General features: G+C 61.6%; 52 protein-coding genes (1 of these 52 cut by a window edge). 32 read left to right on the top strand and 20 right to left on the bottom strand.

The window, feature by feature from the left end; all coding sequences use genetic code 11:
* From ACIPUD_RS12040 to ACIPUD_RS12000, 9 genes are all read right to left on the bottom strand, one after another.
* Positions 1-966 carry the 5' portion of a class I SAM-dependent methyltransferase gene (locus tag ACIPUD_RS12040; RefSeq protein ID WP_162496524.1) on the bottom strand. It extends 621 nt beyond the left edge of the window, so 966 of the gene's 1587 nt are visible here — the first part of the coding sequence; the start codon lies at positions 964-966; its stop codon lies off the left edge, out of view.
* 5 nt (positions 967-971) lie between these two features.
* The gene (gene tssH, locus ACIPUD_RS12035; RefSeq protein WP_446480709.1) at positions 972-3611 is read right to left on the bottom strand and encodes a type VI secretion system ATPase TssH; all 2640 of its coding nucleotides are present in this window, start codon (positions 3609-3611) and stop codon (positions 972-974) included.
* A 97-nt stretch (positions 3612-3708) separates the two neighbouring features.
* The gene (gene tssG, locus ACIPUD_RS12030; protein ID WP_018457638.1) at positions 3709-4773 is read right to left on the bottom strand and encodes a type VI secretion system baseplate subunit TssG; all 1065 of its coding nucleotides are present in this window, start codon (positions 4771-4773) and stop codon (positions 3709-3711) included.
* Positions 4737-6704: a type VI secretion system baseplate subunit TssF gene (gene tssF / locus ACIPUD_RS12025; RefSeq protein ID WP_317246305.1), complete on the bottom strand. Its 1968-nt coding sequence runs from the start codon at positions 6702-6704 to the stop codon at positions 4737-4739. The genes tssG and tssF overlap by 37 nt, the downstream gene beginning before the upstream one ends.
* A 1-nt stretch (position 6705) precedes the next feature.
* Complete coding sequence (gene tssE / locus ACIPUD_RS12020; protein ID WP_026233415.1) at positions 6706-7254, bottom strand: type VI secretion system baseplate subunit TssE; 549 nt, start codon at positions 7252-7254, stop codon at positions 6706-6708.
* Positions 7255-7435: 181 nt separating this feature from the next.
* Positions 7436-7921, bottom strand: coding sequence for an Hcp family type VI secretion system effector (locus ACIPUD_RS12015; protein WP_018457635.1), 486 nt, complete (start codon positions 7919-7921; stop codon positions 7436-7438).
* Between the two features lie 49 nt (positions 7922-7970).
* Complete coding sequence (gene tssC / locus ACIPUD_RS12010; protein WP_018457634.1) at positions 7971-9473, bottom strand: type VI secretion system contractile sheath large subunit; 1503 nt, start codon at positions 9471-9473, stop codon at positions 7971-7973.
* A 16-nt stretch (positions 9474-9489) separates the two neighbouring features.
* Positions 9490-10017 (bottom strand): type VI secretion system contractile sheath small subunit, encoded by a 528-nt coding sequence (gene tssB / locus ACIPUD_RS12005; RefSeq protein WP_026233414.1) that lies wholly within the window; start codon positions 10015-10017, stop codon positions 9490-9492.
* Between the two features lie 124 nt (positions 10018-10141).
* On the bottom strand, positions 10142-11455 hold the full coding sequence (locus tag ACIPUD_RS12000; RefSeq protein ID WP_162496526.1) for a type VI secretion system protein TssA: 1314 nt from the start codon (positions 11453-11455) through the stop codon (positions 10142-10144).
* 348 nt (positions 11456-11803) lie between these two features.
* Here ACIPUD_RS12000 and ACIPUD_RS11995 point away from each other — a divergent pair, with 348 nt between their 5' ends.
* The 9 genes from ACIPUD_RS11995 to ACIPUD_RS11955 are packed head-to-tail and all read left to right on the top strand — an operon-like array spanning position 11804 to position 25400.
* Positions 11804-13672, top strand: coding sequence for a type VI secretion system Vgr family protein (locus ACIPUD_RS11995; RefSeq protein ID WP_085348546.1), 1869 nt, complete (start codon positions 11804-11806; stop codon positions 13670-13672).
* A 5-nt stretch (positions 13673-13677) separates the two neighbouring features.
* Positions 13678-14241, top strand: coding sequence for a DUF6931 family protein (locus ACIPUD_RS11990; RefSeq protein ID WP_085383668.1), 564 nt, complete (start codon positions 13678-13680; stop codon positions 14239-14241).
* Positions 14242-14253: 12 nt separating this feature from the next.
* Complete coding sequence (tagH, locus tag ACIPUD_RS11985) at positions 14254-15624, top strand: type VI secretion system-associated FHA domain protein TagH (protein ID WP_018457629.1); 1371 nt, start codon at positions 14254-14256, stop codon at positions 15622-15624.
* A gap of 48 nt (positions 15625-15672) precedes the next feature.
* Positions 15673-17010 (top strand): type VI secretion system baseplate subunit TssK, encoded by a 1338-nt coding sequence (tssK, locus tag ACIPUD_RS11980; RefSeq protein WP_018457628.1) that lies wholly within the window; start codon positions 15673-15675, stop codon positions 17008-17010.
* Positions 17007-18533, top strand: a complete 1527-nt coding sequence (gene tssL, locus ACIPUD_RS11975; RefSeq protein ID WP_446480708.1) for a type VI secretion system protein TssL, long form — start codon at positions 17007-17009, stop codon at positions 18531-18533. The genes tssK and tssL overlap by 4 nt, the downstream gene beginning before the upstream one ends.
* A 44-nt stretch (positions 18534-18577) precedes the next feature.
* Entirely contained in the window at positions 18578-22114 is a 3537-nt protein-coding gene (gene tssM, locus ACIPUD_RS11970) for a type VI secretion system membrane subunit TssM (protein ID WP_446480707.1), read from the top strand.
* A complete protein-coding gene (gene tagF, locus ACIPUD_RS11965) occupies positions 22111-22812 on the top strand; it encodes a type VI secretion system-associated protein TagF (RefSeq protein WP_446480706.1) in 702 nt (233 codons plus the stop codon). The genes tssM and tagF overlap by 4 nt, the downstream gene beginning before the upstream one ends.
* A gap of 6 nt (positions 22813-22818) precedes the next feature.
* Entirely contained in the window at positions 22819-23595 is a 777-nt protein-coding gene (locus tag ACIPUD_RS11960; RefSeq protein ID WP_085348552.1) for a PP2C family protein-serine/threonine phosphatase, read from the top strand.
* Positions 23592-25400: a protein kinase domain-containing protein gene (locus tag ACIPUD_RS11955; protein ID WP_446480705.1), complete on the top strand. Its 1809-nt coding sequence runs from the start codon at positions 23592-23594 to the stop codon at positions 25398-25400. The genes ACIPUD_RS11960 and ACIPUD_RS11955 overlap by 4 nt, the downstream gene beginning before the upstream one ends.
* 9 nt (positions 25401-25409) lie before the next feature.
* Here ACIPUD_RS11955 and ACIPUD_RS11950 read toward each other — a convergent pair whose 3' ends face one another.
* Together ACIPUD_RS11950 and ACIPUD_RS11945 are read right to left on the bottom strand one after the other, a co-directional pair.
* On the bottom strand, positions 25410-26393 hold the full coding sequence (locus ACIPUD_RS11950) for a DUF4424 domain-containing protein (RefSeq protein ID WP_446480747.1): 984 nt from the start codon (positions 26391-26393) through the stop codon (positions 25410-25412).
* 98 nt (positions 26394-26491) lie between these two features.
* A complete protein-coding gene (locus ACIPUD_RS11945) occupies positions 26492-27052 on the bottom strand; it encodes a hypothetical protein (RefSeq protein WP_231191009.1) in 561 nt (186 codons plus the stop codon).
* Here ACIPUD_RS11945 and ACIPUD_RS11940 point away from each other — a divergent pair.
* The 3 genes from ACIPUD_RS11940 to ACIPUD_RS11930 all read left to right on the top strand — a co-directional run bounded on the left by ACIPUD_RS11940 (position 26934) and on the right by ACIPUD_RS11930 (position 31163).
* Positions 26934-28661 (top strand): hypothetical protein, encoded by a 1728-nt coding sequence (locus tag ACIPUD_RS11940; RefSeq protein ID WP_018457620.1) that lies wholly within the window; start codon positions 26934-26936, stop codon positions 28659-28661. The genes ACIPUD_RS11945 and ACIPUD_RS11940 overlap by 119 nt on opposite strands.
* Positions 28662-28697: 36 nt before the next feature.
* Positions 28698-30497, top strand: coding sequence for a caspase family protein (locus tag ACIPUD_RS11935; protein WP_446480704.1), 1800 nt, complete (start codon positions 28698-28700; stop codon positions 30495-30497).
* Positions 30498-30620: 123 nt separating this feature from the next.
* A complete protein-coding gene (locus ACIPUD_RS11930; protein WP_240543158.1) occupies positions 30621-31163 on the top strand; it encodes a DUF4384 domain-containing protein in 543 nt (180 codons plus the stop codon).
* A gap of 18 nt (positions 31164-31181) precedes the next feature.
* On the opposite strand, the gene ACIPUD_RS11925 is transcribed toward ACIPUD_RS11930, so the two are convergent.
* Positions 31182-32168, bottom strand: a complete 987-nt coding sequence (locus ACIPUD_RS11925) for a hypothetical protein (protein ID WP_377787469.1) — start codon at positions 32166-32168, stop codon at positions 31182-31184.
* 154 nt (positions 32169-32322) lie between these two features.
* Positions 32323-34071, bottom strand: a complete 1749-nt coding sequence (locus ACIPUD_RS11920; protein WP_446480746.1) for a caspase family protein — start codon at positions 34069-34071, stop codon at positions 32323-32325.
* A 796-nt stretch (positions 34072-34867) separates the two neighbouring features.
* Here ACIPUD_RS11920 and ACIPUD_RS11915 point away from each other — a divergent pair.
* Both ACIPUD_RS11915 and ACIPUD_RS11910 read left to right on the top strand, forming a co-directional pair.
* Positions 34868-35428 carry a hypothetical protein gene (locus ACIPUD_RS11915; protein ID WP_446480703.1) on the top strand — a complete coding sequence of 187 codons (561 nt, stop codon included), beginning with the start codon at positions 34868-34870 and terminating at the stop codon, positions 35426-35428.
* 705 nt (positions 35429-36133) lie between these two features.
* Positions 36134-37093, top strand: a complete 960-nt coding sequence (locus ACIPUD_RS11910; RefSeq protein ID WP_018457614.1) for an OmpA family protein — start codon at positions 36134-36136, stop codon at positions 37091-37093.
* Positions 37094-37394: 301 nt separating this feature from the next.
* Here ACIPUD_RS11910 and ACIPUD_RS11905 read toward each other — a convergent pair whose 3' ends face one another.
* Positions 37395-37601 carry a hypothetical protein gene (locus tag ACIPUD_RS11905; RefSeq protein WP_446480702.1) on the bottom strand — a complete coding sequence of 69 codons (207 nt, stop codon included), beginning with the start codon at positions 37599-37601 and terminating at the stop codon, positions 37395-37397.
* Positions 37602-37696: 95 nt separating this feature from the next.
* The gene (locus ACIPUD_RS11900) at positions 37697-38560 is read right to left on the bottom strand and encodes a formate/nitrite transporter family protein (RefSeq protein ID WP_018457612.1); all 864 of its coding nucleotides are present in this window, start codon (positions 38558-38560) and stop codon (positions 37697-37699) included.
* 191 nt (positions 38561-38751) lie between these two features.
* Between ACIPUD_RS11900 and ACIPUD_RS11895 the strand changes: the two genes are divergently transcribed.
* The 4 genes from ACIPUD_RS11895 to ACIPUD_RS11880 are packed head-to-tail and all read left to right on the top strand — an operon-like array spanning position 38752 to position 40968.
* Positions 38752-39204, top strand: coding sequence for a DUF2231 domain-containing protein (locus ACIPUD_RS11895; RefSeq protein WP_377787594.1), 453 nt, complete (start codon positions 38752-38754; stop codon positions 39202-39204).
* The gene (locus ACIPUD_RS11890; protein ID WP_446480701.1) at positions 39201-40535 is read left to right on the top strand and encodes a PQQ-dependent sugar dehydrogenase; all 1335 of its coding nucleotides are present in this window, start codon (positions 39201-39203) and stop codon (positions 40533-40535) included. Before ACIPUD_RS11895 ends, ACIPUD_RS11890 begins: the two co-directional genes overlap by 4 nt.
* 22 nt (positions 40536-40557) lie before the next feature.
* Positions 40558-40761 carry a hypothetical protein gene (locus ACIPUD_RS11885; RefSeq protein WP_007611681.1) on the top strand — a complete coding sequence of 68 codons (204 nt, stop codon included), beginning with the start codon at positions 40558-40560 and terminating at the stop codon, positions 40759-40761.
* 36 nt (positions 40762-40797) lie between these two features.
* Entirely contained in the window at positions 40798-40968 is a 171-nt protein-coding gene (locus ACIPUD_RS11880) for a hypothetical protein (protein WP_166520788.1), read from the top strand.
* Positions 40969-41022: 54 nt separating this feature from the next.
* Here the strand turns inward: ACIPUD_RS11880 and ACIPUD_RS11875 are convergent, their stop codons facing one another.
* Positions 41023-41406 carry a type II toxin-antitoxin system VapC family toxin gene (locus ACIPUD_RS11875; protein ID WP_085351261.1) on the bottom strand — a complete coding sequence of 128 codons (384 nt, stop codon included), beginning with the start codon at positions 41404-41406 and terminating at the stop codon, positions 41023-41025.
* Positions 41403-41660: a type II toxin-antitoxin system Phd/YefM family antitoxin gene (locus ACIPUD_RS11870; protein WP_018457607.1), complete on the bottom strand. Its 258-nt coding sequence runs from the start codon at positions 41658-41660 to the stop codon at positions 41403-41405. The genes ACIPUD_RS11875 and ACIPUD_RS11870 overlap by 4 nt, the downstream gene beginning before the upstream one ends.
* A gap of 49 nt (positions 41661-41709) precedes the next feature.
* Between ACIPUD_RS11870 and ACIPUD_RS11865 the strand changes: the two genes are divergently transcribed.
* The 7 genes from ACIPUD_RS11865 to ACIPUD_RS11835 all read left to right on the top strand — a co-directional run bounded on the left by ACIPUD_RS11865 (position 41710) and on the right by ACIPUD_RS11835 (position 47992).
* Entirely contained in the window at positions 41710-41961 is a 252-nt protein-coding gene (locus ACIPUD_RS11865; RefSeq protein ID WP_377787450.1) for a hypothetical protein, read from the top strand.
* A 50-nt stretch (positions 41962-42011) separates the two neighbouring features.
* Positions 42012-43400, top strand: a complete 1389-nt coding sequence (locus ACIPUD_RS11860) for an MFS transporter (protein ID WP_377787447.1) — start codon at positions 42012-42014, stop codon at positions 43398-43400.
* Positions 43401-43518: 118 nt separating this feature from the next.
* Positions 43519-44367, top strand: coding sequence for a 3-keto-5-aminohexanoate cleavage protein (locus tag ACIPUD_RS11855; RefSeq protein WP_377787444.1), 849 nt, complete (start codon positions 43519-43521; stop codon positions 44365-44367).
* Between the two features lie 114 nt (positions 44368-44481).
* On the top strand, positions 44482-45687 hold the full coding sequence (locus ACIPUD_RS11850) for an MFS transporter (protein WP_377787441.1): 1206 nt from the start codon (positions 44482-44484) through the stop codon (positions 45685-45687).
* A 169-nt stretch (positions 45688-45856) separates the two neighbouring features.
* Positions 45857-47086, top strand: coding sequence for a CaiB/BaiF CoA transferase family protein (locus ACIPUD_RS11845; RefSeq protein ID WP_085351265.1), 1230 nt, complete (start codon positions 45857-45859; stop codon positions 47084-47086).
* A gap of 189 nt (positions 47087-47275) precedes the next feature.
* Positions 47276-47491, top strand: coding sequence for a hypothetical protein (locus tag ACIPUD_RS11840; RefSeq protein WP_018457601.1), 216 nt, complete (start codon positions 47276-47278; stop codon positions 47489-47491).
* A 108-nt stretch (positions 47492-47599) separates the two neighbouring features.
* On the top strand, positions 47600-47992 hold the full coding sequence (locus tag ACIPUD_RS11835) for a RidA family protein (protein WP_162847229.1): 393 nt from the start codon (positions 47600-47602) through the stop codon (positions 47990-47992).
* A gap of 3 nt (positions 47993-47995) precedes the next feature.
* Here ACIPUD_RS11835 and ACIPUD_RS11830 read toward each other — a convergent pair whose 3' ends face one another.
* Positions 47996-48658 (bottom strand): TetR/AcrR family transcriptional regulator, encoded by a 663-nt coding sequence (locus ACIPUD_RS11830; protein WP_085351267.1) that lies wholly within the window; start codon positions 48656-48658, stop codon positions 47996-47998.
* A 219-nt stretch (positions 48659-48877) separates the two neighbouring features.
* On the opposite strand from ACIPUD_RS11830, the gene ACIPUD_RS11825 reads away from it, so the two are divergent.
* From ACIPUD_RS11825 to ACIPUD_RS11815, 3 genes are all read left to right on the top strand, one after another.
* Complete coding sequence (locus tag ACIPUD_RS11825; protein ID WP_007611657.1) at positions 48878-50113, top strand: acyl-CoA dehydrogenase family protein; 1236 nt, start codon at positions 48878-48880, stop codon at positions 50111-50113.
* A 132-nt stretch (positions 50114-50245) separates the two neighbouring features.
* A complete protein-coding gene (locus ACIPUD_RS11820; protein ID WP_377787434.1) occupies positions 50246-51304 on the top strand; it encodes a phosphotransferase family protein in 1059 nt (352 codons plus the stop codon).
* Positions 51305-51391: 87 nt separating this feature from the next.
* Positions 51392-52018, top strand: a complete 627-nt coding sequence (locus ACIPUD_RS11815; protein ID WP_377787431.1) for a LysE family translocator — start codon at positions 51392-51394, stop codon at positions 52016-52018.
* A gap of 201 nt (positions 52019-52219) precedes the next feature.
* Here the strand turns inward: ACIPUD_RS11815 and argE are convergent, their stop codons facing one another.
* Positions 52220-53392 carry an acetylornithine deacetylase gene (gene argE / locus ACIPUD_RS11810; RefSeq protein WP_377787428.1) on the bottom strand — a complete coding sequence of 391 codons (1173 nt, stop codon included), beginning with the start codon at positions 53390-53392 and terminating at the stop codon, positions 52220-52222.
* Positions 53393-53534: 142 nt separating this feature from the next.
* Between argE and ACIPUD_RS11805 the strand changes: the two genes are divergently transcribed.
* On the top strand, positions 53535-53846 hold the full coding sequence (locus tag ACIPUD_RS11805) for a hypothetical protein (protein WP_377787424.1): 312 nt from the start codon (positions 53535-53537) through the stop codon (positions 53844-53846).
* A gap of 515 nt (positions 53847-54361) precedes the next feature.
* Here ACIPUD_RS11805 and ACIPUD_RS11800 read toward each other — a convergent pair.
* The gene (locus ACIPUD_RS11800; RefSeq protein ID WP_018456438.1) at positions 54362-55147 is read right to left on the bottom strand and encodes an SDR family NAD(P)-dependent oxidoreductase; all 786 of its coding nucleotides are present in this window, start codon (positions 55145-55147) and stop codon (positions 54362-54364) included.
* A gap of 134 nt (positions 55148-55281) precedes the next feature.
* Between ACIPUD_RS11800 and ACIPUD_RS11795 the strand changes: the two genes are divergently transcribed.
* The 3 genes from ACIPUD_RS11795 to ACIPUD_RS11785 form a co-directional block, all read left to right on the top strand.
* Entirely contained in the window at positions 55282-55980 is a 699-nt protein-coding gene (locus ACIPUD_RS11795) for a histidine phosphatase family protein (RefSeq protein WP_018456439.1), read from the top strand.
* Between the two features lie 67 nt (positions 55981-56047).
* A complete protein-coding gene (locus ACIPUD_RS11790) occupies positions 56048-56815 on the top strand; it encodes an SDR family NAD(P)-dependent oxidoreductase (protein ID WP_446480700.1) in 768 nt (255 codons plus the stop codon).
* A 143-nt stretch (positions 56816-56958) separates the two neighbouring features.
* A partial coding sequence (locus tag ACIPUD_RS11785; RefSeq protein ID WP_446480745.1) for a transposase occupies positions 56959-57507 on the top strand: 549 nt, incomplete at its 3' end.

Raw genomic sequence — 57507 nt, 5'->3', positions numbered from 1 at the left:
CCGGGTGACGAAATCGAGGTCGGTCTGGCGGGAGAGCGAGACGTTGTCGTGGCAGAGCAAGGTACGGCGAAAGCCGTTACCGTCGATGAAGTCCTGATACTGATCGCGTGCCATGAACTCGGTTTCCGGGAAGCGTTGCAACGTCGCGCGTACCTCCTCGGAATAGCCCGCCAGATTGCGTCGCGAGAAATCGGCGTCGCTTAGATATTGCAAGCCATGAGAGCCTGCAAGCTCGACAACCTCGTGCAGCAGGAAGGCCTCGGCGCCTTCGTCGAGATCGTCATGAAACAACAGCTCGTCGGGCGCCTTGAGGACGCGGTTGTACTGATCGCGCATGATCGCGCCGTGAACCGAGTTGGCCTTCGATCCCTCGCTCAAGAACTTCAAGATTGCGCGGGCCTGTCCTACTTTTTCTTTCATGCCGGTGAGGCGGCGGGTGTGATACCGCATCATGTCGCGGACCATGTCGCGCATATGTGAGAACGGGTGCGCATTGTAACTGACGTAGCAGACCCCCTGCGGCGCGAGGTTCTGTTTGAAGATCATCATCATCTTCTCGCGCACCGCCGGTGGCACCCAGGAATACACGCCGTGCGCGATGATGTAGTCGAACCGTCCGAAGCTTGCATCGACATTCATGATGTCGCAGTGGAGAAGCTTGATGTTCTCCAGGCCCAATGTAGCGACATTGTTCTGACCGCGCTCGATCGTCACGCCGCTCAGGTCGACACCGACGAATTCGCTGTTCGGGTATTGAAAGGCCATCGGCAACAGGTTGCCGCCGACGCCGCAGCCAAGCTCCAGCACCCGGCAACGCTCGACCGGCGCCGGCTGCATGCCGTAAACGGCGGCCATGGTAGCAAGATGGTTGGGATGAGTAAGCCCATAAACATGGCCCGGGTAGTAGACCTCGTCGTATGGCGTTGGACCGATGTTTGGGTGACGATGCTCGGTTTGAATGTTCATCGTGCTCAATTCCACGAATATGCGAACTTGTTGTTGTCGATCGAGACACGTGCTTCCTTCACCTCTTCCTTGGCGAGCGACTTGCTGAGGAATTCGCGCGACAGCTCGGGGAGCAGGGTGTTGGTGATGATGTTGTCAATCATTCGCCCACCGGAGTCGGGGTCGTTGCAGCGCGACACAATGTGCTCGACGACCGCGTCGTCATAACCGAAGGTCGCGTTATGATTGTCGCGAAGGCGCCTTCCGATGCGGTCGAGTTGCAAACGCACGATCCCGGACAGCATCTCGTCCGATAGCGGGAAGTACGGTATCGAGACGATGCGTCCGAGCAGCGCCGCTGGGAACACCTTGAGCAACTCCGGCCTTAGCATCCTGGCGAGCTCTTCCGGCTCGTCGCGATACTTTGGATCGCGTGATAGGCCCATGATCATATCGGTGCCGACGTTGGTGGTAAGGATGATCAAAGTGTTCTTGAAGTCGATCCGTCGCCCGTTGCCGTCCTCCATGGTTCCTTTGTCGAATACCTGAAAGAAAATCTCATGGACGTCGGGATGAGCTTTCTCCACCTCGTCGAGCAGAATGACGCTATAGGGCTTGCGCCGGACGGCCTCGGTGAGGCGCCCACCTTCGCCATAGCCGACATACCCGGGAGGTGCGCCTTTCAAGGTCGAGACGGTGTGCGCTTCCTGGAACTCTGACATGTTGATCGTAATCATGTTTTGCTCGCCGCCATAAAGAGTCTCAGCAAGCGCCAGGGCGGTTTCGGTCTTGCCCACACCGGACGGGCCAGCCAGCATGAATACGCCGATCGGTTTCGACGGGTTGTCCAGCTTAGCGCGGCTGGTCTCAATTCGCTTGGCGATCATTGTCAGCCCATGGGACTGGCCGACGACGCGGCGGTTGAGGATCTCCGGTAGCTTCAGCACGGTTTCGATCTCGTCGCGCATCATCCGGCCGACCGGGATGCCGGTCCAATCAGAGACAACGGACGCCACCGACTGCTGGTCTACATGGGCATAGACCATTCGCTTTTCCGGATTGATGGTCTCAAGTGTGTCGAACTTGCCCCGCAGCTCCGCGCGCCTGGCAGCCGGATCTTCGCCTTCCTTGGGCCTGGACAGGATTTCACGAATGCTGCGGATGTCCTTGATGAGCTCCTGCTCGACCGCCCAATCGCCATCGAGGTTCGTCAGCTTGTCTTTCAGTGCGGCGATGTCGTTGTCGATCGCGACAATGCGCTCGTTGTCCTCTATCCCAAGGTCGCCGTCGCTGACGAGCGCAGATCTCTCAGCTTCACGAGCGGCAATCGCCACGCGTGCATCCTCGATCAAGGCCGGCGTCGCGCTCTGGCTGATGGCTACGCGTGCCGAGGCTGTATCAAGCAGGCTAACCGCCTTGTCCGGCAACTGCCGTGAAGGAATGTATCGGTGGGACAGGTTGACTGCTGCGACGATCGCAGCATCCGAAATGCGAACGCCATGGTGCTTTTCCATCGGACCGAGAAGTCCGCGAAGCATGATGCAGCAGGTCTCCACATCAGGTTCATCGATCTGGATTGGCTGGAAGCGCCGGGTGAGCGCGGGATCCTTCTCGATGTACTGGCGATATTCCGCCCATGTGGTGGCGGCGATCGTACGCAGCGTGCCACGGGCGAGGGGAGGTTTCAGGAGATTGGCCGCATCGCCGGTACCGGCGGCGCCGCCGGCGCCGATGAGTGTGTGGGCCTCATCGATGAACAAGATGATGGGAGTAGGTGAGCTCTGGACCTCGTCGATCACCGACCGCAAGCGCTGCTCGAACTCGCCCTTCATGGAGGCGCCGGCTTGCATCAGGCCGATGTCGAGTGCGCAGAGCCTTACATTGCGCAGCGGTGGCGGCACGTCGCCGGCGGCAATGCGCTGCGCAAAGCCTTCGACAACTGCGGTCTTGCCGACGCCAGCCTCGCCGGTGAGAATTGGATTGTTCTGCCGCCGACGCATCAACACGTCGATCAGTTGGCGGATTTCTTCGTCCCGGCCAAGAATCGGATCCATTTCGCCCGATTTAGCCTTGGCAGTGAGGTCCTGGGAGAACCGGTCGAGCGGCGTCGTGCCCTTCGGACCAGCTTGGGCCGCGCCTTCCGTGCCGGCGCCAACCAGGCCCGATCCGTCCATCGGCCGCATGGTCTCCTCTTCGGAGCCGGTCCAGACAGCGCGGCGTTCCGCCGCCAGTGCGTCGACGTTGACCTTGGCAAATTCCCGCGAGAGGTTGTTCAGCGCGCGACGAATATCGTTCGATTTCAGGCCGGCAACGAGCAGATGACCGGTGCGGATCTGGGTCTCGCCAAAGAAGAGCGTGGCATAGTGCCAGCCGCGATCGAGCAGATCGATGACCGAATTCGCGACGCCCGGCATGTCGGTCTCGTTCTTAGAAAAGCCGCTGATCACGCCGGCCAGGTCCGACAATAAGCGCGCGCGGTCGAGCTTGTAGTGATCGACCGAGAGGCTGAGATCGTTGCCCTCCTGCTGCAGAATATGAAACAGCCAGTGCGCAAGCTCGACGTTGCGATTGCCGGCGCTCTTTGCGTGGCGCAGGGCCTGTATGAAGGCATCATAGCCGGCCCGGTTCAGCTTGCCCGTTACAGCTTCAATGCTGATGTCGGTCACGGCGGCTCCTCCTGCTCAACTCCTCCGCGGATGCTTGTCATCATGCGGAATTGGCCTCAAATTCCATAGCATTAGGCGATGAGCACTATGGATAGGTTCAAATCGCCGTGGCATTGGCTGCGGCGCTCCGGCGGGATCTCAATCGCTCCCCGAGCTGAAAGCGGGCATCGCGGCGATACTCTTCTGTGGAGGCCCAGTTCGGCGAGACCCAAGAAGTCCATCCAAGTCGACCACTTTGTCCGAGCCTGACCGGTACAACCTCTCCGGCAGGAATGGCGAGCTCTACCTCCCATTCCAATTCGTCGCCGACATAGAAGAAAACGGCGTCGGCCAGTGGCTCCGACAGGTTGGGTGTTTCGGTCGGCAGGAATTGTTCGTACTGAGCAAATGTTCTGACAAAGACCCGAACTCTGATCTTGTCCTCGACGCTGAACACGCGCGAGCCCAGAAGGGCGTCCTGACCGAGCCTCGCATGCGTTCCGCCGAGCCGGCTGCAGTGACTTGGGTCGAACGAGAGCCAAGTGCCGACGAATTCGTCGATCTCGACTTTGACCTCGAACAGTCCTTGCAGGAATCGCGTCAACCGTGATGCACACTTCGCCCTTGGCGCGACCAGTCCAGCGAAGCTGAGCTTCGCCATGTCCGGAACGGTATCGCGATCGGCGAAAACATCGGTGCCCAAGCCGGCGAAGGAGCCGACATAGGCAATGAAGCGATCGTCCGCCGGGCGGTCGTGCTGCGCGATCGGGCGCGCGTCGGCCCAGGCACGAAAGAAGAGTTGCAGGAAGCGCCCGTTAAACAGATCGAGAAAGCGCGGGAAAGCGTCATCCCGCATCAGCCACCAGCTGAGGCTTTCGTCGGTGGTGGCAATGGGCAGGGCGCCCTGCGGGCCCAGGAGGCCGAGAAATTTGACGAGTATCCTGAGCCGGCCACTCTGGTCGTCCACGGCCGCGAGATTCGAGGCGGGAAACTCCAGATAAGGCACTTGGCCGAGGTCGACATATTCGTCGCGGCGCGCGGCACTGTCACCGATCCGCGGTCGATCCGGGTTGGCGCGCTCGAACTGGCGTAACGTATGGAAGAAATCGAAACGCCAGGGCTCGGCCTTCATCTGGTCGATCAGGGTCATAGCGGTCTCCGCGTGCCCATGCGCGGCGGCCATCGCATGATCTCGCCGCGCTCCGGCGTCGAGATGACCGTCTGGGTGAAGGTGTTGAAGCCGGAATAGTCGGCAAAGAAGCGTTCCAGGATCGCCCCGAGCAAGAACACGCCGCTGCCCTCAAATGCCTTCTCGTCGAGTGTGACGATAATCTCCAAGCCACGTGCTGCGCCGCTGCCGGTGCGCTCACGCACGCGTCGCACGATGGGGCGGCTTTCTATGCTGCGCACGCCGCGGATCTTGCGTTCCGTGGCGTCGTCGAATTGGTCGGCGAACAAGGACAGCATCTCGCGCAGCGCTCCGGCGTTCTTGCCGCCACCGCGCTCGACGAGCCCAAGATAGTTGAGGCTGAGCATGTTGATGAGCCGCCAGCTGACAACGCCGCTGTTGACGATTTCGCTGCGGCTGCGCAATTGGGCCACCACCGGTTCGCGCGGCGGCGTCGGACCGGCGACGCACATCAGATCGAGAGATGTGTCGTCCAGCAAACGAAAATCGGCGCCGCCCTGGCCGACCGGCAAGTGCTCCGTGAGATGGCGATTGGAGCAGAGAGCCCGAACGCTCAGTTCGGCGACAGAGCCTTTGCCGCTCAATTCACCGGGCTCGAGCAGTGACAGGAACATGTCCGTCCCGGTGTAGTCTGAGGAGGCGCCGTATGTCTTTTCTTCCACTGTGCGGCGGCGCGGCAAGCGGCGCACAGTGAAATAAAGCCTGTCGACCGACCCGCCGCTCCGGTCGACGGCGGCCGAATATAGCGGGCGCACGGGCCGCTTATCCTTCTCTGCCGGAAGGTGTGCGTAGACTTCGAGCACCTGGTGCGGTTCGTATTCCAGATAGCGGCTGCGATCTGGCACCACATGGTACTCGTGCGTATTCGACTTGACCGGAATACGATCACTCGTCTTCTCGAACAGATTGATCGCCGGCGCGGTATAGAGCCTGAACGTCTCGGGGCGCACCGAGGCGGCCAATCGTGAACTGTGTTCATCGAATGCGAAGACAATATCGATCGATTTGCTGCGCAGCCGTGACATCACCCCGCGAAGTCCGGTGAGGGTAATGCCGAGGAACTTGCGTGGAAACATGAAATATTCACGCAGCAATTCCGAGCCACGAAAGATCCGGTTATCGTTAGGAAATAGAGACTCATTCTCGTCGAAACCAATTTGCTGCACGCTGTCATGGGGGGCACGAGTCACCACCGGATCGCCGAAGTCGTCGAGATGTCGGAAGTAGACCCCCGTGCAATTCGAGATCAACTGCTCGTAAAGCGCGATGGCGTCGGATTCGGCACCGGACAGGTAGATCGGAAGCTCGCTCACGCGGCAGCCTGCGAACCACGTTTCCGGCTTGGTCCGAGCCTCCGCGTCCGGCGGCTCGTCGTCGAGCCGGGCCGCACTACGATGGGTCAACGATAGCCTCAGCCCCGCGATGACGTCACTGCCGATCGGGATACCGAGCGCCTGCAGAGCGCCCGCCGTCGAGAAATACTCGGCGCTTGTGACGTCAAATGGCCAGAGCACGATGTCGCGGCAAAGTCGAAACCGGCAGGAAAGACTTCGCTCTCTCTCGCGATAGGTCGCGTCGAAATAGGCGCCGCGCGCGATCTTCCTGCCGTCACGCAGCGCCGGGTCGGCATAGGGTGGCCGTGCGGTCACCAGCATGGCCGAAGGTGTCGGCGCAAGATAGTTCGGCACCAGTTGCTCGAGCAGGTTTGCAGTGAATTCGGGGAACTCGTGCTTGAGCTTGAGTTGAACGCGGGCGGCAAGAAAGGCAGCGCCTTCCAGCAGTCCCGTGATCATCGGGTCCGAGCGGTCTCGGATCAGGCCGCCGAGGCGCTCTGCGATACCTGGATATTCTTCGGCGAAATCTCCCGCCTGCTCGTACAGCAATGACAGTTCACGATTGTAGAAATCGAGGAATTCGCGATTCATGTTAAAGTCGATTGATCTGGATGTCGCCGCTGTCGAGATCGACGTCGGCGACAAATTCCACGGGGACGTTGAGCGGCTCAGCTTTGAGGTCGGCGTGAACGATGAAGCGCAGCTTCAGCTGCTCAGGGCCGACCGAGCCGTCGCGACGAACCCGAATCGTCTTGCGGTCGAGTCTGGGTTCGTAGGTCGCTAGCGTCTCGCGCAACGCGTCGGTGAGTTCGTCGTCCGTAACCTCGTCGATCGAGCGGTGGGCGATATCGGGGAAGCCGTAGTTCAAGATCGATCTCCGGACGCAATCCCGGTCGCTCAGATCCAAAGTCGATTCCAGAGCAATGGTATTGAGAAGGGCTTCTAGGTCATGAGAGATTTCCCGCCGCAACAGCGTTTCCGAGATCGGAAAGCGGCCGGCGCTACGCCGTCCGGCAATGACCCGTTCACCGAATTCATCGCGCAAATTGAGCTTCTTGCGCGCATCGCGAGCTTCATGAGCCAAGCGAAAGGCCAGCATTAGCGGGGGAGAGAGACGATCCCTCTTTGGAGTAATGGTCATTTACCTTCCCCAAGATGCCGGGCCCGCTATGCCCTTTCGCGGAGCATCAGCTGGTCTCTAGGATGGTTGTCGCCTCGGCAGGCGGTCGTGCTCGTAACCGCTCCCGCCGAGACGTCAACGCAATCGCACCGTGCGGCGCCGGCTCAGCTAATCGCAACCAACGCCAAGCAGAAGCCGACGATCAGGCCCATTCCTTGTTGGCGGGAACGTCCCAGCCAAACACCGGCGCCGCTCCAGCGCCGCCTTTTTCCGTCTGGGTCTTGTACGTCATCTTGACCTTGGCGAAATTCAGACTCACGTTTTCAGTGAGGCGATCTTCGCCGTGCGATCCGCCCGTCGATACACTCGTGACCAGAATGTGCTTCATCTCGATCTTGAGATACTCCAGCGGATTTTCACCCGCCTTGCGCACCGTGAGGATCGCCGTATCAATGTGCTTGCCGTTCGCACAGACTTTGAAAAGCTCCGGCGTGGCCTTGTCGACGAAGTGCGTGAAGTGCAGGTCCTGGATGCTGACCTTACCGGCACCGCCGCCCGAACCGCTGTGGAAAGTGCCTGACTGGCTCTCGCCGAAAGACCAGCTCAAAATATCGATTTCGTCCTTGTGCTTGTCGTCCAGCGACTCGCCCTTAATCGGATCGAGTTTCAGGAAAATGTCGACAGCCATAGCATAGTCCTTTCAAATTTCTGCATGTTACGGTTGCGATGCTGCGGCGTCAGGAGCCGGGGCCGGGAAGGCGCGAAACCAGACTGAGGCCGACGTCCATCGCCTCCAACTGAAAGTGTGGACGAAGAAAGAAGCGCGCGTTGTAATATCCCGGGTTCTCCTCGTTTGCTATGACCTCTACCTTCGCAGCGGCCAGCGGCTTGCGCGCCTTCTGAGCTTCTGACGACAGGGCTGGATTGGCATCAACGTACTCGTTGATCCAGGTCTGCAGCCAGACCGTCAGCTCATCCTTCTCCTTCATGGATCCGATCTTGTCGCGAACCATGCACTTCAGATAGTGCGCAAAGCGAGACACAGCGAACATGTAGGGCAGTCGTGACGACAGGTTATCAGAGGCGGTGGCATCCACGCCTTTCTCGCCGAAATACTTCTTCGGCTTGTAGAGCGACTGAGCGCCGATGAACGCCGCCTTGTCGGTGTTCTTGCGATGGATCAGCGGGATGAGGCCCGCCTTCGCAAGTTCGTGCTCACGGCGATCGCTGATGGCGATCTCGGTCGGGCATTTCAGGTCGACGCCGCCGTCATCGGTCGGGAACGTGTGCGTCGGCAGGTTGATAACTTCACCGCCGGACTGCACACCGCGGATGCGCGTGCACCAGCCAAACTCCTTGAAGGCGCGGTTGATGTTGACGGCCATTGCGTAGGCGGCGTTGATCCAGCCGTATTTGTCGCCGGTGTGTCCGTCCGTCTCCTCTTCGAAGGCGAACTCTTCCACGGGCTCCGATTTCGCGCCGTAGGGGAGGCGGCCGAGCGCGCGCGGCATGCACAGGCCGAGATAGCGCGAGTCGTCCTGATCGCGCAGTCCCTTCCATGCGGCATATTCCGGCGTGTCGAACACCTTGCCGATGTCCCGAGGGTTGGACAGCTCGGTCCAAGAGTCCATTCCCATCAGCGTCGGCTCGGCGCCGCTGAAGAAGGGGGCGTGTGCGGCGCCGGCGATCTTGCTGAGATCGCGGAGCAGTTGCACATCGGTGGGGAGGTGACTGAAATAATAGTCGCCGATCAGGCAGCCGAAAGGCTCGCCACCCAGCTGGCCGAATTCATACTCATAGATCTGCTTGAAAAGGGGGCTCTGGTCCCAGCGTGCATCGGGATAAAGCCGCAGATTTCGATACAGCTCGTTCTTTGAGACGTTCATCACCCGGATTTTCAGGTTGGCGTCGGTCTCGGAATTGAAGACGAGGTAGTGGAGACCGCGCCACGCACTTTCGATTGCTTGGAACTCAGGTGTATGAAGAATCTCGTTCATTTGCGCGGTCAGCTTCTGGTCGATCCGCGCGATCATCTCCTCGATGGTGTCGAGGACGTCCGACTTTATGACGCTTGTGTCCTTCAACGCCTCTTGAACGAGCGTGGATACGGCGTTTTCGACTTCGGTCGCTGCACGTTCAGTGCGCGGTTTGAAGCTTTGCTTTAGCAGGCTGGCAAACTCATCAGCTTCGACGGTTTTGACTTGGGTAGGGCTCTCTGTGTGAACAGCTTCTTTTGCCATGGTCCCCATTCCTTCCTTAGCTTTCGGTGCCAGGTTCGCTCGACTGGCTTGTCGCGCGTTCCCGCAGCGCTGCCATCAGTTGAGGATCGGCGAGAAGTTTTTTTAGCTGGTCCTCGGCGGCCACCTTGCCGTCCATGTAGCGCAGCAGGTTGGCGAGTTGTTCGCGTGCCTCGAGCAGCTTGGCGGTGGCCGGCACCTGGCGGGCGACTGCCACCGGAGTGAAGTCTGCCATCTTGTTGAAGCGCAAGTTGACCGAGATCTTTTCGTCGGAACCATCGCTGAGGCGATTGGCGACGCGCGCCGTCACGCCGGGCTGGATTGCGGCCATGCGGTTGTCGAAATTGTCCATATCGAACTCGAGGAACTTACGCTCCTCGACCTTCGACTTCTCGATGCCGGGGTTATTGCCGGAGAGGTCGGAGAGGACGCCCATGACGAACGGCAGCTCGATCAGCCGCTCGGCGTCGTAAGGATCCTCGTATGTTATGTGCACGCGTGGTGCGCGGTTTCGTCGAATGAATTTTTGACCGCTGTCAGTAGCCATGGTTCCCCTCCCTGCGAAATCGCATCAGAAGCCAAATTGCACGACGCAGATTGACTAAGGCGTCTCAACTTGCGGTCGGCAAAACATTCTTATGTCCAGTTAGTGCCTTCGAGAGAAAGGTGGTTCAATACGATTTGTCGATTGTCTTGAGAGCGCCCTCAGGAAGGACATCATTCAGAAGGCTGAGGAAATCCCGCTGTGCGAGGTCGCGCGCGCGATCGACCAGAAAGGGGATCGGGCTGGACGGCTCCGTGGTTCGGAAAAACGACGCCACCTTCGTCAGCAGACCCAAGGCCTGCGCTCTATTTTCCACCGAAAAAACAATATCTTGGGCGCTCTCATCCGTCGTTGATGAGAGCGGGGTCGCGAGCTCCGCCATCCGTTCGATCGGCAGGTCGAAGACTTTGTCCCGCCCGATGTTGATGGCAGCGCTCTCCACGTGGGACGGCACCAGCATCCGCATCACTTCAATAAATGATTTGCCGACCATCTCCTGCGCTTGACGTACCAGCAAGAGCGCCGGGTTGGATGGTTCCATTCGGGCAAAATAGGCGGCCGCTGCGCCGAGCGCTGCGGACGCCTGTGCAGATGAAGCAAACATCGTGGTTGCGTCCAACGGCACCTGCGTATCGACGGGACCGGCATCTTCCGCAGTTGCGGCAATCGCCACCGGATCACGCAATGCGACAAGACCCGCAAGCCAGGCAGCCATGCCGTCAACCAAGCCGGAGAGCCTGTCGAGGCTGATAGGTTGCCCCGAATTCATCTTCTCACGCCAGGTCGCCTTGATACCTGCGATTTCAGCAGCGACCGCGGAGCACCGCGCGCTGATTGCCTTGAGAGTATCGAGATCCGTCTCGCTGACGATGCGCTCGATAGTCGCGAGATCGAGCCCGTCGGCGTCGGCATCGCCGGCGGGAATTTCGCCTTGCGCGATTTGATAGGCACGGTAGTGGAGGTTGCCGTGTCTGCGGTTCTCGATCAGGGGGAGGAACTGGAGCGGGTTGATCACGGTCGGAAACACGTCGATTGCTTCGACCGTGACGGCCCGAAGCGCGTAGTCGCCGTTCTCGCCCCTCGGATGTACCGCTTCCCACTGCTCGCGCAGCAGCAAGTTGGTCGCCCTCAGGCAGTTAAGAAAGCCGTCGAGATCGCGGTTGAGGATTGAAAACTTCGCGAGCAGCAGGTTTAGGCGCAGATCGCGGGTACGCGCCAGGAGGGGCTGTGCAGCGGCAAATTGGCCGGCAAAATCGACTGCCTTTGGATCGAAGCGTCCACGCTCCCCATTGGCATTGACGACCTCGAAGAACGACATTGGCAGCAGGGATTCCGCACCTGCGAAGAAGTTCAGATATTGGACGTCTCCGATGGCGTCGAGATCCGGCCCGCAGGGATCGTCAGCGGTAATGGGCAGCGTCAGGGAGGCGACATCAAGCATGCGAGGATCGTCCATCTGCTCGGTCACGGCCCCGCTGCCGAGCCGTGACGACTAAGGGATCGCGCGGGGCGCATGATCCGATTCTATACCTATGGGTCAGATGCCTGCTGATCTTGGTTCATTCCCGAAGATCATGCCATTTTCTCGTGAACCGGCAAGCTCTTGGAGCCGACTACTTGATGGCCAGGGTGGTTCTTTGGACGGCTGTCGTGAAACGTCAGGAGGCCAGCCCCGGGGCGGACTTGCCGGTACTGCCAATTGGCGGGGCAGGATTTCCGCGGATCTTGCATACGTCTGATCAGCTCTTTGCAGCGGGTCATTCGATCGAAGGAGGGAGTTTAAGCCCACATGGGCCAGCTTACTCAGGATACCCGCCTCTGCGAACTCAAGACGCCTCTTGGCAAAGACGTTCTGGTTTTTGCCGGATTCGAGGGCTCGGAAGGTCTCAGCGAACTGTTCGAGTATCGCATAGAGTGTCTCAGTGAGGATGCCGACCTCGACTTCGACCGAGCCATCGGTCAGCAATGCACGCTGACCATAAAGCTGCATGAAAAGGAGCGCGAGTTCAGTGGCATTCTGACGGAGGCCCAGTGGCTCGGGGTAAGGAACGACTATTTTAGCTACCGGATCGTGCTGAGGCCCTGGTTTTGGCTGTTGTCGCGGACCACCGATTGCCGGATCTTTCAGGACAAGAAAGCGCCCGACATTATCAAGGAGGTATTCAACGAACGCGGCTTCACCGATTATGAATCCAAACTGACCGAAGAGGGGTCCTGTCCGAAGCTCGAATATTGCGTTCAGTACCGCGAGACTGACATGAATTTCGTGTGCCGGCTGATGGAACAGCACGGCATCTACTACTTCTTCAAGCACGAGGGCGGCAAACATACGCTGGTGTTGGCGGATTCCAAATCGTCGCATAGCCCGATCAACGGTCTTGCTACGATTCCCTATATCCCGTTAACGGGGGCAGATCGTCGAGGCGAGCAGCATATCTACGAATGGGTCTCGGAGCGCCGGTTTCGAACCGGCAAGATCGAGCTTAACGACTACAACTATCAAAAGCCCAACGCGCAGATGATCAGCGACGCCAAGGGCTCCGAGCACTACACCCGGTCGGAGATGGAGTTTTACGACTATCCAGGGAAGTTCAAGGAAAAATCCGACGGCGAGCGCTACGCGAAGATCCAGCTCCAGGCCGAGCAGGCAATGGACCGAAGGCGCCGCGGCAACGGCGACGCCGTCAACTTGTTCCCCGGTGGGTTAACGAAGCTTGAAAAGCACTCCAAGGATTCGCAGAACGTGGAATATCTCGTGGTGCGAGCCACGCACTCGTTCTCGATCGAATCTTATCGCACCGGAGGTCCGAGCGACGCCGGGCAACACGTCTATTTCGGCAGCTACGAGTTTCTGCCGAGCGATCGGCCGTTTCGAGCGCCAATGACGACGCCGAAGCCAAGGATCAATGGCATCCAGACTGCCAAGGTAGTGACCAAAGACGACAATTCGAGCGAGGAAATCGACGTCGAGTCGCTCGGCGAAATCTATGTCCGCTTTTTCTGGGATCGCAAGAAGAAGCGGTCGTGCCGGTTGCGCGTCGCCCAGGTTTGGTCTGGCAAGCGCTGGGGCGGTCAGATTATCCCACGCGTCGGGCAGGAAGTCGTTGTCGAATTCCTGGAAGGGGATCCGGACCGGCCCCTGGTGATCGGCACCGTGTACAACGACGAATACAAGCTGCCTTACGATCTGCCGTCGAAAAAGACGATTGGCGGCTTGAAGTCGGACTCCACCAAAGGTGGCGGCGGCTTCAACGAGTGGAGCTTCGAGGACAAGAAGGGGTCCGAGAAGATCACGGTGCATGCCGAGAAGGACCATGACGTGACGGTCCGGGACACCGAGACACGGACCATCGGCGAAGCTGCATTCGGCGGCGATACCCGCAAGACCACGCTCAAGAAAGGCAATGACAAACTCGACATCGAATTGGGCGGTCAACACATCACGCTGGCCATGGACCAGTCTGTCAATGCGGGCATCAGCATCACGCTCACCGCCAACGCCAATATCACCCTGCAGGTTGGTCCCAGCCAGATTATCCTGACCCCGGCGGGCATCGTCATCAACGCGCCGACGATCGCCATGACAGCGCAGGCCGGCATGGCGCTTGCTGCCGGCGGTCCGCTGGTCGCTCACGGCACTCCAACTCTTGTCGGCTGACGATCATGGGGCAGGTTCGATTCGGAACGGTACAGGATCTGTTTCAGGCCTATCCGTTGGCGCGCTATGATGTCGGCAGAGCCGACGCTGACAAGCCTTCGCTGGATTTCCTTCAGGAGGCCGCCGACGCGTGCAATTGGCACGCGGCCGTGTCTTATTGTGCATACCTACTTCCAAGGCGTGTGGCAATTGGCTGGGGATGTCGCTCTCTGCGACGGATGTTCGATCATTTCGATGCCAGCGATAGCAGGTCGCTCAATATTGTGGAGACCTGGGTCCGGCAACCGGACGAGCAGTCCCGGAACAAGGCGCTGGCTGTCGGCAATGCCAACGATCCTGAGCAGCCGGCAACGTGGCTGGCGCTGGCGGCCGGCTGGTCCGGCGGAAGCGTGGTTCCCCCGGAATTTGCGCCCGTGGAAGCCAAGCCAGATCAGGCCGCACGGGCGGTGCGTACAGCACTGCTGATTGGCCTCTGCCGGCTCCCCCGTGACTTCCGGGACCAGATAATGACGTCGTGCCTGGAGGATGGTATTCAATTGGCACGCGGCGAACCGCGCCCTCCGCGCTAACGAGACGATGTGATGGTGCTTCGCTTTAATATCGAGAACGAACCGAATCTTCCGGACGGCGGACCTGTGACGTTTACGGTCACCGGCAGGCGTTCGGTCGATATTGGCCGGGACCGTCACCTCGACTGGACGCTGCCGGATCCGGCGCGGACTATTTCCGGAAAGCATTGCGAGGTGCACTTTCGCGACGGTGGCTATTGGCTGCACGACGTCTCGACCAACGGCACCTTTCTCAATGGTGCCGACCAGCGCATGCGGGGGCCGCACCGCTTGCGCGACGGCGATCGGCTCACGATCGGCCACTACATCATCGGAGTTTCGCTGGAGGATGAGGCTGGCGGGCGTATCCCAAATCAAGCGGCGCAACTGCACGAACCCTCGGTCCAGCAGCATGCGGATTACGGAGAGCTTTGGACGGCCGATCGTGACGTTCCGCCGCCGATCGATCCGCAACTGTTGAAGAAGCCACGCGAGGCGGCGCGGCCCGTCAATCCGGGGTTCCTTGATTGGGCAGCGAGCGTGCCGGCGCCGGGTGTAGACCCATTTCGATGGTCATCGCCGACGTCTACGTCCCAACCGTCCGTGCAGGACGATGACATGAACTGGGCAGCCGGTCCGGTCACCGCGCCGAAACCGCAAGTCGAGCGCCCGCAAGCCATCCCGACTCCACGCCGGCCGTCGGTTTGGATCGATGATGAACCAGTCGCTGCCCAGCCGCCAACATCGCCATCGCACCCGCAGGTCGAGACGGCGCAAGCAGCAGACGAGCGACCTGTCGCGGCCAAGCCAGTCGGTGGTACCGAGTTCGCGCGACTGGTGGCGCGCGCTGCGGGATTGCCGGAGAATTTCTTCGCCAGCAAGTCCGATGCCGAACTCGCCGAACAGCTTGGCATCATCTTGCGTATGACCGTGGACAATCTGATGGCGCTGCTGCAAGCGCGAACCCAAGCCAAGCAGCTGACCCGTAGCACCAGCCAGACCACCGTCCAAGCCCTCGAAAATAATCCGCTGAAATTCTCGCCGACCTCGGAGGAAGCGATGCGCATTCTCTTTGGGCCGCCGACACGCAGCTATCTCGATGCACAGCGCGCCTTTGCACAGGGCTTCAGTGATCTCAAGTCACATCAGTTGAGAACCTATATGGCGATGCAGCACGCTGTCCATGAGCTGATTGCGGGCATAGATCCGACGCTGATGGCGCGCGAGCTCGAGCTTCAGCGTGGCGCAAGCTCCTGGCTCGGCACGAACAAGGGCAAACTCTGGGACGAGTTCTTGACGCGCTGGAAAGCGCATCTTGGCCGCGACAACAACGCGCCGATCGAAACCTTTATGTTGCTTTTCTCGAACTATTACGACCGCGGTGATAAGCCCGGCTCAAAGTAAACTCTCGGCGACCACGAGGTTGCCTACAATTTCTAAGTGGATATAGGAATGTCTTGGTACAGCAAGGTCTTCTGGTCGGAAGGTTTGTTTCTGCGGCCGCATCATCTGCAGCAGAACGACCGCTACATCGAACACTTGCTGGAAAAGCGCGTTCGCTACACGACACCATATCCTTGGGGCTTTGCCGAGCTAGAGATCGATAGGGATCTTACCGAACAGAGCAAATTCGCGGTGCGCAGTGCGTCCGGCCTCATGCCGGACGGTACGCCGTTCGATATCCCTGCGGACAGCCCAATACCCGAATCGATCGAGGTGCCGGAGACGGCTGCAGGCCAGATCGTCTGGCTGATGATGCCGGTCGCGGCGCCAAACACCCGCGAGGTCGACGAGGACCGCACCGACAGCGCCAGTCGTTATGTTCGCACTTCGGAAACCTTCATTGACTCGACCTCGGCGCTCCGTATCGAGGAAGAGATCGACATCGCTTATCCGCGCCTGTCTTTCGAACTGCGCAAGACGAGCAAGCCCGGATACATGGGCCTGGGTATCGCGCGCATTCTCGAGGTGCGCGACAAGAACATCCTGTTCGACGACAAGTTCGTGCCGCCGATGCTGGTCTGCGCCGCGCATCCGATCATCGATGGCTGGCTCAACCGCATCATCGGCTGGGTTGAGACTAAACTCGACGAGCTGGCGCGTTACGCCGTCGATCCGTCATCCGGTGGTGGGTTGCAGAGCGTCGACTATCTGGTCCTGCAAGTGCTGAACCGTACCATTCCCGTGCTGACTCATTTCCAGCGCTCCGGCAGCGTTCACCCGGAGCGCCTGTACGAGGAATTGCTGAGGTTCGCGGGTGAACTTGCGACGTTTTCCACGGCGGAACGGCGGGCGCGCAACTATCCGGCGTACAATCACGACGATCTCGAGAACGTCTTCACACCCTTGGTGAGCGACATCCAGGACTTCTTGAGCGCGCGGCTGGGCCGGCGGGCGATCCGCCTGGAGATCATCGAGCGCGCACAGAATGCGTTCGTATCGCCGATCCGCGATCGAGCGCTATTCCGAAATGCGACCCTGGTGCTGGAAGTTGCCGCACGGCGGCCGCTTGTGGAGATCCAGAACGATTTCCCGCACCTGTTCAAGGTCGGGCCGAACACAAAGATGAACGAGATCGTGCACGCAAACCTGCCGGGCCTCACGTTGGCGCATTTGCCGACGCCGCCGCCGCATATCCGGGCCATCACGGATCACGTCTATTTCTATCTCGACCGCAAGTCACCGCTGTGGCCCGAGTTCAGTACGGCTGCGTCGATCGGAATGCATTTTTCCGGCGACTGGCCCGAGCTTGAGCTGTATCTTTGGGCTATCCTGGAAGACAGGCCATGAGCGACAAGGACAAGCCGGTCAATCCTTTCGGGCGGGGCGAACGGACGATCATCCGTCCCAACCCCGGCGGGAAGTTGCCGCCGGCGCCGATCTCTCAACCTCCGCCGGGCGGGGGGCCCGCAGCACGCCCAGCCTATTCGCCATCACCCGTACCCTCTCCCGGCACGCCGGCCCCACCACCATCCTTTTCGCCCGTTCCACAGGGCTCGAACTACGCCTCCGCGCCGGCCAGCCATCCAGCCGAGGAATGGATCTCGACACCCGCGCAAGGCCAGGTGCCGCAACCCTTGATGCCGCCAGGGCCGCCGTTGCGCGTTGACGATCTGGTCGCGCCAAATGCCAATCCGGTGATGCGCGCTGCGGGCCCGTTGCTGCAACTGCTCGGTCGGTTGCGTGTGGCGCTCATGCGAGCGTCATTCGCCAGCCTGATGGAGCAGGTCGCAGACGCGATCAAATTCTTTGAGAAGGACATCCGTTCAGCGGGCATTTCCGAGCACCAGGCCAACACAGCAAAATACATCCTGTGTGCCACTGCTGACGATATCGTGCAGCACATCCCAACCGAAGAGCGTCACGTCTGGACGCAATATTCGATGCTGAGCCGGTTCTTCGGCGAGCGTGTCGGCGGCGTCCGTTTCTTTGAGATCCTCGACCATTTGAAGGTTGATCCACTGGTCAACTATCCGGTCCTCGAACTTCAGCACGTCTGCCTTGCGCTTGGTTTTCAGGGCATCCACCGGACGTCAGGGGGCGGACTTGCGAACCTGCAACTGATCCAGCGCAACCTCTATGAATTGCTGCGCCGGGTTAGACCGAAAACGATGAGCGACCTGTCGCCCAACTGGCGCGGGCAGGCGCTGGCGGGGCGCCGGCAGCGTCTGCGTGTTCCGGTTTGGCTCGTGGCAGCCGTGGTCGCCGCGCTGCTGACCGGGTCCTATTTCGTTCTGCGGACGCTCCTCGCTGGACGGGCAGAGAATGCTGCTGAGGTGGCGCTCGCGCTCCATCCGGCCGGTCCGATCGAACTCAAGCGTCAGGTCGTTGCACCACCCCCACCGCCGCCGCCTCCGCCGCCGCCGGATCGCATTACCCAGTTGCAACGCATCCGCAATGCGCTCGCGAAGGAGAACACCGCCTGCGCCATGACGGCGGACCAGACCCCCAGCTTCATCGTGATCAGGGTCTGCGACCTGGCCTTGTTTGCGTCGGGCCAAGCGACCATCCTCGACGGCTTTAAGCCGATCGCTCTCCGCGTCGCAGCAACCCTCGACAAGGAGCCGGGACGGATCCGGGTCGTCGGCCATACTGACAGTTCGCCAATCCGCACAGTCCGCTTCCCGACCAATTTCGAGTTGTCGGTCGAGCGCGCCAAGGCGGTTGCCGCGGCACTGAAACCTGGCTTGAACGATGGTTCGCGCGTCGACGTCGAGGGCAAAGGAGCAGATGCGCCGATTGCCAGCAACACAACGCCCGAGGGACGTGCCAAGAACCGGCGCGTCGAGATCTTTATCGAACGCAGCGAATAGGCACACACCGCCGGATCAGGTGGTTTTGCGACGGGTACGGTTAGATGCTTGCCAAGGACATTCTTCGCATCGTTCTCTACGGGGTCGGCCTCAGCTCGCTCGGAGCGGTGATCTATTTCGCCGGTCCCTTCATCGCATTCGGCGATTGGCGGCCGCTGGAGAACCATATCGTCCGGCAGATCGCTATTCTGCTGCTCACCACGGCCGTGGCAGGCATCGTTGGCCTCAATCTGTTCAAGCGGCGCAAGGGTGCCAAGGAGATTGCCGATGGTATCGCTGGTGCAGACCAGCCCGTCAGCGATGAACCAGTGCTCAAGGAGCGCATGAAGGATGCGCTCGCGACGCTGAAGACCGCCAGCGGCAACAAGTCGGGCTATCTCTACGATCTCCCCTGGTACGTCATCATCGGTCCGCCCGGCGCCGGCAAGACCACGGCCCTTGTCAATTCCGGGCTCAAATTTCCGCTCGCGCGCGGGGCAACGCCCGCGGCGATCGCAGGGGTCGGCGGTACCCGCTACTGCGACTGGTGGTTTACAGAGGAGGCGGTGCTGATCGATACCGCCGGCCGCTACACCACCCAGGACTCCAACAGCAAGGCCGACAAGGACAGCTGGCTGGCGTTCCTGGATATCCTGAAGAAAAGCCGGTCGCGCCAACCGATCAACGGCGTTCTTGTCGCCATCAGTATCGAAGACATCCTGACGCTGCCGAAGCAGGAGCTCGCACTTCATGCCGATGCCATCAGAATGCGCCTGCTCGAGCTGCATCAGAGACTCAAGGTCAGCTTCCCAGTCTACGCGCTATTTACCAAAGCGGATCTCGTTGCCGGCTTCACCGAGTATTTCGCCTATCTCGGGGAGGCCGGCCGCCGTCAAGTCTGGGGTGCCACGTTCCAGACCGCCGACAAGACCCAGAATCTGGTTGGGCAGATCCCGTTCGAGTTCGACCGTCTGCTGGAGCGCCTGAGCGAAGAGACGCTCGACCGTCTGCAGGACGAGCCGACGCCCCAGCACCGCGTGCAATTGTTCGGTTTTCCGGCACAGATGGCGCGGCTCAAGCCTCAGATCCACGATTTCCTCAACCTGATCTTCGAGCCGACGCGCTATCACGTGAACGCGAACCTGCGCGGATTCTACTTTACCTCGGGTACGCAGCAGGGCACGCCGATCGATCAATTGATCGGGTCGCTGGCGCGCACGTTCGGCGCTGAGGAAGTCGGTTCCGGATCCTATTCGGGCACGGGCAAGAGCTTCTTCCTTGCCGATCTGATTTCCAAGGTCATCATCGGCGAGGCCGACTGGGTCTCGACTGACCGTGCCGCGGTGCGCCGCGCGCTGGTCCTGAAGACCGCAGCCCTGTCATTGATCGGTCTGGTCTCGATCGGGCTGATCGCAGCTTGGCTGGTGAGCTACAAGCGGAACGCCGATTTGATCGAGCAAAGCCTGCAGGCGGATAGCGAGTATGCAACCGCCGGCGCGGCACTTATCAAGCAGGCATTGATTGCCGATCATGATCTCGACAAGGTGCTGCCGCTACTCTACCGGCTTCGCAACGCCCCGGCGGGCTACGGATCGCGCGGCGAATCGGTGCCTCTGTCGGCTCGCTACGGGCTCAGTCAGCGCGCCCGGCTGCTGTCGCCCTCGAAAGCGGCCTATCACACCGCGCTTGAACGCATGTTCCGACCGCGCCTGCTGTATCGCCTGGAAGAGCAGCTCAATGCGCGCATAAACGAGCCTGCCTTCGTCTATGAGGCGCTCAAGGTCTATCTGATGATCGGTGGCCTGCAGTCGCCGGATCGCGAGTTGATCCGCTCCTGGATGCAACGTGACTGGGCGGATAATCTCTATCCTGGCGCCACCAACGCAGAAGGGCGGCGTCTGCTCGACGAGAACCTCGTGGCAATGTTCGACCTCGAGACCGAACAGCCGCCCTTGGTCGAACTCGACGGCCGGTTGATCAAGCAGGCCCAGAACTCCTTGGCGCGCCTGAGCGTGTCGCAACGAGCGTACGAGTTTCTGAAATCGGAGGCTCGCGCGTCGATCGCCGGCGACTGGATCGCCAGCCGCCATGGCGGACCCGACATGGGTGTCGTGTTCGAAACCACGACCGGGCAGCCTTTGGACGCCGTGCGGGTACCTGAGTTCTTCACGTATAACGGCTTCCATCAGAAGTTCGTCGCCCGGCTGTCCGGATTGTCTGAGCGGATGAAGCGGGAGCGATGGGTTTTGGGGGATGCCGGCCAGCAGTCGGCCATCAACCAGCAGTACGACAATCTGGCCGGCGATCTGCTCAGCATCTATTCAAACGATTTCGTGACGACCTGGCGAACGGCGCTCGGGAGCCTGCGCCTGAAGAAGCTGCTCGCCGACAAACCGAAATATGAGGTGCTTCGGGCGCTTTCGGCGCCGACCTCGCCGATGCGGCAAATTCTGGAGTCGGTGCGCGACGAGACGGTGCTGACCAAGGAACGGGCGAAGAGCGCTTCGGCGCCAGCTGCCACATCGGCGCCAGCACTCTTCACGAATGCTCAGGATGGACCGCCTGGCACGATGATCGAAGCACAGTTCAAGCCTTACCACGCAGCGCTCGAAGGCGAGAGCACCCGCCGGCCAATCGACTCGACCGTCGCGAACCTGAACGACATCGCGCAGAACCTGACGCTGATCATCGAGAATCCCCAACTGACCGCACAAGCCACAGCTGCGCTCCAGAACCAGGTCGCAGCGCTCCGCAACAACGCCTCGCGCATGCCGCCGCCATTCTCCGATATGTTGCGAGCAGCAGCCGCGGAGTTCGAAGGTAGCATCGCGGCTTCAACCGCCGGACAAATCCTGCAAACGTTGCGCGATCAGGTCACGCCGGTCTGCCAACAGACCGTGACTAACCGCTACCCGTTTATCCGCGGCAGCGGCCAGGAAGTTCCGCTCGCGGATTTTGCCAAATTGTTCAGTCCGAATGGCGTTATGGACAGGTTCTTCACCCAGTACCTGGCACCTTATGCCGACACGTCGCGGTCGGACTGGGCTTGGCGAAAGGAGAGCCCCGTTGGTCGGTCGTTCTCGCCCGAGACGCTCAAACAATTCCAGAACGCGGCTTATATCCGGGATGCGTTCTTCCAGACGGGCGGCGGTGTGCCCGCCGTTTCATTCGCGATCCGACCCCCTGGGGCACCGGGACCAGGCGTGACAGTTAAGACCGAGATCGGTGGCACCACAATTGCGAGCCCAACCATTCCCGGATCGGCCCCTCCGTCCTTGTTCGGCGGGCCGCAACCTACGCCACCGCCACCGCCACAGCCGCAGACCAACTCGCCGACTACTATCCTATGGCCGGGCCCAGCGCCGCGAACGGCAATTTCAGTCAGTAACGATACCGGCCCGCCATCCGTGCTTGAGCGCATTGGTCCCTGGTCGTTGTTTCGGATGTTGGAGGCGGGCTCGTTAGTGGTGAAAGCGGAAACCGCCAGCGCGAGTTTCATCGTCGCCGGGCGCGAGCTCAACTATCAAATTTCGACCGGATCGTTGCGCAACCCGCTGAACCTGTCAGTGCTGCGCGAGTTTCGTTGCCCGACCGGGATATGACCATGCGTTGCGGGATATTCGGCAAAATCGGTGCGAAGCGCGATTTCATCGCGATCGCGACCCCGCGCAGCTTCCTGGAAGCCTGGGAGCCGTGGGTACAGGCTGCGCTGTCAGCAAGTCGCCACCAGCTTGGCCCAGGATGGCAACAGGCCTTTCTGACCGCGCCGGTCTGGCGGTTTTGGCTCGGCGCCGCGATCTGCGGCACGACAGTGGCGGGTGCGATCATGCCATCGCTCGATGGGGTGGGGCGATACTATCCCTTGACCCTGCATGCGGTGACCAGCGAGGCCGTCTCGCTGCCGCCGCCGAGCATTGATCCGCAGGACGAATGGTTCGGGCAAGTGGAGGCGTTCCTGCTTTCGACCCTGGATCGGGCCGCAACCTTCGAGCAGATCTCCGATGCATTGGATCGGCTTGCGGTGCCACGACTGCAGGAGACCATCACCGGCGATCCGCCGGTCACGTCGCTTGGTACTGCGGCAATGGGGAGGGCTTCGGCGGTCGAAGCCTTCGCGGCGTCGTTTGCAGCACTTTGCGCTGCCAACCCACAGGTCTACGCCGCGGCTAGCTTCTGGTGGACCGCCGGAGGGGAAGGCTTCCCGCCAATGGCGCTGAGTTGTCGCGGATTGCCAGATCCGTTTCACTACGTCACGCTGCTGACCGGTGATCTCGGACCCGCGGCATCCGGGAATGGATGACGCGCGATGGTGCATATTCCGTCCTTGTTCGATGTTGGCAGCGTCACCCATGCCGGACGCGTGCGGGAGCGGAACGAGGATTCATGTTTGGTACGAACCGACGTTGGTCTGTGGGCGGTCGCCGACGGCATGGGGGGGCACGAGGCCGGTGATCTCGCCAGTCGCATTGTAGTGCAGTCGCTCGACGCTATCGCTACACCAGAATCAGCCGCAGACCTGCTGGCGGAATGCGAGGAGCGGCTTTTCAGCGCAAACCAGCAGATACTGGCGCTTAGTCATGAACGACAGGGTGCCACCGTCGGGACCACAGCGGCGGTTCTGCTCGTTCGCGATAACTACTATGCCTGCATATGGGCGGGTGACAGCCGGGTCTACCTTATTAGTCGCGGCGCAATTCGCCAGGTCTCGCATGATCACAGCGAACTGGAGGAGCTGATCGCAAAAGGTGCGCTGTCGCGCGAAGACGTGAATGATTGGCCGAGCAATGCCATTACGCGTGCCGTCGGTGTCGCCGATGATCCGGAATTCGAGGTGGTGACAGGCCCGGCCGAGCCAGAAGATATCTTCGTGATCTGCAGCGATGGCCTGACCAGGCACGTGCAGGACGACGAGATCCTGCAGCACGCGGCTACGCGACGCGCCCAGGCGGCTTGCGATGACATGCTCGCGCTGGCTCTTGATCGTGGCGGGCTTGACAATTTGACGATTGTGATCGTGCGACTACTGACGCCACGATCTCAGGGGACGACAAGATCTCCGCTCAATCGGGAGCCGCAACCATGAGTCCGAGCGATCCGTTCCGATCGTCCTATCACGGCGTGCCGCCCGGCACCCGTCTCAATGGCATTTACGAGGTCGAAGCGGTGATCGGCGCGGGCGGCATGGGTGAGGTCTACAAATGCCGTGAGATCCAGACTGGATCGCCTATTGCGGTGAAAATGCTACTGCCCGACGTGGTTGATAACGAGGCCGCGCTCGCGCTGTTCCGTCGAGAGGCCGCGGCACTCCACAATCTTCCGCACGACGCGATCGTTCGCTACTTCCTGTTTACCGTCGAGCCGGTGCTGCAGCGACCTTATCTCGCGATGGAGTTCGTGAATGGCCGCTCGCTCTCGAACATGCTCGATGATGGGCCGTTGACCTTCGAGGCGCTGATCAGGCTGAGGCAGCGTGTCGCATTGGGACTGGAGGCCGCACATGAGCACGGCATCATCCATCGCGACGTGTCTCCGGACAACATCATCATTCCGCTCGACGACGTCAGTCGGGCCAAGATCATCGACTTCGGCATCGCTCGGTCGACCCAAATGGGCGACAAAACCATCATCGGCTCGGGCTTCGCCGGCAAGGACAACTACGCATCGCCGGAGCAAGTAGGGTTGTACGGCAATGACGTGACTGCGAAATCCGATGTCTACAGCCTCGGTCTTGTGCTGTTCCATGCGCTGACCGGACAGAAACTCGACATGGGCGGCAGCCAATTTCAACTGGTGGAGAAGCGCCGGCGTGTGCCCGATCTCGGTGGTGTGGATATGCGCATCCGACCTTTGCTGGAGCGGATGCTGCAGCCTGATCCGGCATTGCGCCCCACTATGGGGGAGGTCGCCAGCTGGACGCCAACCGGTTCCGCCCAGACGCCGGCCGCGCCGTTATATGGCTTCGATCCGCTGCGGCGGCCGGAAAGCGCGTCGCCGGCGCCGCAGGACAGGATGCCGGAGATCGCGCGGAGTCCGCGCCGCCTCTGGCTGGGGGCGGGCGCCGCGGCATTGTTCCTGCTGGTCGGCGGTGGTGGATATGCCTTCTACAAGCTGGTTTGGTCAGCGCCAGGCACCGCGGTCTTGTCGCCACCCCCGAAACTCGCCGGAGCAATGGCGCCGCCGAAGGTCGAGCCCGCTGGACCACAGCCCGGACGCCAAGAGCCGGAGAAGTTGCCCGCGCAGCCGACGGCGACGCAGTCTCCGGCACTCGATGGGCCAGGGCGCGCCGAGCGCATCCGCAAATACGTGGCCCAATATTCCGGCGGTGACTGCTTCTTCGTGTTGCCGATTGCCGTGAGCCCAAATGCCGCTGTCATCGAAGGGTTCGGTGCCTCGACCGTCCCATTCGACACGTTCGACAAAGCGTTTCGGCGTGAGCAGGGTTTCGAGGCTTCGATCGGCGTCAGGCAAGTGACCCAGGCGCAATGCCCAGCCGTCAAGTTCTTGAGTCAGGTCGGGAGCGATCAGGCGCGAATGCCACGCATCACCTTGTCAGCGACAGAGCTGAAGGGCGGTGAAACCCTCAATGGGACCATCGAGAACTTTGCCAACCGCGTGGTGGAGCTCCTGATGGTATCTGATCGCGGCGAAGTTCAGAGCCTGTCTTATCTTCTGAAGCCGGGCATCGACTCACTTTCGTTTACGCTCCCGACAGCGCGCGCGAGCGGTCCGCAACTGCTATTGGTCGTGGCGGTCCCGCAGGTTCTCGACTCGTTGCGCCAGCCGCGACCGATCGCCGCCGACACGTTCTTCCTGCAGGCGCTAAGCGAGGCTCAGCGCAATAAGATGACTGTCATCGCGGCCGTGCGCTACGTGCTGCTCACCAATTGACCGGCACGCTTAGAATGTTCCGATCACCAGGATTTTCAGGTCGGCATCCGGCTTGAAGTCGCTTGCCGTATATTCAAGCGTGTTTCCAGTAGCGGACGATGCCTTTAGCCGCCCAGGACAGAAGCTCACCAAGCGGTCGCTGCCGCCTGGGTCGATAGTCAGCTTGAATGACCGGATCGGCCCAGCCCAATTCGCGCCGGTCTTGAGCACGTACGATATGCGCCGCTCCTGGAGATTTGCGCCGTTGGTCTGGTTATTGCCCGTGCGCTTGTCGAGCTCGGCAAGGAACGTATCCTGGATGCAGTATTTTTTCCGGTAACGCGCAACTTCCTGACCGAGTGCGCTGCTGCGGCGCAGGCTCGAGCGCAGAATGGTGTCAGGACTGGAGCCGACGCTCGGCCGGTACTGGTGTTCGACCGTGACGCTGCGCACGGGCGGAAACAACTGCTGGCGCACAGCCGAGGTCTTGACGGTCCACCCCGGCGCATATTGCTGGCGACCGTTGTCGCTCATTCCGGCAGGCATCAGAAGTCCGTCGTCCACAAGCCGGGTCCGGGTCGCCGCGGGCAGGTCGGTCACCCGGATCTCGCGGCCACCAATCGGCAGCAGCGGCAACTTGAGTTCGCGGAGCAGGGCACTGACATCCCTGTTGCCAACCATGGCGCGCTGATCGACGGTCAGCGGCGCCGGGTTGCCATCGACCTTGGTCTCGAATTCGACGAAGTTGATCGGATCACTTGACGGCAATGCAACATTCTCAGCCTCCGACAGGTCGATGTCGGGCAGCGGAAAGGCAACATTAAGCGTGACCGGCTTGGCGGTGAGGTTCGCGAATTGGTAGCGAACGCTGATTCTGTCGAGCGTGATACGAAGGTTCTCGCTCTCCATGGCCACGTCATTGGTGCGTACGAACTGGAGCCCACCGATCGACAATTCCGCAGCCGAGTCGTTGGCGCGTGCCGGCCAGCCTGTCGCAACGAGCAGCGCGACCATCAGGGCCGGTATAAGGAACGACAGTCGGGCGGAGGGTCCGTTCGGCAAGCTAGTCTGTATGCGGCGTCGCAGCATTTGCCGGCTCCATCCGATGCGGGTCAATCGATCGGTTGATAAAGATCGCCCCATTCGGGCTTCCAGACCCCGTCTGGATCGCACACCACGAGCGCGAGCTTGACGTCGTTAGCCAGCCGGATCGCGCCGCGAAAAGCATCCTGAGCCGGCAATTGCGCGCTGACTTGGTCGGTGGTCAGCCGCCCTTGGCTCGCGGCGGCAGGCAGCACGATCGCTCCGGAGGCACCGTCACTGTCGCGTTTCAGGAGCAGCGTGACCGCGTCGGGCTGGACTTCGTTCACTTGCTCAAATCTATTCCGGGCCATGGTTTTCCTCGGCAAGCTGAAGAAATTTCGGACTATCACCGTCCAGTGATAGAATTGAACGCGATTGAGATTGCTCACCACTAATTGACGCGCGGCATCAACGGCATCTCGGATTAGTCGATCCGACGCGGCGATCGGTTCGGGGTACATTGAGGCGAATATGCTTCGTCCAAAACATTGGATCTGGGTCTTCATCGTTAGCGCGGGCATTTTCGGAACCAAGGCGCACGCCGACGATACTGTCGTACGCAGCTTTACCGGCGGTTCGGCTGCTTCCATGGTCGGCATAGTCCCGGCCAGCGAGGACGTGGAACTCGCGGGACCGCAAGCACTCAGCGCCGACGGGCAGGGCAACCTGTTTTTGCTCGATCAGATCAACGGTCGCATCATCCAGTTTGACCCGAAACAGCCAAACTCCGATCCCGACGTCCTCAAGATGCCGAAAGACGTCCAGCCGACCGATCTCGTCGTCCATGACGACGACATAATGGTTTGGGACGGTGGCGTACGGACGCTGAAGGCGGCGCCGGGGCAATCCACGCGCGGACTCGGCGGTGACGTGATCCAGCTTGAGGAGGTCTCGAGCCGTGGGGCAGACGACCAGGTTGCCGTCTCCGCTTTCGCCCAGATGGGATCGCAGGCACCCGGCAGCGCGGCGGACCTGCTCGATCAGAACACCCGCGCGGCCATCATCAGGACGACCCGGCAGCCTGACCGGCAATACGTGGCTTCTCGAAGCAAGGGCTCGGTGATCGCCGACATCATTCCGGACAAGGGCAATGCCAGCGTCCGGGTCGAGATCCAGACCATGGTCACCAACGAAACCATCGGCCAACTCGGCCTGCGCGTGCGCAACCAGCTCGGCACGGTGGAGTTTCTCGAGATCGACAACAGCGACCGCTTCTACGTGCTGGCCGAGGACGTTCCGCCATCAGGAAAGAACGCCTCCACGTTCGTCGCACGCTATGCGGCGAACGGGCGTCTCGAGGGAATCTATGAGCTTCCTCTGGAAAATACGCCGCTGACCAGACGGTTCGTCACGGTGTCGGGCAGTGGCGATGTCTATTTCCTGCGAACCAAGCCGGACGGTATCGAAGTGATTGGCGTCGGGTTCCGACCTCTGACCAATGCCTCGATTATCGACGTGCGGCCGTCGCGAACGACGACGGCGCCGGCACCACAATCCGGCGTCAAATTTGACGCTTCGGCCGCCGTGAGGCCGTCCAATCGCCAGCAGGCGATCGAGACCGCGTTTGCGTTCGAGGGTATCCAGTGGAAGCTGACGCAGGCGAACTACGGCAACGATCCCGACAGCCAATGCAGCGGCTTCAGCCGTGTTCGTCGGCCGTGGTATCTGCAGGGAAAAGTGAACCAGGAGGTGCGCGGCGTACCGTATTGCTGGGGCTGCCACGGTTCGCTCGCGAACTTCCGGCAGCGGATCGAGAGCGGAACGCTGGCTGGCAATGTGTGCACCCGCAATGCGCCACGGCCCGATGTGGCGGGCGTCGACTGTTCGGCATTCGTCAGCGCCGCGTGGGGGCTCTCCGTCCACTATACGACTGCAGCCATCCCCGCGATCGCTGCGCCCGTGGCAAATCCTTGGGACCTGAGGCCCGGCGATGCGCTGAACAAGCCAGGCTCGCATGTGATGCTGTTCCTGCGGTTCACACCTGATCGCAAGGCCGAGGTGATGGAATCCTCGACCGGTGGCTGCAACGGCCGCGTCTGTCGCAACGTCTATCCATTGGCGAGCTTGCTCGCGCGCGGCTATGTTCCGGTCCGCTTTCGAGCGTTCGCGGATGATCAGACGACGGTTTCAGCGGGCGCCTATCAGGAGCAGACTGAACAACCGCCGGCGGGCCGCAAAACGGCAGGCAAAAGGCGCTGAACCCAGTGTGTCGCCAGAGCTACAAAATGGGTAGGCATGATGTCGAGGTGGATCACGATGCGGATGCCCAGAGGACTTGATTGCGGGATCGGGCGGCTGTGCGCCACCATCGGGCTCGCCGCGTTGATCGGACTGACAATCCCGCGGGCGCATGCGGCAGGAGATTTGTCGCTCAGCAATCCAGATGGGGCGGCGGTGCGTGCGCTCGTGATCGGGATCGACGACTACCAGCACGTGCGCAAATTGAAGGGTGCGGTCGCTGACGCTACGGACATCGTGACCAGCCTTAAATCCATGGGGGTTGGCGACGTCGTCGAACTGACTAACGCGCAGGCCGACAGGGCAGGCGTCCTGCGCGAGATCAGTGCACTGGTGGAGCGGACCAAGAACAACGACCTCATCTTTCTGTCGATCGCCGGCCATGGCACCCAGGAGCCGGAGCGCGTCAAGGGCGCGGAGCCGGACGGGATGGAGAACGTGTTCCTGCTGCCAGGCTTTGAAGCCACGCCAACCGGGTCCGTTGAGCGGGTTCTGGGCAGCGAGTTCAACCATTTCATACGGCAGTTCGAGCTGCGCGGAGCGAGGGTGATTTTCGTGGCTGATACCTGCCACGGTGGCGGTATGGTGCGCGATATCGATCCGCGTGCCGCTGAGATGAGCTTCCGGCAGGTCCCGCGCTACACGTTGCTGGTCGACGAACTGAAGCCGGTCTCGGACAGCAACGATCCGAAGTCTGAACTTGACCTTGACCACACGGCGTTTCTGGCCGCGGTGGACCGCTACACCAAAGCGCCGGAAGTCCGCATCCCTGGCATCGATGGCCTACGCGGGGCTCTCAGCTATGCGGTCGCGCGTGCGGTGGAAGGTAGCGCGGACATCAATCACGATGGGAAGGTGACGCTTAAGGAGCTTTTCAGCAACGTTCGGCAGGTGGTCTATCAGCTCTCGGACCAGCGCCAGAATATCGTGACTGTATCATCGCCAGCTCAGACGCCGGATACCGACGTCGCCTTCGGATTGACGCGCGGTGTCGTGCTGATTCAGGGGCCGGCCGCGAGAGCGGCCTCGGGTCAGGCCGGAGCCGGGGTGCCCGTCGATGGACAGGCGCCCGCACCGTCGGCTGTCACGGCCAAGGCTCCAACCATTCCGACCCTTGCGGGGGCGGCCAAGGAACTTCCGATCGCCGGCGCGCCGGGGCCTCTACGCCTCGTTGCACCAATCCGGCTGGCGGCGCTGGACGGCAAGACTAGCTATTTTGTAAGCGTGAAGCCAAAAGATGTTTCCGTGCAGGCTGTTCAACCGACGGACAATCCCGACCTGATCTGGGATCCTGTGTCGCACGACGTGATCGCTTGGGGTGATGTGGTCGCCTACGGGATGGACGTTGCCAGCCTGCCGACGGTGATTGATAGGACTGCGGCAATTCGTGAACTCAAGCGCATTGCGACACGGTCGCCGCAGGTGATGCGTATTTGGCCAGACGATCGCCAACAACGTGCTGGCCAGACCATCGAAGTTGACTTGTCTGATGTGGCATCAAGGGCGGTGCTGCTGTTCAATGTGTCCGGCGATGGCACCATCCAATTGTTGTATCCGGTGGGTGCTGATGCGGCGTTGGCCAGATCGGCGAGTTTGCGCCTACCGCTCAGGGTCGGCGAGCCGTTCGGTGCGGAACAGATCGTTGCGGTGACTTCGCAGCAACGCATGGTCGAGCTTGAGACAGCCCTAGTGCAGTTCAACCGGCGTCGCGCCTCGGGGCAGGTGATCAAGAGTCTCGAGCGTTACTTGCCCGCGGACGCGCGAATCGCCTCGATCGGCTTCTTCAGTGCTCCCTGACTCTTAGGGGAGCACGCCATGCCGTCATCGCAGTCGATCCGCCGCAAGCGAGCATGGTTCGCATTCCTGCTGCTACAGGCGGGCAGCGGACCTGCGTCCGCAGCACCGTTGCCGACGGGGGCGTTGCATATCGGCACGACGTACGTACCTTGGCTTTGGCCCGCACAAGCGGTGCGCAGGCAGACCAATACCGCGAGTGTGTCCCTTCAGATCCTGCCGAGTCAGACCGTCAACGTCGGCGCCAAGGTCTCGTTCGGCGTCACCGCCAGGAGGCCTGGATATCTCATTCTGGTTGACGTCGACTCGGAAGGGCGGATGTCCCAGATCTTTCCGACCCCCGAGCTATTGGCGCAGTCGAACGAACGCGACATTAATCTCGTCAAGCCGGGTGTCGAATTTGTCGTCCCTGCTCCGGCGGCGCGGCAGCGTGGTTTTGAATATGTCGTCGCACCGCCGACGGGGTCCGCAGTGATGATCGCCATCCTGAGCGAGCTGCGCGTGCAATTGCTCGATTTGCCGGACATGCCTCGCAAGCTGGAAGGTCAGGCGGACGCGTTGAGCTATCTATCGGCCTGGACCAGTGAGCTGCGCGTGCCGGACAACAGCAGCGGAAAGCTTGTGACGAACAATTGGTCGTTCGACGTCAAATCCTATTCCATCAAGTGAGTCCTGTGAGGCTTGGGGCTATAGCTTGCTCAGTCGGCTGAAGAAGCCACCGCGGGCGATCATGTAATGAATGTCCTTTGGAAAGGGAAAAGCACTGCGAATGTTGGAAATCGCGTGCTGGAGGAATTCCCCGTCCAGCGGCGCAGGCTTATGCCGCGGTTGGTCCGCGACCTGCGGTATCATGAAGCGATCCACGAAAGCCGCGTCAAGATCGTTGACCCTGACCATCTGTCCAAATGCCGGGAACAGGTCGTAATGACCCAAGCTTACGTTGAGATTCTTGAGGGCAGGGCGCTGAGGCTGGGTTTGATTGCCATCGGCCGTCGCCAGCCCGCGCCCGATCAGGTCCAGCTTCACCGATTGCGGGAGAGTTGACGGACCATACACGATCTCGAGGGCGTGGCCGCTCTGGCCAGATAGCCACTGGTACCAAAAGGTCGCATCGTCGGGCCGCGCATTGGCACCGTAAAGGCAATCAAATCCCCAACAAGCCGTCAGCTTCCCCTGATACTTTCCGAGGCTCCCGACGAGATTGCGCATGCCGTTACCACCGCCGGAGTGGCATGCGATGATGAGCTTGCCGATCTGGAGCTGAGGAATGGATGTCGAGGAGATACCCAGGAACCTGGCCAGAGCTCCAAGGATCTCCTCGAGATAGCGTTCACCCCAGTTCGCGGTGGCAAGGTCGGACACGCTGTAGTTTCCGGCAAAGGTGTTGCCCACAGCGTATTCGTAGCCCAGGAACGGCGCGATGAGCACCACGTCCTTGCCGGAATCCCGGACCTGTTCGCGCAGCCGCGCTGGATCGTTGTGGAAAAGGAATTCATGGTTTTTGACGTAGAAGCCGTGAAGCCAGATCACGACATCGAATTTGGTGGCGGCTGTTGGGTGCTTTGGCGGAAGATAAACCGCCGTTGGTTTCATGCCGGGCGCCTGCCGCTTCGTGAAGAGCGTCACCCCAGGAAAGGCGTTGACGTCCTTTTGCTCAAGCTCACACGCAACCACGCAGGTCGCTCCGATTCGGCCACATCAGGCTTGGCACTTGGTCGACCTGACGTTAGCTCGGCCACTCGTCATGCTTGCGATCCCAAATACACCGGGCCTCGCACCGTGGCAACTCGGCGCCGTGCCAGCGCGCAGTCGTGTAGTAGCGGTGAGGCTAGTGGCATACCTCGACATTGGCCTCGTTGCCTGGCCCGCCACCGCCGCGATATTCGAGATGGCAGCCGCGCTGGACCGGACGGCAGCTGCTGGCGTTGCATATGATCTGAGGACTGACCGTCGCATGGCCCACCGCAGCGCCGTAGCCGCCTGCGCTCGCCTGCGCCCGCTGACGCAATGGCCGATCCTGCCGCTGACTGTCATTGCTCTTGGCGGCATTGGCGGGCCTGGCGCGCTGTTTCTCGCATTCATTGTCGTCGTTGAGGAACGAACCCCTTGCACAGGAGATTCTGCTGCAGTGGTCGCCGTCAGCCTTGTAGCCATGATCACAGATCAGGGGACAGACCCGGGACGGCTTGAGCTTGATTGCGTCAAGCGCGTCGAGACTTGCGAGCTTGGCGTCAAATTTGGTTCCGGCGTGCTGGTTGAAGAGAGCCAAGGAGCGCTGGGAGGCCGCATTCCATCGGCCATCTACGCTACCGGTGAAGCAGCCGACGCGGTTCAATTCGCTTTGTACGGATTTGGTGATATCGGCTTTTGCGATATCGGTCTGGCGCGGCTCGGCGCTGAGTGCGGCAAGCTTTGGCGGCGTATTGTCGTCAGCCAGCGCAGCGACTGTAGGATTGTCCGCGAAGGCACTCCCAACAGCCGGCTTATTCCCGGAGAGAGCCGCAACGATTGTAGATTCGGACGCAATTCGTTTCCGTTCTGCCTCGGTGGCCTGCTCCTGCGCGGCCTGCTTCGCCTTCTCGGCGGCAATTCGGGCGTCTTCCGCAGCCTTCAGATCCGCGGCCGCCTTCTCTTGGTCGGCACGCTGGGCGCCCTGCGACATCAGCCGAGTTTTCTGCTGTTCCGCCTGCTGCGCCTTCGCTGTTGCCGCGACGCGTGCGTCCTCAGCATCGAGCTGATTAAGCTGCAGCTTGGCAAGATTTGCGTAGTATCCGTCCGGATGCTGGTTCAGGAACGCGTCCAGAGCGGGCTTGTTGCGTAGTTGCAAGGCCAATTCGTAATCACGACGAATTTCCGCCTGGGGGTTGGCTGCTTGCACCGGCTCATCAGCCTTGGCAGCGGGAACAAGTGCAACGTCTTCGCCGCCCAGCGAGCCGTAGACATAGGGCTCCTGTCGGTTGCCGGTGGCTTGCAAGACATCATCGCGGACGAAGCCGAAGGCCCTACGCAAGTCGAGCCCCGGCTTTGCGATGTACTTTACGAGAGCCGTCGCATACGGACTATTCTTGCTGTTGCCATCGAGTGCGGTTAGTCCGGCTTTCGCGGCAAACGCGATCAGCGTGTTGGAGACGGCGGGTTCGACCCTGGCCAGCCCGCGGCTGATTGATCGAGAGGCAACCGTACGCTTCATCGAATCGGCAAACGGATTGTTGCGGCACGCGTCGACGATCACCACGCGCAACTGTCTCGCAGGCTCGATTGCCAGCAGGACGCGGTCGAGTGAGAATGCTTCGTCATAAATATCAGTGTCACGTTCGAGTCTGGCGTCGGTCGGGATCAGATAGTTTGTCCCGTCGATCTCGATGCCGTGGCCAGCATAGTACACCAAGGCTATGTCCGCATTGCGCGCCTGATCGGCGAATTCTCTCAGGGCCCGCCGCATATCGGTCGCGGCGAGGTTGAGCCTTGAGTCAACCACATCGAAACCTGCGCCCTTCAAGGTTTCAGTGATGGCGGCAGCGTCGTTGGCCGGGTTTGGGAGCAGAGGGGCATTCTGATAGTTGGCATTGCCAACCACCAAAGCCACGCGCTTTGTCGCCCAGGCTGGCTGGGCTGCCAGTAACAGCGAAGCGGCAAGAAGAAGCAAAACTCGAAGGTGCCTGTATAACCTCATGGCGAACACCCAACCTATGCTCATCGAATGATAACGTCGCGAAGATGGCCGCGTAAGGCATGATTACTGAATTCACACGCCACTGGCGGCTGGCCTATCTCCGTACAGTACCAGTTTCGAGCCCGATCCATTCCTATGTGTTGTCTGGCACTGCGCTCGCGTTCAAACGGCACGGAAGAAATCGCGGGCCGGCGCTGTATGCCGTTTCATGGGGATGATGGGCACCCGCCAGTATCGATGTCTCGCACTGGCGAATTAAGTTTTTGAAATTATAGGACTATTGCACTTAAGGCGTGTTCGCGGCAGTGCAGCGGAGCCTCTGGCTTAGTTCAAACGAAGATGCCGCGGTCGGCAGATCGAGCGGACGTGAAGTCCAGGACGCCGGCTTGCGGGTCAATCTACAGCTTGCGCGGAGGTCAGGAGCCCGTCAGTTCGTCTTTCCATGTTCCCGGTGCTCGATCTTCAGGTTCCTGCCGGAGCGCTCGCCCCGGAAACTGCTCCTTCACAATGAGGGAACCAGTCTCCGAGTCGCGAAGGCTGGCCATGGTCTACCAGTCGATCGCGTCGGTGGCCGCTACCGGAAGGTCGTCAGTGCGCAAGTCGCCAGCCGACTTAATCAGAAAGCCCTGAATATAAGCCGCTCTATTTCGAAGGATGGCGTACGGAGATACAATCGCAATTCCGAACTTTGGAGGAGTTGATGCCCATTCCGTTGAGGATTTACATCACGCCATTTGCCGAGAGGGGGAGCGTTGAGCCCGGGCAATGGAGCAGCGAGACAGCCAAGAAGGCGCTCGACGTGGTCAATACGATCTGGTCAAAGGCCAAGATCGCGTTCGTGATCAGCGATTGCTTGATGGAGAAGCCGCTCGACATGGCAAAGAGCGCGCGCAGCAATGACCAGCGATTGCTGGGTGTTCTTGCCTCTCGGCACGATCCGGACAATGCCGTCCACATCTACCTCGTCAATTCGATTGAAAATCTGGCCGCCGGTGGAAGTTCATACCCCAATAGCCAACCGGAGCCGGCAAGCTTCGTCCAATGGTATGGCAATGACCACGCCAATGGACGCGCCTGGGCTCACGAACTTGGCCATCTAATGAGCCTCGATCACATCGAGATCGACTATTCCAATGAGAAGCAGGCGGCGCAGCGTGTCAAGAACCTCATGACGATAGGATTGAGCGTCGGTTCTGACCTGACGGGCCAGCAGATTGATGCAGCGAGGGGTTCAAAGCTTGTCAAGCGATTTGGCGGATAAGTCCGTGGCCGACCGCAGAATTTGTCACCTCCGTCGTTCTGCACATCGCGCGCCTTCGGGAAACGGGCTTTGGCGGCGACAGCCTTAAAGAGGGAGCAGGTCGACGATACGACGCCAGATTCCTATTCGCGAGATCCTCGTCGCTCCAATCCAAGCGTTGGGCGCAAGAGGCCATGATTGCGATCACGCTTATAACCCCTTCTCCCGCTTTGGGAAAAGCCATCCGCAATTAATATGCAAATGACCCCAACGATGAGATCACCAACCACCATATCAAGTGCTTCCGGGATATTGCAGCTGCGCTAGACGACGCTTACCGTTTCGCTCTATTTTTGATGGGCGATCAGGCAGACGCAGAACAAGCCGGCAAACGTACTATCCAGATGCACTGCCGATTTAACGTGGTTGGGTAGCGGCCCTCCAAGTCTAGGGCGATCGCGCAAAGTCGTCGTGCTGTACGAATTCCAGGGCCGGTCCTATCGCGACTCTCTTATATCGTAGCTGCTCCGATCGCGACAGTGATGTCGCGTATTGCACAAGGGCATACTCCTTCGGTGCCAGATCGAAATGGGAGCAAGATCACAACCTTCGTTGCAGCTGTCGATTTGAACTTCTCTTTTCCTGCCTGCACTAAAACAAGGTGGTCCTGCGGCCGTCCGGACGATCACCGACGAGTTCCTATTTGTCGATTGCAGGTCGAAGAGAATGTTCCACAAAACCGGTCCGGGCAAGGTTGACGTCGATCTGGATTTTTCGGGAGTGGGGGTTTTGCACGCGCGGCTTTGGAATTTCGATTTCGATGACTTTGCCGGCTACCAGTTTCGGGGCTTGAAGACAGAGCACTTCGAATTTCTGAAGAACAAGGTGGTTCCCCTGGTGGAGCACGACGCTGGTCAGATCTGGATGACGGGATCCGCGAGCCGGATCGGTACGGCTGATTGGAATATGACGACATCAGCCAACCGCGTCATTACGGTCGCGCGGTCTCTGTCAGAGATGGGCATCCGCCCGGAGCAAATGCAGACGCACGCCATCGGCAATACGCAGACGGCAAATCACAGGCTGGACGAAGACAACGATAGATCAGTGGTCCTTTGGGTTCTGCCTAAGGTCTATTTCGAACCGATCATAAAGCCAGACTTGCCGCGACCCGTTCCGCCGAAGCCAAAGGTCAGTCGAAATTTCAAGATAGCCATGCTGCTTGAGGTCGACGGTTCGATCTCGTTTGCAGCGAGAGCGGCCATCAAGCGCATCGTGAAGGGCAGGGCCGGAGCCGGGATTGCGTTTGCCAGCGCGTTGTTCTCCATATGGGACACGGAAAACAATTTGAAGTGCACCTACGTCTATGCGGCGGTCGGCCTAGGCTTCGGCTTGACCCTTCCGAAGACCGGCGGCAGATCGGGTACTCTGCATGGCCCCTGGAATTCGTTTACGACCGAAAAGCCCATCTCCTGTTCGCAGTTCGGCAAGTCAATGCGCTTTACGACTATCGGGATAGGGGACTTAAGCAAGAACTGGATCTTGCTGGAAACGCCCAGAGGAGTGAAGGACGTCTACTTGAGCATCAGCACGGGCACGACCATCGGCGGCGGCGCGTCGACCTACCCAGCCCATTTGAGCGCTTTCGTCCCGCTAGAGCGACCGAAGCCGTTTGGCGGGCCTTGAGTGAATCGGCTCATCATAACCTTTAGCCGGCGTCGGCGAGGGGAGCTCCGGGTTGACCCGCCGTAGTGATCTCAATGGGTCAAAAAACGCCCAAAATGTCAGAATAACCTTTGAAGACACTACAGTATTTCGAGACTTCCAAGCTGAATACGAGGGTTCGATTCCCTTCACCCGCTCCATCCCGACAATTGATGCATCTTGATTGACCGACTTTGACCGTCAAGTCGGTCCCGGTGACGGCTGGAGCTTGGAGCGGGCGGCCTTGCGATAACCGGGTGCGTTTCGGGTCGGCAGAGCGGCTCTATTCCTGTTTGCCGTCCTTCTCCTCGCGCTGCTTCCGGGCACGATCGACTGCGCCGCCCCGGGGCTGCCCGCTGACCTTCACGCCGGGGAGATGATCGACCTTGTCGTTGGCGGTATCTTCGGCACGCTGCAATTCACGATCGATGATGTCGCGTGATCCTTCGGCCGGGTCCTTGTCGAATGGGCTCTTGGTATCGGTGCTCATGATTGATCCTGCTCGTCGGCGCGCGTTGATTTGCCGAGGCAAGCTCGGCTCGGGCCCATCGTTCCTGTCGAGGCGGCAGCTTTTGTGCAGGCTCTTTACTCCCTGTGGTCGTCGATTTCGGGGGCGACCTGTCCGTAGTTCAGCAGGGCCACGAGGGTCGTTCCGCCCAGAATATTGCCCAGCAGTGTCGGTACGAAGAAGTCCGAGGCATATTGCGAGAGCGACGCCAGGCCGCTCTGCACCAGGAAGGCGCACTCGACCGAGCCCGCGATGATGTGCGCGAACTGGCCGAGCGCGACCACATAGGTCATCACGACGACGAGGTGCGGGCGCGATCCCTTCACGGCAGGCAGTAGCCACGCCATCAAGGCGATCAGCCAGCCGGCAAAGATCGCCCGGACAAGGGTCGTCGCGAACGTACCCTCGATGGTGTGGCGGCTGAGATCGACGAAGGCGCCCACGATGCGGGGTTCGAAGATGCTGGTGTGCGCGAGCACGGATCCAACGGCCCAGGTTCCTGCGATGTTGGAGGCGAGGACCAGGCCCCAAAGCTTGATCACGCTCCCAAGCGTGCCGAGATCCCTGTTGTGCAACAGCGGCAGCATCGGCGTCAGGGTGTTCTCGGTGAAGAGCTGCTGCCGTCCCAGCACCACGACCAGGAAACCGACCGTGTAGCCGAGCGGAGCCACCAGCCGTCGGGTGGCCTCGTCGGAAATCAGCGCGTGAAACTCGCCCTGGACAATCAGGGACAATCCCATCGAAAGGCCGGCGGCGAGGCCGGACAGCACGATGGCCCACCATCGCCGCTCCAGTTCCTGCTCACCCTCGGCGCGGATCGTCTCGTGGATCAGCGCTGCGCTAGGCCGGCTCTGGGATTCGATCTGTTTCGTCTGCCGCCGCGAGACGCCGTCGAGCTTTGAGGCTGGATTGAAGGAGGCGCCGTCGCCAGGCTGGTCCACTCCGCGGTCTCCTGAAGGGCAGGTTCATCTCAATGCCGGGATCAAGGCTCGAAGCGGCAAGGGGTTCCTGGTAAGTGCTCGCACGCCGCAGCGTTGTTGAGGCACAGCGGCGCGTGACCGACGATCAGGAACCTTCGTGGAAAGCGGGTGTTTTCTACCGGGGCGGGTGGCGATCTGACGAGAGGCCAACTGTGCAAGACAATTTGCGTGTGCGCTCGACCGCGCAGATCGCGGGCCATCCGATTCATCCGATGCTGGTGCCGATACCGATCGCTTGTTTCATCGGAGCGCTGCTGACCGACATCGCCTATGTCGTCAGTGCCGAGATCATGTGGGCGGATTTTTCCGCCTGGCTTCTGGTCGTCGGCGTCATCTTTGGCGTACTGGCGGCGATCGCCGGCCTGACCGATTTTCTCGGCAACCGCCTGGTGCGGGCGCAACCGCCGGCTTGGCCGCATCTGATCGGCAACGCGCTGGCGTTGGTCCTGGCGATCGTCAATGCGTTGATCCACACGCGCGATGCCTGGACCTCGGTGTGGCCGACCGGGCTCATTCTTTCAGCCATCACCGTATTGATCCTGCCGGTCACCGGCTGGCTCGGCTGGGCCATGGTGTATCGCCACGGCGTAGGAGTTGCGCGATGAACTCCGCAATCGCTCGGGTGCTGTTGTGCGCCTCGCTGCTGTGTCTCGCCGGCTGCAATGACGGCAGTGGCGATCCGAAGGCGCAAACCGGCGCCAACCCGACGCTGCCCGACATCCAGCAATACCTGCTGCCGCCGATGCACATCGCCCGTATCGTCGGCTGGAAAAAGGACGAGACCCCGGCCGTCGCGCAGGGCTTGCAGGCCAAGGCCTTCGCGACCGGCTTGCAGCACCCCCGATTTCTCTACGTGCTGCCCAACGGCGACGTGCTGGTGGTGGAATCCAAGGCGCCGAAGGGCGCTCCGATCAAGCGGCCCAAGGAAATCGTGATGGGATACATCGAGTCCTGGGCGACATCAGGCGGCGACACCGGCGCGAGCAACCGCATCACGCTGCTGCGCGACAGCAACGGCGACGGCGTGCCGGACGTGCAGAGCGTCTTCCTCGACCATCTCAACTCGCCGTTCGGTGTCGCGCTGGTCGGCAACGATCTCTATGTCGCCAACACCGATGCGATCGTCAGATATCCCTACACCGAAGGCGATACGAAGATCACCGCGCCGGGCACGGTGCTGACGCCGCTGCCGGGCGGACCGATCGATCATCACTGGACCAAGAGCCTGGTCGCGAGCCCCGACGGTTCAAAGCTCTATGCCGGCGTCGGCTCCAACAGCAATATCACCGAGAACGGCATGGAGGCCGAGCACAATCGCGCCGCGATCCTCGAGATCGACCGTGCCAGCGGCCGCTGGCGCATCTTCGCGAGCGGCTTGCGCAATCCCAACGGCCTCAGCTTCGAGCCGCAGACCGGGACGCTGTGGACGGTGGTGAACGAGCGCGACGAACTCGGTCCCGATCTCGTGCCGGACTACATGACGTCGGTGAAGGACGGCGGCTTCTATGGCTGGCCCTACAGCTATTACGGCCAGCACATCGATCCTCGCGTCAAGCCGGAGCGTCCTGATCTCGTCGCCAAGGCGATCGTGCCTGACTATGCGCTGAGCTCGCATGTCGCGCCGCTCGGCATGGCCTTCAACACGAGCGCGAGTTTGCCGGCGGCCTATCGCGGCGGCGCCTTCGTCGGCGAGCACGGCAGTTGGAACAGGCAGGTCTTGAACGGCTACAAGGTGGTGTTCGTGCCGTTCACGGATGGCAGGCCGAGCGGTCCGCCGCAGGACGTCGTCACCGGCTTCCTCAACAGCGACAACCAGGCGCGCGGGCGGCCCGTCGGCGTCGCCATCGACAAGACCGGCGCGCTGCTGGTCGCCGATGACAGCGGCAACACGGTGTGGCGCGTGACGGCGGCGCACCCGCAGCTCACGCAGCGATAGATAGATCTCGAGGAGTTACACCATGGGCCTTGCTCAATACACGATCGTGCCGGTGCAGGACGAATGGGGCGTGCTGCACGACGGCGACGTCAAGAACAGATACTCCACCAAGGAAGCCGCGTTCGAATCGGCGGTGGCTGCCGCCTCGCTGGCGCTTCGCGAGGGACACGAAGTCCATGTCAGCGTGCCCGGCCGCGAAGCCGGCGAGAACGCGCTGGGAATTTGATGGGACACTCCGAGCAGAACACTTCAGGAGGCTGCGATGACCAAGCCCCGTGAACCGAACGGCATTGAACCCTCCCGCTCTGAAGACGACATTCAGCGAGACCAGCTCGGGCCGCGCGGCGTGCCGGGTGCGCCGGATCCGGCCAAGATGACACCCCAACGCGACAAGAAAACGCCGAAGCACGTCGATCCCGGTCACACGGCCTGACGGCTGCCCCGCGGCTTTTCTGTTCGGCCGGTAAGTCGGCGCCCGGCCGTCGACTTACGCCGCCGCAACGATATCCGTCTTGGCAAAGTCGTCGCCGACATAAAGAAGTGCGCAGCCATGCTCCTTGGCGACATCGTAGGCGAAGCAGTCACCAAAGTTGAGACCGGCAGGACGAATGCCTTTGCCCCAACGCGAGTAGATTTGCGCCACGCGTTCGGCCGAAGCTTGGGTCACCGAGATCACGTTCAAACCGAGATCGTTAATCAGCTTGTTCATCTCTTCGTCGACGCCCCGCCGTGCCGCGACGATCAGGCTTTCTGCAACGGAGGCCGCCGAGATCAGGATTTCGTCGGCGGTGTCCAGCGCGGTGATGCAAGCATCGGCTTGCGGTTCGTCGAGCACGATCGCCATCAGTGCGGAGGTATCGACTGCGATCATTCCGGCAGTCCGTCATCGCCGAAAAGAAAGTCCTGACTGCGCGCGGCGCTCGGTCCGGGAATAGCTTTGGCCCCGCCGGTCCTTCGCGCCGCCTCAAGCGCGGTCCGGCGGGTGGCGCGGTCCGGCGAAAGCTTGACCGGGACGAGCCGCACCGCGGGATGCCCATGCCGCGTCAGGATCACCTCGTCGCCGGCCTCTGCGCGGCGGACAAGATCGGTCAATTGTCCTTTTGCGTCGGTAACGGAGACCCGCATCTCATTGCTCCTTCCTCAATTTTCATAAAATGGACCATGCGATGGTCCAATGTCAACCACCTCCCACCCCGCCATCGCCGGACGCGATCTCGCGGTTGATCTCGGCATGAGCCTGCCGGCGGTGTTCGCCGGACCTCCGCGCCCAGGCTCGCCAAGTAACATCATGTTAGGTTTGTCGAATAACTGGGTAATTGTGTTAGCCCGGCGAAAGCTTATCGTCGCCACCAAGCAGACACCCATCGGCAATGACAAGCGCTCGCGAAACTCCGCAGAGCGGCCGGAGAGTGCTGCCCAATTTTGAGCGAAGCCCGTCAACGGGACGTCAGCAAAACCCAAGGGAGGAATCTTGAGATGACCGCGATCCATCAGATGAGTCAGTCCAGGAAAGCCGCTGCCAGTGGCTGGATCGGGTCGGCTCTCGAATATTATGACTTCTTCATCTACGCGACCGCCGCGTCGCTGATCTTCCCGCAAATCTTCTTCCCGTCGGAGAATCCCACCGTCGCGATCGTCGCCTCGTTGGCGACCTATGGCGTCGGGTATGTGGCCCGGCCGATTGGCGCGTTCGTCCTCGGGCACTGGGGCGACACCCATGGCCGCAAGACGGTTCTCATCATCTGCATGTTCCTGATGGGCATCTCGACGATGGCCGTGGGTATCCTGCCGACCTACCAGCAGGTTGGCATCCTGGCGCCAATTCTGCTCGTCATTCTGCGCCTCGTGCAGGGATTTGCCGTTGCCGGCGAAATCTCAGGCGCAAGCTCGATGATCCTGGAGCACGCGCCGTTCGGTCGGCGGGGCTTCTATGCCAGCTTCGCCCTTCAGGGGGTGCAGGCCGGACAGATCCTCGCCGCAGCAATCTTCCTGCCGTTGGCGGCCTATATGCCGACCGAGGCCTTCAACAGCTGGGGCTGGCGGATTCCCTTCCTGCTCAGCTTCTTCGTCATCGTCGCGGGCTACATCATCCGTCGCGAAGTCGACGAGACCCCTGCTTTTGCCCGCGAGGGCGAACGGGGAGAAACGCCGCGCGCGCCCATCGTCCAGGCCATCAAGCTGAGCTGGCGCGACATGCTCAGGGTCATCTGCATGGCGCTGATGAATGTCATTCCTGTCGTCGCGACGATCTTCGGCGCGGCCTATGCGGTGCAGCCGGCCTACGGGATCGGTTTTGCCAAGGACGTCTATCTCTGGATCCCCGTGCTCGGAAACATGCTGGCGGTGTTCGTCATTCCCTTCGTCGGCAATCTCTCCGACAAGGTCGGCCGCAAGCCTCCGATCATCGTAGGCGCGCTTCTCTCCGGCTTGCTCGCCTTTTGCTATCTCTATGCCATCAGCATCAGGAATGTGCCGCTGGCAATATTGGTGTCGCTCTTGATGTGGGGCGTAGTCTATCAGGGCTACAACGCGATCTTCCCGAGCTTTTACCCGGAGCTGTTTCCGACCCGCACCCGCGTCTCGGCGATGGCGATATCGCAGAACATCGGAACCACCATCACCGCATTGCTGCCCGCCCTGTTTGCGACCGTCGCGCCTCCCGGCTCGACCAACATCCCGTTGACGGTGGGGGCGATTGCCTTCGCTATCACGGTGATCGCCGCGCTGGCGGCCCTGACCGCGCGGGAAACCTATCGGATCAGGATCGACGATCTCGGCAATCCCAATGCCGTTCCAATGCTGCGGGCCGACTATGAGCGGCAGCGTGCGGAGGCGGCGAGCGGTGCGGCCGCAATTCCGATCTGACGGTTACGCAAGGAAGCCATGCCGCTGCGATCGAGGACGTTGCAGCGGCAGGGTTCGAGGCGTTACCTAACTGCCTGCTCGATTCCGCGCGCGAGCGCGATCATCATGAGGTTGCAGAATGAACCCCGTCGTCATTGCCGTCGCAATCACCGGCTCCGTTCCGCGCAAGAAGGACAATCCCGCGGTGCCGATCTCGCCGTCCGAACAGATCGACTCGACGCACCAGGCCTTCGAGGCCGGCGCCACGCTTGCCCATATCCATGTCCGCAATGATGACGAGACGCCGTCCTCCGATCCCGAGCGTTTCGCTCTGGTGCAGGCGGGCATCAAGAAGCACTGTCCGGACATGATCGTTCAGTTCTCGACCGGCGGGCGGGGCCGCGATCCCTCGGCGCGCGGATCGTCGCTCTATCTGAAGCCGGACATGGCCTCGCTGTCCACGGGATCGGTGAACTTTCCGACCATCGTCTACGAGAACAGCGCCGCGCTGGTGGAGACCCTCGCCACCGGGATGAAGGCGAATGGCATCCGGCCGGAAATCGAGATCTTCGATTTGTCGCATCTGCATGGCGCCCGCCGCCTGATCGAGGCGGGGCTGATCGACCAGCGTCCGCACGTGCAGTTCGTCATGGGCGTCAAGAACGCCATGCCCGCGGACGAGCATGTCCTCGACATCTTGCTGGGAGAGCTCAGGCGGCTGATCCCGAAGGCGACATGGACGGCAGCGGGGATCGGACGCCACCAGGCCGAGGTCATTGGCTGGGCGCTCGCGCGGGGCGCCGATGCGGTCCGCACCGGGCTCGAGGACAATATCAGGATCGACAAGGCGCGCCTCGCGGCCAGCAACGCCGAACTCGTGGCCATCGCCGGTGAGGCTGTCGCGCGTCACGGCCGGCGCGTGGCGACTGCGGCGGAGGCGCGATCCCTGCTCGGGCTCGCGGGGCAGGGCGCTCCTGCCGCCACCTGACATGCTCCCGGCCGCCTGCTGCCATTCGACGGCCGGCGTTTCCCTGCGCTAAGTCCGGGGGTAAGACAGGTGTCACAGGCGTGATCGGCGCCTGCCGGGCAGGCGACGATTGGAATGCGGTTCTTGAAATCTGACAGCAGGCTCATCGGGGTCCTGCTGGTGCTTGCGGTCTCCCAGCTTGTCGGGTGGGGTACGATAGGTCTTCCCGCCATCGTCGGACGCGATCTCGCGGCCGATCTCGGCATGAGCCTGCCAGCGGTGTTCGCCGGGACGTCCGTCCTCTATGTGTCGATGGGGCTGTGCGCGCCCTGGCTGGCCAAATCGTTTGCGCGGCACGGCGCACGAAAGGTCATGATCTCAGGCACGGTCCTCACCGTGCCGGGCTTCATTCTGCTGTCCCTCGCGCGCGAGCCGATGCTGTATTTCGCGGCCTGGATCGTCCTCGGCATCGCCGGCAGCGCCACGCTTTCGACCGGCGCCTATATCATGCTGAACGAGGTCGCCGGGCGGCAGGCCAAGAACGCCATCGGCGCGCTGATGCTGGTGACGGGCCTGTCGAGCAGCATCTTCTGGCCGACGACGTCGTTCCTCAGCGGTCAGCTCGGCTGGCGCGGGACGTGCCTCGTCTATGCAGCGATGATGGTCGTCATCAACCTTCCGCTCTATGCATTCTTTGCACCGCGCCGGAAAATCGTCGGTGATCGTGGCGGCGAGCCGGTGAAATCTTCGCCGCCGCCTGCGATTCCCAGGAGCACCTTCAGCCTCGTCGTTGCCGCGATCACGCTGAATGCCTTCGTCAATTTTGGCATCGGCGCCATCATGATCGAGTTGCTCCGGGCGGAGGGGCTTCCCCCGGCGCAGGCGCTTGCGTTTGGCTCGATGCTGGGCGTGATCCAGGTCAGCGCCCGCGGACTCGATTTTCTCGGCGGAGGGCGGTGGGATGGAATCACGACCGGGCTCGTCGCCGGCACGGCGCTGCCGATCGCCATGCTGCTGCTGATGACGAGCGAGGGCGCGACCTGGGCGGTTGCGGCCTTCATCCTGCTCTATGGCGCCGGCAGCGGCGCGATGGCGGTGGCGCGGGCGACGATCCCGCTCGTGTTCTACGATCAGACCGAGTTCGCCAGGGCGATGTCGATGATCGCGCTGCCGCTCAATCTCGCCTCCGCGGTCTCGCCCCCGCTCCTTGTCGGCCTGCTCACCCAGTTCGGCAGCCGCGGCGCGCTCGGTCTCACCTTCGTCTGCTCCTGCGCCACGGTGCTGATCCTGGTCCTGCTCGGCCGCCGGCGGCCGCAGGTGGCTGCAGCGGCTGCAACCTGAGAATATTCGCGCTGCGGAAATTCACCGCGCGGTGACCTGCGCTGGGCGGGCGGGGGGATAGCCGTATGCCCACAGTGCAGTGCTCGGATCGCCAAAATAGTGTATCCGCAGGAAGCGCGGCCCGCGATCTCGCCGCCGCGCCAAGATCCAGTTCCCGGAGGAATTCGACATGTCGGCCCTGCCGCTCTCAGGCATCAAGATCCTTGACCTCACCCGCGTGCTTGCCGGGCCTCTGTCGGCCCAGATGCTGGGCGATTTGGGCGCCGAGGTTATCAAGATCGAGCGGCCGGGCACTGGTGACGACGCGCGCGCCTTTGGCCCGCCTTACCTGACTGACCCCGAGGGCAAGGCCAACAACAACAATTCATTCTACCTCTGCGCCAACCGCAACAAGAAGTCGGTCACGGTCAACATCGCCAAGCCCGAAGGGCAGGCGATCATCCGCGAGCTTGCCAAGGACGTCGACGTCTTCATGGAGAACTACAAGGTCGGCGATCTCAAGCGCTACGGCCTCGACTACGAGACCATCAAGGCGATCAATCCCGGCATTATCTATTGCTCGGTGACCGGCTTCGGCCAGACCGGCCCCTATGCGCCGCGCGCCGGCTACGACGCCATCCTGCAGGCGATGGGCGGCCTGATGAGCGTCACCGGCCACATCGACGGCGAGCCCGGCGAGGGCCCGATGAAGGTCGGCCCGTCGATCGTCGACTACATGACCGGCATGAACACCTCGATCGGGATTCTCTCGGCGCTCTATCATCGCGACGCCAATGATGGCGTGGGGCAGCATATCGACGTCTGCCTGTTCGACACCGTCATCGCGTCGTTGTCGCACTGGCTGCAGATCTACCTCGTCAACGGCAAGACGCCGCCGCGCCGCGGCACCTGGGGCAATGGCGGCATGCCGGCCGGCGTGTTCCGCTGCACCGACGGCGAATTGATGCTGGTGGTCGGCAATGACGGCCAGTTCCAGCGCACCTGCGCCGTGCTCGGCGCGCCCGAACTCGCGAGCGACAAGCGTTTCGTCAGGAACAACGACCGCGTCGTGCACGGCAAGGAGATCATGGCGATCTTCGCCGGCCTGTTCCTGAAGCAGCCGGTGGCCTATTGGCTGGACAGATTGGAGGAGGCCGGCGTGCCCTCCGGCCCGATCAACAATTTCGAGCAGGTGTTTTCCGATCCGCACGTCCAGTCGCGCGGCATGCGGGTGAAGGTCGATCATCCCTTCCAGCCCGATCTCTCGCTGATCCGCAACGCGCTGACGCTCTCGGAAACCCCGATCAAGGACTACCGCGCCCCGCCGCTGCTCGGTGAGCACACCCAGGAGGTGCTCGCCGGCAAGCTCGGCTACGATGCCGGCAAGATCGAGACGCTGAAGCAGCAGGGGATTATCTAGCTTCGGCGAAGCGGCGCGCGCGGTTTGGCCTGATCGCCACTGGATAAGAAGGGACGTCAGCATGACGCTCCTGCGGCCTTGCGCGAACCTTGCGGGCAATCCCCAGATAATTCCGGTCCGTACTCACACAGGCTTCCGCTCCGCGCGCGACTCAGATTCGATCGGTCCACTCAGTCCGGGAGGGAACGAATGTCCTACACGATCGGGTTTCAGGCCAAGAACCAGAAGGCAATTCTGGCGACCGAGGCGGCAACGGCCAACCAGGCCGTCGCGATCATTGCCGCGTTGCGGCAAAGCGCCGACGAAATAAAGTTCATCCGCTCGCCGCAGGAAGGCGACATGGGCATCGAGATGCTGCTGCTGCTCGCCAAGGAAGAGGCCGAGGAGATGCCGCAGCACGCCTAGGCGGCTCGGCGACCAAACTTCGATCAGAAGCGAAGCATGACGGCTGCAACATGCTGTAGCAAGCCGTCATCTCGCTTGGACCGAAGGTGGCCGCCCATGAATCTCGAAATGAAACGCGAAGCGCTCCGCGTCGAACCGATCTCGACTTTCCTCGATCGTCGGCAGGCGCCGGTCTCGCCGGTCACGCGCGCCGGCAACATGATCTTCGTCGCCGGCCTGCCGCCATTCGACCCCGAGACGGGCGAGATCGCGGACGTGCCGATCGAACGGCAGAGCGAGCTGATCATGGAGCAGATGAAGCTGTGCCTTGAGACGGCGGGCGCGAGCCTCGACAACGTCATGAAGTGCAACGTCTACTGCACCTCGACCAAGCACTTCGCCGCGTTCAACAACGTCTATGCGCGCTATTTCCCGCACGATCCGCCGGCGCGGATCTTCGTCTGTACGCCGGAATGGTTCGGCCCCTTCGACGTCGAGATCGACTGCATCGCGATGATGTGAAGGTTAGCGCGCCGCCACTTTTGACGGCGCCTTCGCCTCCGTCCGTCCCGCCGTCAGCGCCATCGTCGCCACGCTGACGACGCGCGCGACCACGTCCTCGACATCGTCGAGGTCGCATTTGCCTTCCGACAGTTTCGTCAGCCGCTCGCTCTCGCGGATGGTGTGGTGCGCCATGGCGAGCGCGAAGTTCAGGCCCCAGTAAATATCGACGTCGCTGCGGTCGGGCAGGGACCTTCGCATCGCGCCGGCGAATTTGCGCAAATGGTCGATCTCGCGATTCTTGATGCGGCGGATCGGCGGCACGGATTCGATCGAAGCGCGGATCATGAAGCGCGCCGCGCTCGAGCGCTGGTTCTCGGGACCGAGGCAGCCGCGCAGCGTCGGGCCGACCAAGGCATGCAGGATTACCTCGATCGGCGCGCGGCCGCCGCCTTGTTCTTCCGCCGCCTTCAATTCGCGCAGACGCTCGCGATTGGTGGCGATCGAGCGTGTCACGAACAGCTCCGCGATCAACTCGTCCTTCGAGCCGAAATGATAGTTCACCGCCGCGAGGTTGACATTGGCCTCAGCGACGATGTCGCGCAACGTCACGTCGCCGAACCCGCGATCGGCATAGAGCCGTTCGGCAGCGGCGAGAATGGCAGTCCGGGTATGATCGCTGGCCATGGGAGCCCTCGGGGAGGGAGTTGCAATTCAAACAGTTGTATGAAACTATCGTTTGAAGGCCGGGAAAGTCAATCCGCAATCGGGACTCGTTCGCAAACGCGAATGGGTTCCGGAGCATCCGCAAGCCGCGCATTCGCACTTGTGGGTCGCACAATGCGGGTGGACAGTCCGGCGCAAAACAAGTTCGCCAAACGAGTTGGCAAAGACGAGGAGCGTCCCATGGATTTCGATCTGTCGCCGAAGCAGAAGGAATGGCTCGACCGCGTGCAGTCCTTCATGGCCAAGCACGTGCGCCCGGCGGTGCCGGTCTATGATGAGCAGGATCGCAGCGGCGAACGCTGGAAGGTGATCCCGGTGCTCGAGGATCTCAAGAAGAAGGCGAAAGCCGAAGGCCTCTGGAACATGTTCATGCCGCCCAACGAGCATGAGGACGACGAATTCCGCGGCGCGGGACTGACCAATCTCGAATACGCGCTGCTCTCCGAGCAGATGGGCCACATCTCGTGGGCTTCGGAAGTCTTCAATTGTTCCGCGCCCGACACCGGCAACATGGAAGTATTCATGCGCTACGGCTCCAAGGAGCAGAAGCGCAAATGGCTGCGTCCGCTGATGGACGGCGAAATCCGCTCCGCCTTCCTGATGACGGAGCCGGCCGTGGCCTCGTCTGACGCCACCAACATCGAGACCAGCATTGTGCGCGACGGCGACCATTACGTCATCAACGGCCGCAAATGGTGGTCGTCCGGCGTCGGCGATCCCCGCTGCAAGATCGCGATCCTGATGGGCAAGACCGACTTCAAGGCGGCCAAGCACCAGCAGCAGTCGCAGATCCTGGTTCCGCTCGACACTCCCGGCATCAAGGTCGAGAAGATGCTGCCCGTGTTCGGCTTCGACGACGCGCCGCACGGCCACGCCCAGGTGCTGCTCGAGAACGTGCGGGTGCCGAAGGAGAACATCCTGCTCGGCGAGGGCCGCGGCTTCGAGATCGCGCAGGGCCGGCTCGGTCCCGGCCGTATCCATCACTGCATGCGCACTATCGGCAAGGCCGAGGAGGCGCTTGAGAAGATGGTGAAGCGGCTTACCTCGCGCACTGCCTTCGGCAAGCGGATCGTCGAGCATTCGGTGTGGGAGCAGCGCATCGGCGAGGCCCGCACCAACATCGAGATGACGCGGCTGTTGTGCCTCAAGGCCGCCGACATGATGGACAAGGTCGGCAACAAGACCGCGCAGGCCGAGATCGCCATGATCAAGGTCGCAGCCCCCAATATGGCGCTGAAGATCATCGACGAGGCGATCCAGGCCTTCGGCGGTGCAGGCGTCTCGGACGAAGCCGGCCTTGCCAAGGACTATGCCCACATCCGCACGCTCCGTCTCGCCGACGGCCCGGACGAGGTGCACAATCGCGCCATTGCCAGGCTCGAGGTTCGGAAGTATGCAAACTCTTCCAGTCATTAAGCGGGAGAGCACGCTGGCGCTCCCGATTTGAAGAAACGACAGGGCATGATCCGTGATCGGATGACCGCTTGACGCAAGTGCGCTGGGGGTTACCGATTAGGATCATGTTCGGACTGAAGAGGGAGCGTCATCGTGGCTGACGGCGTCAGGAAAGACGAAGAGTTCTCGGGCACCAAACCGGTCGAGGAGCGTCATCGCATCGACGAGATGCGGCTCGAAGCCTGGCTGCGCGAGAACGTCGAGGGTTATGAGGGACCGCTGGTCGTGCTCCAGTTCAAGGGCGGCCAGTCCAACCCGACCTATCGGCTCGACACGCCGAACCGCTCCTATGTGATGCGCCGAAAACCATTCGGCAAATTGTTGCCGTCGGCGCACGCGGTCGATCGCGAATATCGCGTGATCGCGGCGCTGGGAAAGCAGGGCTTTCCGGTCGCGAAGGCCTATGCGCTGTGCCAGGATGACAGCATCATCGGTTCGGCCTTCTACATCATGTCGATGGAAGACGGCCGGGTGTTCTGGGATCCGACGCTGCCGAGCCAGACGCGGGATGATCGTCGAAAGATCTTCACCAGCAAGATCGAGACGCTGGCAAAACTCCACATGTTCGATCCCGTCGCGATCGGTCTTGGCGACTTCGGCAAACCCGGCAACTACTTTGCCCGGCAGATCGACCGCTGGACCAAGCAGTACCGCGCGTCCGAGACCCAGACCATTCCGGAGTTCGAGAAGGTCGCCGAATGGTTGCCGAAGACCGTGCCGGAGCAGGCGCGCGTCTCGATCGTCCACGGCGACTATCGCCTCGACAACATGATTTTCCACGCGACGGAACCACGCGTGCAGGCCGTGCTCGATTGGGAATTGTCGACGCTCGGCGATCCCATGGCCGACTTCACCTATCTGCTGATGCAGTGGATCATGCCCGGTCTGGACGGCGCCGACCTCAAGGCGCTCAACATCCCGAGCGTGGAGGAGGCCGCGCAGATCTATTGCAACGTCACCAAGATGACGGTGCCTGACCTCAACTGGTATTTCGCCTACAACCTGTTCCGTCTCGCCGGCATCACGCAAGGCATCGCCGGCCGGGTCCGCGACGGCACCGCGGCGAATGCCAAGGCGCTGGAGTCAGCCAAGCGCACCGTTCCGCTGTCGAAGGCGTCTTGGGAGTACGCGCAGAAGGCGGGCGCGGTTTAAGGAATCCGAAGGCGGCTGACGGCCGCGCCTTTGCTTGCGTTCCTCTCGTGTCTGGACACGGGACAGAATGACGAGAGAGATGCCCGCATGATCGATCACACCACCCTCATCACCTACATCCTCATCGTCCTCGGCTTCGTCTTCATTCCCGGACCGGCGACACTCCTCACCATGGCGCGCGCCGCGAGCTCGGGAACTAGGGTCGGCATCGCGACGGGCGCGGGAATTGCGGCTGGTGACGTGGTCCACACCACCATGGCAATCGTCGGCCTCTCTGCGATCATCGCGACTTCGGCGCTCCTGTTCAGCGTCGTCAAATACGCGGGCGCAGGCTTTCTGATCTATCTCGGCATTCGCGCCATGCTCGACAAGACGCCGATCGAGGTGAATGGCGGTGCGCCCGCGATCAGCGCAGCGCGGGCATTCCGGCAGGCCGTGCTGACCGAGGTGCTCAATCCGAAGACCGCGCTGTTCTTCCTTGCGTTCCTGCCGCAGTTCGTCCCGCCCGAGCATGGCTCGACGACGCTGCAGCTCGCGCTGCTCGGCGCTGTGTTCGTGTTGCTCGGCCTCCTTAGCACGGTGGTGTTCGCGGTCGGCGCCGGCCGTCTCGGCAATTTGCTACGCCGCCATCCAGCCGTCGTGAAATGGCAGGGCAAGGTGGTCGGGACGATCTACTGCGCCGTCGGCGTGCGGCTGGCTTTGCAGGAGCGATGAGGCGCACCGCTCATTCGTAGCCCGGATGAGCGCAGCGATATCCGGGACAGCGGCCCCGCATGTCGCCACTATGCTCATGCGGACTACGGGTGTCTCCAGACGCTCGTCATTGCGAGCGAAGCGAAGCAATCCAGAATCTTCGCACGGTGGCAGTCTGGATTGCTTCGTCGCAAGAGCTCCTCGCAATGACGCGGAAACACCTTACCCCTTCACGCAATGCGCGATCAGCTTCTCCACGAAGCCTGCGCATTTCTCCAGCTCCGCCATCTCCACGAACTCGTCCGGCGTATGCGCCTGCGCGATCGACCCGGGCCCGATCACCACTGACGGGATATCGGCCATGCTGGCAAACAGGCTCGCCTCGGTACCGAAGGCGACCTTGGCGTGGTCGTTGCGCCCCGCGAGGCTCTTGGCCAGCGTGACGATGGTGGCGTCGGCGGCGGTGTCGAGGGCGGGATAATCGAGGATCTCTTCGAAGTCGATGCCGCACTCCGGGTGTCGCGCCTTCATCGCCGGCTCGATCTCGGTCTTGGCCCAGGCGACGATCGCATCCGTCACCTCCCTGGATTCGGTTATGCCGATGCCGCGGCATTCGAAATCCACCGTGCAGGTATCGGGCACGATGTTGAGCGCGGCGCCGCCATGCACGATGCTGGTGAGCAGCGTCGAGTGAGGGACATCGTAGGGGCTGTTCGTTGCTTTCGTGCTTGCGAGTTGCAACGCGCGGCGGCGGATTTCGACGATCAGCTCGGCGGCGTATTCGATCGCGTTGACGCCCTCGGGCGCGATCGAGGAGTGGCGGGCGAGGCCCTGGAACGTGGCGCGCACGCCGTGCTTGCCCTTGTGGCCGATGATGACCTTCATCTCGGTCGGCTCGCCGATGAAGGCGCCGAGCGGCTTGATCCGTTTCTTCGCGACCTCGCGCAGCATCGGCCGCACGCCGACGCAGCCGATCTCCTCGTCATAGGAGATCGCGAGATGGATCGGCGTTGCAAGCTTCGCCTCCAGCATCTCCGGCACCATGGCGAGGCACACGGCGACAAATCCCTTCATGTCGGTGGTGCCGCGGCCGTAGAGCCTGCCGTCGCGTTCGATCAGCTTGAAGGGATCGTGGCTCCAGTCCTGGCCCACCACGGGCACCACGTCGGTATGTCCCGACAGCACCAGGCCGGGGCGGTCCTCGGGTCCAATGGTGACCCATAGCGAGGCTTTCTGTCCGGTCTCGTCGACGATGCGCTCAAAGCTGACGCCGAACCCGGCGAGATAGCTCTCGATATGCGCGATCAGGGGCAGGTTGGAGCGATCGCTGATCGTGTCGAAGCCGACGAGGTCGGCGAGCAGCCTGCGAATACGGTCGGGTCTTGAGCTTGGCATTGTCACGTTCTTGTCAGGGGGATGGAAGCCGAAGTGCTTGCACGAACCATACCAACGTCGCCTCTGGTAGAGCAAATCAACACAGACCGGTAGCCCGGGTGAGCGAAGCGATACCCGGGACAGCTCGTGGTCGGAATCCCGGATGTCGCTTCGCTCATCCGGGCTACAAGACCTTGTGTTGCCTGTCGGGCAAAACACCCCAATTGCCGAATATTCCACTTTACCGAAATTCGGAAATCACGTATGTGTCGCCGCAACCCGGACCAAGGAAGAGGGGCGTATCGCGATCGTCACGAACGCGGGCCGGACGGCGGTGGACGTTAGTCACATCGGCGCGATCGGTTTCGCAGGGCGGGCAACCGTGAGCGAAGGCGTCGCGCACACGACCGGTGCTGACAGCGTACGGCAAAACCGTGTCGTCCTGACGCCCGGTGTGCGTCAAGTCTTGTGGTGATGTGGCGGCCCGACCGGGTTCGCGCATCAGCCATCCATGAGGCGACGGGGGCAATAGTGCATCGCTCCCCGGGGAGAGCACGGCATAAGCCGTAAAACCGCTGCGCAGGGAAGGCCGGACGTTTTGGCTTCACCTGTATGCCGCTGTGCAGATTTTTTACTGCAACTTCGCACAGTGGACCGCGGGTGCCAGCCGGCGCCCGGTCTTCCCTGCGCCCTCTTTCATTCGAGGGTGAGCGACCAAGCAAAGCTCGGGCGAACAAGCCGCGAGAGGGCGAAGGTGTGTCTGCGAACGGGAATGCGAATGGAAGCGCGACCCTGCCACCCACAGACTCCGTCATTGCGAGCACAGCGAAGCAATCCAGGCTGACGCCGCGGAAAGACTCTGGATTGCTTCGCTGTGCTCGCAATGACGATGCTGAAGCAGTTGCGCGCCAAAACTTCTGTCTCGTGCCCCGGACGCAGCGCAGCAGCGTGAGAAAGCTGCAGCGCGTCCGGGACGCGAGAGTGCGTGAACTAAACCGGCTTCCCCGTATACGGCATCGACGCCGTCAGTCCGCCGTCCACTGGGAAGGCCTGGCCATTGACGTACGACGCCTCGTCGCTGGCCAAGAACAGTCCCATCGCGGCGAGCTCGTGCGGCTGGCCGGGGCGCTTGAGCGGATTGAGCTGGCCGATCTTGTCGGCGGTGCCGCGCTCCTTGGCGCGGTCGAAGATCGGCTTGGTCATGCCGGTCTCGATCAGGCCCGGGCACACCGCGTTGATGCGCACACCGGTACCGGTGAGCGAATAGGCGGTGGTCTGCACCAGGGAGATGACGCCGGCCTTGCTCGCGGCATAGGGATGTCCGCTGGCGCCGGCCTTGAGGCCCGCGACGGACGCGGTGAGCACGATCGCGCCGGACTGCTGCTTCACCATGTGCGGCATCGCATGCTTCACCGCGAGAAACGGCCCGATCAGGTTGATGCGCAAGACTTCCTGCCATTGCTCGACGGTCTGCTCGCCGAGCGGAACGAGTCCGCCGGAGACGCCGGCATTGGCCCAGATCACGTCGAGCCGGCCGTGCGTCTTCACCGCCTTGTCGATCACGGCCATGACGTCCTTTTCGGAGCCCGCATCCGCCATCATGGCTTCCGCGACACCGCCGGCCTTCTTCACCTCGTCGACCGTCTCCTTCACCGCCTCGCTGCGATCGACCGCGATCAGCTTGGCGCCTTCCCTGGTGAACAGCAGCGCGGCCGCGCGGCCGATGCCGCTGCCGGCACCGGTGATGATGACGGATTTGCCTTGCAGACGGCCCATGCGGTTTCTCCCTTTGGTTCGCGCGCGACGCTTGCCGCGCGACGGAATTTCAAACAAGATTTCAAACGGTAAAGTGTCTTGAGACACGTTCGCTACTGACGTACAGCGACATCAGACGGGATGGAAGGGTTTCGATGGCAGGTGCAGACAAGCCCAAAGTGGTCACGACACGCTGGTGGTGGGTCCGTCACGCGCCCGTGCGCAATGACGGTGGCAACATCTACGGTCAGTCCGATCTCGCCTGCGACACCAGCGATACCTACGTCTTCAATGCTGTTGCCAAGGTGCTGCCACGCAAGGCGGTCTGGTATTCGAGCAATCTGATGCGCACCCATCAGACCGCCGAAGCGATCTGGGCGGCCGGATTCCCGAGGCCTGCATCGATGAAATGGGAGGCGGACCTCGCCGAACAGAATCTCGGTCGCTGGCAGGGCATGAACCGCGCCGAGTTCATCGCCAGCCGTCCCGTCGGCTCGAGCTGGTTTGCCGACATCAACGAGCCTGCACCCGGCGGCGAAAGCTTCATGGACCTCTACAACCGCACCCGCCGCACCATCGAGCGGATCAACAATGAGGCCGCCGGGCAGGACGTGATCGCGGTCGCACATGGCGGCACCATCAAGGCGGCGCTGGGGCTGGCGCTCGACAATCAGCCGGAGCGAGGGCTCGCGTTCGATATCGACAATTGCTCGGTGACGCGGCTCGACTATTTCGCAAGCCCCGAGCGCAATGTCTGGCGGCTGCCGATGGTGAACCAGCAGCCGTGGATCGCGGACGATGCGCATGCGGCAATGCATCAACCCGCGGGACCGGAAGTCAAGAAGCTCGCCTGAGCAATTGCCCGGTGGCGCGGACGCGGCGTAAGCTTCAAGCAATCAAAACGTACTCTGGGAGAGAAACATGACCTTGTTCGACATGAAGGGGAAAGTCGCCGCCATCACCGGTTCGACGCGCGGCATCGGGCTTGCGATCGCCGAGCGCATGGCCGAGCACGGCGCCAAGGTGGTGATCTCCTCGCGCAAGGCCGACGTTTGCGACCAGGTCGCCAAGAGCATGAACGACAAGTTCGGCAAGGGCACGGCGGTGGCGATCGCCGCCAACATCTCGTCGAAGGAAAATCTGCAGAACCTCATCGACGAGAGCAACCGCGCCTTCGGCAAGATCGACGTGCTGGTCTGCAACGCCGCGTCGAACCCGTATTACGGTCCGCTCGCCGGCATCTCCGACGATCAGTTCAGAAAGATCCTGGACAACAACATCGTGGCCAACAACTGGCTGATCTCGATGGTGGTGCCGCAGATGATCGAGCGCAAGGATGGCTCGATCATCATCGTCTCCTCGATTGGCGGCCTGAAAGGCTCGACCATCCTCGGTGCCTACGCGATCTCGAAGGCCGCTGACATGCAGCTCGCGCGCAATTTGGCCTGCGAATACGGCCCGCACAACATCCGCGTGAACTGCATCGCGCCTGGCCTGATCAAGACCGATTTCGCGAAAGCGTTGTGGGACAATCCGGAGCATTTGAAAGCCTCGACTGCGCGTTCGCCGCTGCTGCGCATCGGGATCCCCGACGAGATCGCGGGCGCCGCGGTGTTCCTGGGCTCGAAGGCCGGCGACTTCATGACAGGCCAGACCATGGTGATCGACGGCGGCGCGACGATCAGTTGAGGCCCCAATAGGTGTCATCGCCCGCGAAGGCGGGCGATCCAGTACTCCGCGGCCTTCGTTGGAGAGCTCGCTCTCACCACATCCGCCCCGGAGTACTGGGCGGGTTCAAACGCCGTCGCAACACCAGGAGTTTGGAGGTTGCGATGAACGTTGTAAGGCGCAGATCGGCGCGGTCAGGACGAGCCCCATTGCGGTCGCCGGGACGGCCCTCTATTGCCGGGCGCGATGAACAGAATAAATTTTGGCGGGCGATTGCCGCTGGGTTAAGCAGCGAAGATGCTGCACTCGAAGCCGGATTGTCACAACCTGTCGGAAGCAGATTATTCCGAAAGGCGGGCGGCATGCCACCAGCGATGTTCAGATCTTCGGCAAAGGCTCTCTCCGGGCGGTATCTCTCGTTGAATGAGCGCGAGGAGATCGCACTTCTCAAGGTGCAGGGCGATTCCATACAGGAGATTGGACGTCGCCTGGGGCGGGCTGCTTCCACAGTCTCCCGTGAACTGCGGCGCAACGCGGCCACTCGCGGCGGCGGGTTGGGGTATCGGGCAATAACTGCCCAATGGCATGCGGATCGATCCGCCCGCCGGCCTAAGCCGACCAAGCTTGCGCTCAATGCAACCTTGCGCACTTATGTGGAGGAAAGACTTGCTGGCGGCGTCGTAGCCCCGACCGGCGCTCCCGTTCCTGGTCCC

This window comes from Bradyrhizobium sp. CAR08, assembly GCF_052871955.1.
This window is presented reverse-complemented; position numbering and strand designations above follow the sequence as displayed.

Coding starts and splice junctions, on each gene's coding strand:
- tssG (WP_018457638.1), bottom strand. CDS start 4,773: ATGGCCGCCGCGCATGGGCACGCGGAGACCGCTATGACCCTGATCGAC.
- tssF (WP_317246305.1), bottom strand. CDS start 6,704: ATGAATCGCGAATTCCTCGATTTCTACAATCGTGAACTGTCATTGCTG.
- tssE (WP_026233415.1), bottom strand. CDS start 7,254: ATGACCATTACTCCAAAGAGGGATCGTCTCTCTCCCCCGCTAATGCTG.
- ACIPUD_RS12015 (WP_018457635.1), bottom strand. CDS start 7,921: ATGGCTGTCGACATTTTCCTGAAACTCGATCCGATTAAGGGCGAGTCG.
- tssC (WP_018457634.1), bottom strand. CDS start 9,473: ATGGCAAAAGAAGCTGTTCACACAGAGAGCCCTACCCAAGTCAAAACC.
- tssB (WP_026233414.1), bottom strand. CDS start 10,017: ATGGCTACTGACAGCGGTCAAAAATTCATTCGACGAAACCGCGCACCA.
- ACIPUD_RS12000 (WP_162496526.1), bottom strand. CDS start 11,455: ATGCTTGATGTCGCCTCCCTGACGCTGCCCATTACCGCTGACGATCCC.
- ACIPUD_RS11995 (WP_085348546.1), top strand. CDS start 11,804: ATGGGCCAGCTTACTCAGGATACCCGCCTCTGCGAACTCAAGACGCCT.
- ACIPUD_RS11990 (WP_085383668.1), top strand. CDS start 13,678: ATGGGGCAGGTTCGATTCGGAACGGTACAGGATCTGTTTCAGGCCTAT.
- tagH (WP_018457629.1), top strand. CDS start 14,254: ATGGTGCTTCGCTTTAATATCGAGAACGAACCGAATCTTCCGGACGGC.
- tssK (WP_018457628.1), top strand. CDS start 15,673: ATGTCTTGGTACAGCAAGGTCTTCTGGTCGGAAGGTTTGTTTCTGCGG.
- tssL (WP_446480708.1), top strand. CDS start 17,007: ATGAGCGACAAGGACAAGCCGGTCAATCCTTTCGGGCGGGGCGAACGG.
- tssM (WP_446480707.1), top strand. CDS start 18,578: ATGCTTGCCAAGGACATTCTTCGCATCGTTCTCTACGGGGTCGGCCTC.
- tagF (WP_446480706.1), top strand. CDS start 22,111: ATGACCATGCGTTGCGGGATATTCGGCAAAATCGGTGCGAAGCGCGAT.
- ACIPUD_RS11960 (WP_085348552.1), top strand. CDS start 22,819: ATGGTGCATATTCCGTCCTTGTTCGATGTTGGCAGCGTCACCCATGCC.
- ACIPUD_RS11955 (WP_446480705.1), top strand. CDS start 23,592: ATGAGTCCGAGCGATCCGTTCCGATCGTCCTATCACGGCGTGCCGCCC.
- ACIPUD_RS11950 (WP_446480747.1), bottom strand. CDS start 26,393: ATGGTCGCGCTGCTCGTTGCGACAGGCTGGCCGGCACGCGCCAACGAC.
- ACIPUD_RS11940 (WP_018457620.1), top strand. CDS start 26,934: ATGCTTCGTCCAAAACATTGGATCTGGGTCTTCATCGTTAGCGCGGGC.
- ACIPUD_RS11945 (WP_231191009.1), bottom strand. CDS start 27,052: ATGGAAGCAGCCGAACCGCCGGTAAAGCTGCGTACGACAGTATCGTCG.
- ACIPUD_RS11935 (WP_446480704.1), top strand. CDS start 28,698: ATGATGTCGAGGTGGATCACGATGCGGATGCCCAGAGGACTTGATTGC.
- ACIPUD_RS11915 (WP_446480703.1), top strand. CDS start 34,868: ATGCCCATTCCGTTGAGGATTTACATCACGCCATTTGCCGAGAGGGGG.
- ACIPUD_RS11910 (WP_018457614.1), top strand. CDS start 36,134: ATGTTCCACAAAACCGGTCCGGGCAAGGTTGACGTCGATCTGGATTTT.
- ACIPUD_RS11905 (WP_446480702.1), bottom strand. CDS start 37,601: ATGAGCACCGATACCAAGAGCCCATTCGACAAGGACCCGGCCGAAGGA.
- ACIPUD_RS11890 (WP_446480701.1), top strand. CDS start 39,201: ATGAACTCCGCAATCGCTCGGGTGCTGTTGTGCGCCTCGCTGCTGTGT.
- ACIPUD_RS11885 (WP_007611681.1), top strand. CDS start 40,558: ATGGGCCTTGCTCAATACACGATCGTGCCGGTGCAGGACGAATGGGGC.
- ACIPUD_RS11880 (WP_166520788.1), top strand. CDS start 40,798: ATGACCAAGCCCCGTGAACCGAACGGCATTGAACCCTCCCGCTCTGAA.
- ACIPUD_RS11875 (WP_085351261.1), bottom strand. CDS start 41,406: ATGATCGCAGTCGATACCTCCGCACTGATGGCGATCGTGCTCGACGAA.
- ACIPUD_RS11870 (WP_018457607.1), bottom strand. CDS start 41,660: ATGCGGGTCTCCGTTACCGACGCAAAAGGACAATTGACCGATCTTGTC.
- ACIPUD_RS11865 (WP_377787450.1), top strand. CDS start 41,710: ATGTCAACCACCTCCCACCCCGCCATCGCCGGACGCGATCTCGCGGTT.
- ACIPUD_RS11860 (WP_377787447.1), top strand. CDS start 42,012: ATGACCGCGATCCATCAGATGAGTCAGTCCAGGAAAGCCGCTGCCAGT.
- ACIPUD_RS11855 (WP_377787444.1), top strand. CDS start 43,519: ATGAACCCCGTCGTCATTGCCGTCGCAATCACCGGCTCCGTTCCGCGC.
- ACIPUD_RS11850 (WP_377787441.1), top strand. CDS start 44,482: ATGCGGTTCTTGAAATCTGACAGCAGGCTCATCGGGGTCCTGCTGGTG.
- ACIPUD_RS11845 (WP_085351265.1), top strand. CDS start 45,857: ATGTCGGCCCTGCCGCTCTCAGGCATCAAGATCCTTGACCTCACCCGC.
- ACIPUD_RS11840 (WP_018457601.1), top strand. CDS start 47,276: ATGTCCTACACGATCGGGTTTCAGGCCAAGAACCAGAAGGCAATTCTG.
- ACIPUD_RS11835 (WP_162847229.1), top strand. CDS start 47,600: ATGAAACGCGAAGCGCTCCGCGTCGAACCGATCTCGACTTTCCTCGAT.
- ACIPUD_RS11830 (WP_085351267.1), bottom strand. CDS start 48,658: ATGGCCAGCGATCATACCCGGACTGCCATTCTCGCCGCTGCCGAACGG.
- ACIPUD_RS11825 (WP_007611657.1), top strand. CDS start 48,878: ATGGATTTCGATCTGTCGCCGAAGCAGAAGGAATGGCTCGACCGCGTG.
- ACIPUD_RS11815 (WP_377787431.1), top strand. CDS start 51,392: ATGATCGATCACACCACCCTCATCACCTACATCCTCATCGTCCTCGGC.
- argE (WP_377787428.1), bottom strand. CDS start 53,392: ATGCCAAGCTCAAGACCCGACCGTATTCGCAGGCTGCTCGCCGACCTC.
- ACIPUD_RS11805 (WP_377787424.1), top strand. CDS start 53,535: ATGTCGCTTCGCTCATCCGGGCTACAAGACCTTGTGTTGCCTGTCGGG.
- ACIPUD_RS11800 (WP_018456438.1), bottom strand. CDS start 55,147: ATGGGCCGTCTGCAAGGCAAATCCGTCATCATCACCGGTGCCGGCAGC.
- ACIPUD_RS11795 (WP_018456439.1), top strand. CDS start 55,282: ATGGCAGGTGCAGACAAGCCCAAAGTGGTCACGACACGCTGGTGGTGG.
- ACIPUD_RS11790 (WP_446480700.1), top strand. CDS start 56,048: ATGACCTTGTTCGACATGAAGGGGAAAGTCGCCGCCATCACCGGTTCG.